Source organism: Enterococcus sp. 5B3_DIV0040 (assembly GCF_002140755.1).
Classification (GTDB): Bacteria; Bacillota; Bacilli; order Lactobacillales; family Enterococcaceae; genus Enterococcus_D; species Enterococcus_D casseliflavus.
The window spans coordinates 718,942-773,392 of the sequence record NZ_NGLC01000001.1 but is presented as its reverse complement, the minus strand read 5'-3'; the positions used below and the strand labels follow the sequence as shown (position 1 = coordinate 773,392).

Annotated in this window: 47 protein-coding genes, 1 tRNA gene, 1 rRNA gene and 1 other RNA gene (1 of these 50 cut by a window edge); 19 read left to right on the top strand and 31 right to left on the bottom strand. The window is 42.1% G+C overall.

Translation table 11 applies throughout. The features are described from left to right. Nucleotides 1-75 precede the first annotated feature (75 nt). From A5883_RS03785 to dnaE, 9 genes are all read right to left on the bottom strand, one after another. Nucleotides 76-1,634: ribosomal RNA gene (locus tag A5883_RS03785) — 16S ribosomal RNA — on the bottom strand. Between the two features lie 615 nt (nt 1,635-2,249). Further along, nucleotides 2,250-3,755, bottom strand: coding sequence for a HAMP domain-containing sensor histidine kinase (locus A5883_RS03780; protein ID WP_034696083.1), 1,506 nt, complete (start codon nt 3,753-3,755; stop codon nt 2,250-2,252). A 14-nt stretch (nt 3,756-3,769) separates the two neighbouring features. After that, entirely contained in the window at nt 3,770-4,456 is a 687-nt protein-coding gene (locus A5883_RS03775) for a response regulator transcription factor (RefSeq protein ID WP_005229193.1), read from the bottom strand. Between the two features lie 139 nt (nt 4,457-4,595). Continuing rightward, on the bottom strand, nt 4,596-6,017 hold the full coding sequence (gndA, locus tag A5883_RS03770) for an NADP-dependent phosphogluconate dehydrogenase (protein ID WP_005229192.1): 1,422 nt from the start codon (nt 6,015-6,017) through the stop codon (nt 4,596-4,598). 185 nt (nt 6,018-6,202) lie between these two features. After that, a complete protein-coding gene (gene rpmF / locus A5883_RS03765; protein WP_005229191.1) occupies nt 6,203-6,382 on the bottom strand; it encodes a 50S ribosomal protein L32 in 180 nt (59 codons plus the stop codon). A gap of 56 nt (nt 6,383-6,438) precedes the next feature. Further along, complete coding sequence (locus tag A5883_RS03760) at nt 6,439-6,999, bottom strand: YceD family protein (RefSeq protein WP_010749661.1); 561 nt, start codon at nt 6,997-6,999, stop codon at nt 6,439-6,441. Between the two features lie 195 nt (nt 7,000-7,194). Then, a complete protein-coding gene (gene pyk, locus A5883_RS03755; RefSeq protein ID WP_005229179.1) occupies nt 7,195-8,979 on the bottom strand; it encodes a pyruvate kinase in 1,785 nt (594 codons plus the stop codon). Nucleotides 8,980-9,062: 83 nt separating this feature from the next. Next, nucleotides 9,063-10,025 carry a 6-phosphofructokinase gene (gene pfkA / locus A5883_RS03750; RefSeq protein WP_081117192.1) on the bottom strand — a complete coding sequence of 321 codons (963 nt, stop codon included), beginning with the start codon at nt 10,023-10,025 and terminating at the stop codon, nt 9,063-9,065. Between the two features lie 161 nt (nt 10,026-10,186). Continuing rightward, a complete protein-coding gene (gene dnaE, locus A5883_RS03745; protein WP_086338019.1) occupies nt 10,187-13,498 on the bottom strand; it encodes a DNA polymerase III subunit alpha in 3,312 nt (1,103 codons plus the stop codon). A gap of 147 nt (nt 13,499-13,645) precedes the next feature. Here dnaE and A5883_RS03740 point away from each other — a divergent pair, with 147 nt between their 5' ends. After that, nucleotides 13,646-13,828: a YjzD family protein gene (locus tag A5883_RS03740; RefSeq protein ID WP_008377814.1), complete on the top strand. Its 183-nt coding sequence runs from the start codon at nt 13,646-13,648 to the stop codon at nt 13,826-13,828. A gap of 47 nt (nt 13,829-13,875) precedes the next feature. Here A5883_RS03740 and A5883_RS03735 read toward each other — a convergent pair whose 3' ends face one another. Then, nucleotides 13,876-15,081: a multidrug efflux MFS transporter gene (locus tag A5883_RS03735; protein ID WP_005231893.1), complete on the bottom strand. Its 1,206-nt coding sequence runs from the start codon at nt 15,079-15,081 to the stop codon at nt 13,876-13,878. Between the two features lie 101 nt (nt 15,082-15,182). Next, nucleotides 15,183-16,622 carry an NCS2 family permease gene (locus A5883_RS03730; protein WP_005237180.1) on the bottom strand — a complete coding sequence of 480 codons (1,440 nt, stop codon included), beginning with the start codon at nt 16,620-16,622 and terminating at the stop codon, nt 15,183-15,185. 261 nt (nt 16,623-16,883) lie between these two features. On the opposite strand from A5883_RS03730, the gene A5883_RS03725 reads away from it, so the two are divergent. Then, nucleotides 16,884-17,687: a Cof-type HAD-IIB family hydrolase gene (locus tag A5883_RS03725; protein ID WP_005229159.1), complete on the top strand. Its 804-nt coding sequence runs from the start codon at nt 16,884-16,886 to the stop codon at nt 17,685-17,687. 55 nt (nt 17,688-17,742) lie between these two features. Here A5883_RS03725 and asnB read toward each other — a convergent pair whose 3' ends face one another. Next, entirely contained in the window at nt 17,743-19,638 is a 1,896-nt protein-coding gene (asnB, locus tag A5883_RS03720) for an asparagine synthase (glutamine-hydrolyzing) (protein ID WP_010749664.1), read from the bottom strand. Between the two features lie 466 nt (nt 19,639-20,104). On the opposite strand from asnB, the gene A5883_RS19090 reads away from it, so the two are divergent. Further along, nucleotides 20,105-20,254, top strand: coding sequence for a hypothetical protein (locus tag A5883_RS19090; protein ID WP_005229155.1), 150 nt, complete (start codon nt 20,105-20,107; stop codon nt 20,252-20,254). Between the two features lie 59 nt (nt 20,255-20,313). Here A5883_RS19090 and A5883_RS03715 read toward each other — a convergent pair whose 3' ends face one another. After that, nucleotides 20,314-20,505: a hypothetical protein gene (locus A5883_RS03715; RefSeq protein WP_254907816.1), complete on the bottom strand. Its 192-nt coding sequence runs from the start codon at nt 20,503-20,505 to the stop codon at nt 20,314-20,316. Nucleotides 20,506-20,730: 225 nt separating this feature from the next. On the opposite strand from A5883_RS03715, the gene A5883_RS03710 reads away from it, so the two are divergent. Then, the gene (locus A5883_RS03710) at nt 20,731-21,390 is read left to right on the top strand and encodes an Ltp family lipoprotein (RefSeq protein ID WP_086338018.1); all 660 of its coding nucleotides are present in this window, start codon (nt 20,731-20,733) and stop codon (nt 21,388-21,390) included. Nucleotides 21,391-21,605: 215 nt separating this feature from the next. Here the strand turns inward: A5883_RS03710 and A5883_RS03705 are convergent. Further along, nucleotides 21,606-21,693: transfer RNA gene (locus A5883_RS03705), tRNA-Ser, on the bottom strand. A gap of 84 nt (nt 21,694-21,777) precedes the next feature. After that, nucleotides 21,778-22,344 (bottom strand): TetR/AcrR family transcriptional regulator, encoded by a 567-nt coding sequence (locus tag A5883_RS03700; protein WP_010749693.1) that lies wholly within the window; start codon nt 22,342-22,344, stop codon nt 21,778-21,780. A gap of 278 nt (nt 22,345-22,622) precedes the next feature. Here A5883_RS03700 and A5883_RS03695 point away from each other — a divergent pair, with 278 nt between their 5' ends. The 4 genes from A5883_RS03695 to A5883_RS03680 all read left to right on the top strand — a co-directional run bounded on the left by A5883_RS03695 (nt 22,623) and on the right by A5883_RS03680 (nt 26,611). Then, nucleotides 22,623-23,381, top strand: a complete 759-nt coding sequence (locus A5883_RS03695) for a threonine/serine exporter family protein (protein ID WP_010749694.1) — start codon at nt 22,623-22,625, stop codon at nt 23,379-23,381. Further along, a complete protein-coding gene (locus A5883_RS03690) occupies nt 23,378-23,848 on the top strand; it encodes a threonine/serine exporter family protein (RefSeq protein WP_016608602.1) in 471 nt (156 codons plus the stop codon). The genes A5883_RS03695 and A5883_RS03690 overlap by 4 nt, the downstream gene beginning before the upstream one ends. Before the next feature lie 188 nt (nt 23,849-24,036). After that, entirely contained in the window at nt 24,037-24,636 is a 600-nt protein-coding gene (locus A5883_RS03685) for a TVP38/TMEM64 family protein (protein WP_005229140.1), read from the top strand. A 172-nt stretch (nt 24,637-24,808) separates the two neighbouring features. Continuing rightward, nucleotides 24,809-26,611 (top strand): glycerophosphoryl diester phosphodiesterase membrane domain-containing protein, encoded by a 1,803-nt coding sequence (locus tag A5883_RS03680; RefSeq protein WP_086338017.1) that lies wholly within the window; start codon nt 24,809-24,811, stop codon nt 26,609-26,611. A 61-nt stretch (nt 26,612-26,672) separates the two neighbouring features. Here A5883_RS03680 and A5883_RS03675 read toward each other — a convergent pair whose 3' ends face one another. The 3 genes from A5883_RS03675 to gdhA form a co-directional block, all read right to left on the bottom strand. Further along, the gene (locus A5883_RS03675) at nt 26,673-26,882 is read right to left on the bottom strand and encodes a hypothetical protein (protein WP_005229136.1); all 210 of its coding nucleotides are present in this window, start codon (nt 26,880-26,882) and stop codon (nt 26,673-26,675) included. 361 nt (nt 26,883-27,243) lie between these two features. Further along, on the bottom strand, nt 27,244-28,590 hold the full coding sequence (locus A5883_RS03670) for a glucose-6-phosphate isomerase (protein ID WP_005229134.1): 1,347 nt from the start codon (nt 28,588-28,590) through the stop codon (nt 27,244-27,246). Between the two features lie 102 nt (nt 28,591-28,692). Then, complete coding sequence (gene gdhA / locus A5883_RS03665) at nt 28,693-30,042, bottom strand: NADP-specific glutamate dehydrogenase (protein WP_010749697.1); 1,350 nt, start codon at nt 30,040-30,042, stop codon at nt 28,693-28,695. Between the two features lie 160 nt (nt 30,043-30,202). Between gdhA and A5883_RS03660 the strand changes: the two genes are divergently transcribed. Beyond that, on the top strand, nt 30,203-31,465 hold the full coding sequence (locus A5883_RS03660) for an NAD(P)/FAD-dependent oxidoreductase (protein WP_086338016.1): 1,263 nt from the start codon (nt 30,203-30,205) through the stop codon (nt 31,463-31,465). 137 nt (nt 31,466-31,602) lie between these two features. Further along, entirely contained in the window at nt 31,603-32,640 is a 1,038-nt protein-coding gene (locus A5883_RS03655) for a tagatose 1,6-diphosphate aldolase (protein WP_086338015.1), read from the top strand. A 55-nt stretch (nt 32,641-32,695) separates the two neighbouring features. Here the strand turns inward: A5883_RS03655 and ybaK are convergent, their stop codons facing one another. Genes ybaK through A5883_RS03640 form a run of 3 tightly spaced genes read right to left on the bottom strand, consistent with a single transcriptional unit; the run spans nt 32,696 to nt 35,165 of the window. Further along, nucleotides 32,696-33,187 carry a Cys-tRNA(Pro) deacylase gene (ybaK, locus tag A5883_RS03650; protein WP_086338014.1) on the bottom strand — a complete coding sequence of 164 codons (492 nt, stop codon included), beginning with the start codon at nt 33,185-33,187 and terminating at the stop codon, nt 32,696-32,698. 50 nt (nt 33,188-33,237) lie between these two features. Further along, complete coding sequence (aroD, locus tag A5883_RS03645) at nt 33,238-33,990, bottom strand: type I 3-dehydroquinate dehydratase (protein WP_005229128.1); 753 nt, start codon at nt 33,988-33,990, stop codon at nt 33,238-33,240. Between the two features lie 5 nt (nt 33,991-33,995). Next, entirely contained in the window at nt 33,996-35,165 is a 1,170-nt protein-coding gene (locus A5883_RS03640; RefSeq protein WP_176323945.1) for a class I SAM-dependent rRNA methyltransferase, read from the bottom strand. A gap of 237 nt (nt 35,166-35,402) precedes the next feature. Here A5883_RS03640 and A5883_RS03635 point away from each other — a divergent pair, with 237 nt between their 5' ends. The 3 genes from A5883_RS03635 (at nt 35,403) to A5883_RS03625 (ending at nt 38,858) form a co-directional block, all read left to right on the top strand. Then, entirely contained in the window at nt 35,403-37,487 is a 2,085-nt protein-coding gene (locus A5883_RS03635) for an LTA synthase family protein (RefSeq protein ID WP_086338711.1), read from the top strand. A gap of 181 nt (nt 37,488-37,668) precedes the next feature. Beyond that, the gene (locus tag A5883_RS03630; RefSeq protein ID WP_081116483.1) at nt 37,669-38,406 is read left to right on the top strand and encodes a hypothetical protein; all 738 of its coding nucleotides are present in this window, start codon (nt 37,669-37,671) and stop codon (nt 38,404-38,406) included. Next, nucleotides 38,385-38,858, top strand: coding sequence for a hypothetical protein (locus tag A5883_RS03625; protein ID WP_005229123.1), 474 nt, complete (start codon nt 38,385-38,387; stop codon nt 38,856-38,858). Before A5883_RS03630 ends, A5883_RS03625 begins: the two co-directional genes overlap by 22 nt. A gap of 117 nt (nt 38,859-38,975) precedes the next feature. Here the strand turns inward: A5883_RS03625 and A5883_RS03620 are convergent, their stop codons facing one another. Genes A5883_RS03620 through A5883_RS03610 form a run of 3 tightly spaced genes read right to left on the bottom strand, consistent with a single transcriptional unit; the run spans nt 38,976 to nt 41,480 of the window. Next, nucleotides 38,976-40,436: a sensor histidine kinase gene (locus A5883_RS03620; protein ID WP_005229120.1), complete on the bottom strand. Its 1,461-nt coding sequence runs from the start codon at nt 40,434-40,436 to the stop codon at nt 38,976-38,978. After that, a complete protein-coding gene (locus A5883_RS03615) occupies nt 40,436-41,149 on the bottom strand; it encodes a response regulator transcription factor (RefSeq protein WP_010749704.1) in 714 nt (237 codons plus the stop codon). The genes A5883_RS03620 and A5883_RS03615 overlap by 1 nt, the downstream gene beginning before the upstream one ends. After that, a complete protein-coding gene (locus A5883_RS03610; RefSeq protein ID WP_015510109.1) occupies nt 41,130-41,480 on the bottom strand; it encodes an SdpI family protein in 351 nt (116 codons plus the stop codon). Before A5883_RS03610 ends, A5883_RS03615 begins: the two co-directional genes overlap by 20 nt. Nucleotides 41,481-41,625: 145 nt before the next feature. Here A5883_RS03610 and A5883_RS03605 point away from each other — a divergent pair, with 145 nt between their 5' ends. Both A5883_RS03605 and ssrA read left to right on the top strand, forming a co-directional pair. Continuing rightward, nucleotides 41,626-42,396 carry a Cof-type HAD-IIB family hydrolase gene (locus tag A5883_RS03605; RefSeq protein ID WP_005231883.1) on the top strand — a complete coding sequence of 257 codons (771 nt, stop codon included), beginning with the start codon at nt 41,626-41,628 and terminating at the stop codon, nt 42,394-42,396. Nucleotides 42,397-42,458: 62 nt separating this feature from the next. Further along, nucleotides 42,459-42,822: a transfer-messenger RNA gene (ssrA, locus tag A5883_RS03600) on the top strand. A 527-nt stretch (nt 42,823-43,349) separates the two neighbouring features. Here the strand turns inward: ssrA and A5883_RS03595 are convergent. Next, nucleotides 43,350-43,565: a helix-turn-helix domain-containing protein gene (locus A5883_RS03595; RefSeq protein WP_074933564.1), complete on the bottom strand. Its 216-nt coding sequence runs from the start codon at nt 43,563-43,565 to the stop codon at nt 43,350-43,352. Nucleotides 43,566-43,681: 116 nt separating this feature from the next. Here A5883_RS03595 and A5883_RS03590 point away from each other — a divergent pair, with 116 nt between their 5' ends. The 3 genes from A5883_RS03590 to A5883_RS03580 all read left to right on the top strand — a co-directional run bounded on the left by A5883_RS03590 (nt 43,682) and on the right by A5883_RS03580 (nt 46,195). Then, nucleotides 43,682-43,981, top strand: a complete 300-nt coding sequence (locus tag A5883_RS03590; RefSeq protein ID WP_086338012.1) for a hypothetical protein — start codon at nt 43,682-43,684, stop codon at nt 43,979-43,981. Between the two features lie 236 nt (nt 43,982-44,217). Beyond that, complete coding sequence (locus A5883_RS03585) at nt 44,218-44,586, top strand: ACT domain-containing protein (protein WP_010749708.1); 369 nt, start codon at nt 44,218-44,220, stop codon at nt 44,584-44,586. Between the two features lie 508 nt (nt 44,587-45,094). Next, entirely contained in the window at nt 45,095-46,195 is a 1,101-nt protein-coding gene (locus tag A5883_RS03580) for a mandelate racemase/muconate lactonizing enzyme family protein (RefSeq protein WP_086338011.1), read from the top strand. A gap of 53 nt (nt 46,196-46,248) precedes the next feature. On the opposite strand, the gene A5883_RS03575 is transcribed toward A5883_RS03580, so the two are convergent. Both A5883_RS03575 and A5883_RS03570 read right to left on the bottom strand, forming a co-directional pair. Beyond that, nucleotides 46,249-47,664, bottom strand: coding sequence for a glycoside hydrolase family 1 protein (locus A5883_RS03575; RefSeq protein ID WP_010749710.1), 1,416 nt, complete (start codon nt 47,662-47,664; stop codon nt 46,249-46,251). A gap of 15 nt (nt 47,665-47,679) precedes the next feature. Further along, nucleotides 47,680-48,984: a PTS sugar transporter subunit IIC gene (locus A5883_RS03570; protein ID WP_086338010.1), complete on the bottom strand. Its 1,305-nt coding sequence runs from the start codon at nt 48,982-48,984 to the stop codon at nt 47,680-47,682. Between the two features lie 171 nt (nt 48,985-49,155). Here A5883_RS03570 and A5883_RS03565 point away from each other — a divergent pair, with 171 nt between their 5' ends. Continuing rightward, the gene (locus A5883_RS03565; RefSeq protein ID WP_086338009.1) at nt 49,156-49,857 is read left to right on the top strand and encodes a GntR family transcriptional regulator; all 702 of its coding nucleotides are present in this window, start codon (nt 49,156-49,158) and stop codon (nt 49,855-49,857) included. 49 nt (nt 49,858-49,906) lie between these two features. Here the strand turns inward: A5883_RS03565 and A5883_RS03560 are convergent, their stop codons facing one another. The 4 genes from A5883_RS03560 to A5883_RS03545 all read right to left on the bottom strand — a co-directional run. Then, nucleotides 49,907-50,674 (bottom strand): serine hydrolase, encoded by a 768-nt coding sequence (locus A5883_RS03560; RefSeq protein ID WP_086338008.1) that lies wholly within the window; start codon nt 50,672-50,674, stop codon nt 49,907-49,909. A 36-nt stretch (nt 50,675-50,710) separates the two neighbouring features. Continuing rightward, nucleotides 50,711-51,622: a C40 family peptidase gene (locus A5883_RS03555; RefSeq protein WP_176323944.1), complete on the bottom strand. Its 912-nt coding sequence runs from the start codon at nt 51,620-51,622 to the stop codon at nt 50,711-50,713. A gap of 21 nt (nt 51,623-51,643) precedes the next feature. Next, a complete protein-coding gene (locus A5883_RS03550) occupies nt 51,644-52,717 on the bottom strand; it encodes a dipeptide epimerase (protein ID WP_086338006.1) in 1,074 nt (357 codons plus the stop codon). Between the two features lie 187 nt (nt 52,718-52,904). Then, nucleotides 52,905-54,451 carry the 3' portion of a peptide ABC transporter substrate-binding protein gene (locus A5883_RS03545; RefSeq protein WP_086338005.1) on the bottom strand. The gene runs 115 nt beyond the window's last position, so 1,547 of the gene's 1,662 nt are visible here — the last part of the coding sequence; its start codon lies off the right edge, out of view; the stop codon is at nt 52,905-52,907.

The following is a 54,451-nucleotide window of genomic DNA, read 5'->3' as shown; positions in this document are numbered from 1 at the left end:
GGTATTTACTTGAGAGTAGACCTCTCAAAACTGAACAAAGGCAAACGATGTGTAGTCTTCCGAAATATTCCTTAGAAAGGAGGTGATCCAGCCGCACCTTCCGATACGGCTACCTTGTTACGACTTCACCCCAATCATCTATCCCACCTTAGGCGGCTGGCTCCAAAAGGTTACCTCACCGACTTCGGGTGTTACAAACTCTCGTGGTGTGACGGGCGGTGTGTACAAGGCCCGGGAACGTATTCACCGCGGCGTGCTGATCCGCGATTACTAGCGATTCCGGCTTCATGTAGGCGAGTTGCAGCCTACAATCCGAACTGAGAGAAGCTTTAAGAGATTAGCTTAGCCTCGCGACTTCGCAACTCGTTGTACTTCCCATTGTAGCACGTGTGTAGCCCAGGTCATAAGGGGCATGATGATTTGACGTCATCCCCACCTTCCTCCGGTTTGTCACCGGCAGTCTCGCTAGAGTGCCCAACTAAATGATGGCAACTAACAATAAGGGTTGCGCTCGTTGCGGGACTTAACCCAACATCTCACGACACGAGCTGACGACAACCATGCACCACCTGTCACTTTGCCCCCGAAGGGGAAGCTCTATCTCTAGAGTGGTCAAAGGATGTCAAGACCTGGTAAGGTTCTTCGCGTTGCTTCGAATTAAACCACATGCTCCACCGCTTGTGCGGGCCCCCGTCAATTCCTTTGAGTTTCAACCTTGCGGTCGTACTCCCCAGGCGGAGTGCTTAATGCGTTTGCTGCAGCACTGAAGGGCGGAAACCCTCCAACACTTAGCACTCATCGTTTACGGCGTGGACTACCAGGGTATCTAATCCTGTTCGCTCCCCACGCTTTCGAGCCTCAGCGTCAGTTACAGACCAGAGAGCCGCCTTCGCCACTGGTGTTCCTCCATATATCTACGCATTTCACCGCTACACATGGAATTCCACTCTCCTCTTCTGCACTCAAGTCTCCCAGTTTCCAATGACCCTCCCCGGTTGAGCCGGGGGCTTTCACATCAGACTTAAGAAACCGCCTGCGCTCGCTTTACGCCCAATAAATCCGGACAACGCTTGCCACCTACGTATTACCGCGGCTGCTGGCACGTAGTTAGCCGTGGCTTTCTGGTTAGATACCGTCAAGGGATGAACATTTTACTCTCATCCTTGTTCTTCTCTAACAACAGAGTTTTACGATCCGAAAACCTTCTTCACTCACGCGGCGTTGCTCGGTCAGACTTTCGTCCATTGCCGAAGATTCCCTACTGCTGCCTCCCGTAGGAGTCTGGGCCGTGTCTCAGTCCCAGTGTGGCCGATCACCCTCTCAGGTCGGCTATGCATCGTTGCCTTGGTGAGCCGTTACCTCACCAACTAGCTAATGCACCGCGGGTCCATCCATCAGTGACGCAAAAGCGCCTTTCAACTTTCTTCCATGCGGAAAATAGTGTTATACGGTATTAGCACCTGTTTCCAAGTGTTATCCCCTTCTGATGGGCAGGTTACCCACGTGTTACTCACCCGTTCGCCACTCTTTTTCTTTCGGTGGAGCAAGCTCCGGTGAAAGAAAAAGCGTTCGACTTGCATGTATTAGGCACGCCGCCAGCGTTCGTCCTGAGCCAGGATCAAACTCTCATAATGATTTGTTTGAATGACCATACGGTCATTAAGCTCATAAAAATTAACTTTGCTAGCTATTGCTTGCATGTATTTGTTTCAATAAATTGAAACGTCCTACACATTGGTTCGTTTGCTTGCTTTGTTCAGTTTTCAAAGGTCTACCGTGCTGTGTTAGCAACTTTTATATCATATCAGAGCGACGTTTGTTTGTCAACTCTTTTTTAAAAGTTTTTTTCAAGAAGTTGTTATTTAACTTCTTTCTTAACCTCAGCGGCTTTTTTATCTTACCATCTCAACCGTTATATGTCAAACACTTTTTTTGAAAAGTTTTTTTGATTTATTAGGTTTTTCAGAGATGATATTTTTTCGACTTTGTTATAATAACACTTGTAAAATGTTTCGTCAACAACTAATTTCAAAAAAGATCAATCAGTGTTTGTTACAAATGCCTTAACAAGGACAAGTAATAATATAGCAATTCTTAAAGGAAAAATCAACTAAAAAAATAGGCTTTTTGGCAACTATTTTTATAAGCGAATTATTCATTGTCAAACGATTCGAACGTTCGTTTATAAGAAGTATTTTGCGGCTAAATCTATCATTAATGGATAAAAAAAGAGAACTTAAGCTTTTCGCCTAACGTTCTCTTTTCGTCCGATCTTCTGATTGAACGATCGGTATATAGATTCGAAAGATCGTTCCTTGACCGATGACACTCTCTGCTGAAATTTTTCCTTTATAGCTTTCCAATAACTGTTTCGCAATAGAGAGCCCTAGCCCGTTTCCGCCTTTGGTTCTAGCACGGGCTTTATCTACCCGATAGAAACGATTAAAGATCTTGTCGAGGTCTTCTTTGGAGATTCCCTCACCAAAGTCTTGAATGGCAATTTCAAAGGATTGCCGATCCAACGAAATGGATAGATGAACTTCTTTTCGATCAGTGGAATATTTCACTGCGTTATCCAAGACAATAATAATGATCTGTTCAAAATGATTGCGATAGATTTTCAGCTTCAACTCATGGTATAAGTCATCATCCAATGTAAAAACAAAATCCGGATACAGTATTTTAAAGTTATTGAAGACTTGATAGACAACTTCTTTTGCATTGGTTGTTTCATTTGCATAATGAACATCCACTTGTTCCGCTCTTGAGAGATCCAACATTTCCTGTACTAGCGTCTTCATCCGACTGATCTCTTGCATACTGGCTGCCAGAGACTCATCCAAAATCTCTGGATCGTCTTTTCCCCAACGCTGCAACAGATTCATATGTCCTTCAATGATCGCCACAGGCGTTCGCAACTCATGAGAAACGTCTTCGACGAATCGCTCTTGCTGTTCAATGTATAGGCGCATGCGATCCAGCATTTCGTTAAAGATATCTGCTAAATCAGACAGTTCATCGTTCGTATTTAATTCTGGCATATGCACCGTTGACTGTGGGTTTTTCCGAACGGTTTCCATCGTATCTCGCAAGACCTTTAACGGCTGAAGGAAATACGCTGATAAAAAGAATCCAAGCACACTACTAAGAATCAGAGAAACGACTTCTAAGATAATCAAAGTCAGCAGCAGTTTGCTGCGTATTTCGTAAAAAGAAGTCAATTCATAAAATGTTTGTGCATAGCCAATCCGCTCTCTGGTGCCTTTTGAATAGATGGGTTGGATCGAGAGAAAGCCTGTGATACCATCCAGCGTTACGATGGTTGGCGCTTTGCGCTGCGTGTCGATCAGTGCTAAATCATTCTCATGGGTTTTAAACACAAGATCCTCATTCAAATTATAAACAAACAAGCTCAACGGCGCTTGGCCTAATTCCGAAATAAAGGAATCGATTTTCATTAAGTTGCCATCGATCGTTGAAGTGCGATCATAAATGCTCGTCGTCCCCGCATCATTTTTGGTTAAATTACGATACGTCCGAACCAATGTTAGTTCTTGATCCGAATTGGCTAAACGAGAAGCAACCTCTGACATCGTCCGCTCCACATTGTTTTCTTCTTTAGCGACGATCAAATTCACCGATGTTTTATAGGTGATCACAGCAAAGATCGTAAATACGACGAATATAAAGAAAGAACTTGCGAAGGCCCACTTTACAGTTAAAGAAGGCCCCTTCAGTTCTTTTAATTTTTTCATTCTTTTTTTAAGGTTCACGACCGCATCACATAACCTGTACCACGAACGGTTTGGATATAGCTTTCCTCCCCTGGCACATCAATTTTATTTCGTAAGTAGCGGATGTAAACATCGACAACGTTGGTTTCAACTTCTGTCTCATAGCCCCAGACTTTGTTTAATAAAACATCTCTGGCTAAAACGACATTGACGTTTTCCATTAAAGTCAACAATAGCTCATATTCGCGTTTTGTTAGTTCAATGACATCTGTTCCACGTCGAACGACACGGTTTTCTTTTTCAATCGTTAGATCGCGGTAAGTGATCGTGGTTTGTTTTGCGACGTTTTTGTCCCCTTCGATATCGATACGGCGAAGCAACGCACGTAAGCGTGCCAGCAATTCTTCAATTGCAAAAGGCTTCACAATATAATCATCAGCACCATGATCCAAACCTGATACTCGATCAATCACAGAATCTCTCGCGGTCATCATGATGATCGGGGTGTTCTTCGATTGACGCACACGTCGGCAAACTTCTAACCCATTTAGCTCTGGAAGCATTAGATCCAATAAGATTGCATCCCATTCATTATTCAGCGCAGCATCCAGTCCCGTCCGTCCGTTGTAATGAACTTCAGTATTATACCCTTCATGCTTCAATTCTAATTCCACAAATCGAGCTAAGTTCTTTTCATCTTCAATGATTAGAATATTACTCATTATTGATAGCCCCTTTATTGATTATTCTGCCTTTAAAATAGACATTATCTGTCTTATTTTATCATGTATCTAAAAAATAAAAAAGAGATTGACCGAAAGTTCTCACTTTCGGCCTTTCTCTTTTGGATTCTCTTAAAGCTTACGCTTCGTCATACCATGAATAATGGAAAATTCCCTCTTTATCTGTCCGTTCATACGTATGCGCGCCGAAGTAATCCCGTTGTGCTTGGATCAAGTTCGCTGGCAAACGATCAGAACGATACGAATCAAAGTACGCGATCGCAGAGGAGAACGTCGGCACAGGGACACCCGCTTGGACAGCTAGCGCAACTACTTCACGTACAGAAGATTGATAGCGTTTCGTGATGTCTTTGAAGTAATCATCTAATAATAAGTTTTCGATGTCAGCATTCTTGTCATAAGCATCCGTGATTTTTTGTAAAAATTGCGCACGGATGATACAGCCTGCACGCCAAATTTTGGCAATCTCACCAAAAGGAAGATCCCAATCGTACTCTTTTGATGCTGTACGTAATTGCGCGAAACCTTGTGCATAGCTCATGATTTTACTGAAGTATAAGGCTTCACGGATCTTATTGATAAATTCTTCTTTGTTTCCTTCAAAAGCAACCGCTTCTGGTTTCGGTAATACTTTGCTGGCATTGACCCGTTCTTCTTTGTAAGCTGAGATATAGCGAGCAAAAACAGATTCAGTGATCAATGGCAATGGAACACCTAGGTCTAAGGCACTTTGGCTCGTCCATTTCCCAGTTCCTTTATTGCCTGCAGCATCTAAGATGACATCAACGATCGGTTTGCCTGTTCCTTGATCATCTTTACGTGTCAAGATATCCGCTGTGATCTCAATTAGGTAGCTATCCAATTCACCTTTGTTCCATTCGGCAAAGATATCAGCCATTTCATCAACAGATAGACCTAAAATGTTTTGCATCAAGTCATAAGACTCCGCAATCAGCTGCATGTCGCCATACTCGATCCCATTATGAACCATTTTTACGTAATGGCCTGCACCATTTGGTCCAATATAAGTTACACAAGGTGTACCATCTTCAGCTTTTGCTGAAATTTGTTCTAAGATCGGTGCAACCAATTCATATGCTTCTTTTTGTCCACCAGGCATGATCGAAGGACCTTTCAAGGCGCCTTCTTCCCCACCAGAAACACCCGTACCGATAAAGTTGATTCCTGAGTTTGCCAACTCTTCGTTACGACGAACGGTATCTTTAAAGAAGGTATTTCCGCCATCGATCAAAATATCGCCTTTGTCTAGATGAGGCAATAGTTCTTGGATCGTAGCATCCGTCGCAAATCCTGCTTTTACCATTAATAAAATACGACGTGGTTTTTCAATTGATTGGACAAATTCTTCTATCGTATAAGTTGCTTTAAAATTTTTATCTGGATGTTCTTTTACTACTTCTTCTGTCTTTGAACCAGTACGGTTAAATAAGGCAACTGAATAACCGCGGCTTTCGATGTTCAACGCTAAGTTTTTGCCCATAACAGCCATACCGACAACGCCGATTTGTTGTTTTGTCATCTTTCATCCTCCTAAGATTCAATTATCTTTTTCATTATAGCGCAAATGTACCTGCTTTTGAACTATTCTCTTTCGATGGACAAAAAATATTTCTGAAAAGTTCCATCTTTTCCAAAAAAAACAAAAAAACCTCAGGCTCCATGGTTAGCCTAAGGTTTTAGAATCCTCTTTCTGAAAAAAAGGAATTATGCTTCTTTTGTTGCTACGTCTTTGCCATCGTAATGACCACAGTTAGAGCAGACATGGTGGCTTTTTTTCATTTCACCACAGTTTGCACATTCGTTCAAACCGTTGATTGTCAATTTGTAATGTGTACGACGTTTTGCTTTCTTCGCTTTCGAAGTTTTTCTAGCTGGTACTGCCATTTTGCTACACCTCCTTGTTAATGAACGCAACCTTGAGGCTGCAATTTATTCCAATCCTACGCGTTATCGTCATCTGATTCATTGAATAATTCGGATAATTTTGCAAGACGAGGATCAACTTGTTGAGCTTGCGCTTCTTTTTGATTTGCAAAGTCTTCTTCTGACAAAACAGCCCAATCGTTGCCAGATGGCATTGCTGAACCTTGTTTTTCTTCTTCTGTCAGGACTTGCAAAGGAATCGCAAGTAATAGGTTATCAGCGACCGATTCATCTAAGCTGATGGTTTGACCTTCAATGATCAAAACTTCTTCTTCGACGATCGTTTCATCGCGACGCTGAAATTGCTCTGGTGTCATGAATTGTTCATCCACTGAAAAATCAAAAGGAATCGCTACAGGTGTCAAAGAACGAGTAGATGGCAATGTCATCGTCGTTTCCACTTGATAGTGCAGCAAGTATCCTTGCTTATCAACACTCATCAGCCCTTTTACTTTTACAGGAGACAAATCAATGATCTGTCCATCGCGTTTTATCAGTTGACTTTTTAGGTCAAGTGTTTCTTCAAACATCAGCGGTGTCTCTTGGTATTTTTTTAATTCCAATAAAGACCATTTCATTTTTATCACCCCTAAGCAACAAAAGCAATTATACAGGGCTTCTGAGGCTTTGTCAATGAAATTTTCTTGACACCTTTTTCATTTTTGATCGTGTCATTTTAATGCCTTTTCTCAAGGGATTTCGACACTCTCAAAAAAACAACAGGAAGCGCACAACGTGCACTTGCCTGTTGCTTGATCAATCGTTAAAAATCATTAGATCGCTGTTGTTTCTCCACGATAAACGATACCGCGACGAGAATCAAGAGTAACCAATTCGCCATCTTTGATGGTTGTTGTTGCGTCTTTGGCACCAACGATCACTGGTAGATCTTTCGCGATTCCGACAACTGCTGCATGAGAAGTCAAGCCGCCATCTTCAACAACTAAAGCTGCTGCTTTTTCGATTGCTGGCATATATTCTTTATCTGTTGTTGGTACAACTAAAATCATGCCATCTTTTGCTTTCGCAATTGCTTCTTCGGCACTGTGAGCGATCACGGCATTGGCAACAACTGATTTTTCACCAATTCCTTGCGCTTCAAGCAATTTTGATCCGATCAATTGGATCTTCATTACGTTGGTTGTTCCGCGTTCACCAACAGGAACACCGGCTGTGATCAAGATTAGATCGCCTTCTTTAGCAAAGCCTAAATCCACTGCTTGTTTTGCTGCTAATTCAAACATTTCATCAGTTGTTGATGGTTTTTCAGCAACGGTTGGGTACACACCCCAGTTAAGCATCAAGCCGCGTTTTGTGCGTTCGTCAAATGTGACAGCTAAAATGTCAGCATCTGGACGATATTTAGAGATCATTTTTGCAGTGTAGCCAGATTCAGTGGCAGCAACGATTGTTTTAACCCCTAAGTTTTTCGCTGCACGCGCAACAGATAAACCGATTGTTTCCGTTACATCTGTTTTATCAAATTGGTTGATTTGGAAAGTGCTGTTTTCTGATAAAGCTTTTTCTGCTTCCACGTCGATACGTGCCATTGTTGCTACTGCTTCAACAGGGTAGTCACCGTTTGCTGACTCACCAGAAAGCATTGTTGCATCAGTACCGTCAAAGACAGCATTGGCAACGTCAGAAGCTTCTGCACGAGTTGGACGTGGGTTTTGTTGCATTGATTCTAACATTTGTGTTGCTGTGATAACTGATTTACCAGCAGCGTTACATTTTTTAATGATGCTCTTTTGAACCATTGGTACTTCTTCAGCAGGGATCTCAACACCCATGTCACCACGGGCAACCATGATACCATCAGAAACTTTGATGATTTCATCGATATTATCGATACCTTCTTGTGATTCGATTTTAGAGAAGATTTGCACATGAGTCATGTCTTTTTCTTCTAAAATTTCACGAATTTCTAAAACGTCTTGCGCTTTACGTACAAATGAAGCGGCAATGAAGTCGATATCGTTATCAAGACCAAAACGGATATCTTCTGCATCTTTTTCAGTAATACCAGGTAAGCTGATTGATACGCCAGGAGCATTGACCCCTTTACGTGATCCTAACATTCCAGCATTTTTAACGACAACCACTAATTCACGGGTTGCTTCGTCTTTTTCTTTGATTTCCATGTCGATCAAGCCATCATCAAACAAGATGTGTCCGCCCACATGAACATCTTCAAATAAACCAGGATAAGTTACAGCAATTTTTTCTTTTGTTCCTTTGTGTTCTGGATCCATTGAAATGCGTGTTTCATCGCCAACGTTGAATTGGATGTATCCAGCACGACCAAAGTCTGCTTCTGTCGTATTTTGTACAGTTGTACGGATTTCAGCACCTTTTGTATCTAAAAGGATACCGACATCTTTACCAGTTTTCTTTACGGCTTCACGAACCATTGTCATACGCGCTAATTGTTCTTCATGATCTCCATGAGAGAAGTTAAAGCGGAAGACATTCGCACCGGCTTCAATCAGTTGAGAAATAATTTCCACACTGTTACTTGCTGGTCCTAATGTACTTACGATCTTTGTTTTTTTCATTACTAAACGCTCCTATTCATTTATTTAAAATAGCTAATAAGCTTTTTTTACAAAATTACTGTTGCGTTGCTTTAAAAATCTCTTTAGAATGAGATTTCTTTGTTCAAGTTATACAAGCTAAGATCTGGTTTGTGACGATTGTTTTCAAGGGTATCGATGATATCAGAAGCAATCATTTCATTGTTTTCGATACCGATACATAGACCGCCTTTGCCTTGTTGCAATAATTCAACGGCATATGAACCAAATTTACTTGCTAACACACGGTCACGAGCGCTTGGTGAACCACCCCGGACAACGTGTCCTAGAATTGATACACGGGTATGGAAATCGCCGTATTCAGAAAGTTTGTCAGCAAATTCATTTCCGCCCATCACACCTTCGGCTAAAACGATCAAGCAATGTTTTTTCCCGCGGTCGCGTCCTTCACGGATACGATCAGCAACAACTTGCATGTCAAAATCATGTTCTGGGATGATGATTTCATCCGCACCACCGGCCACACCTGACCATAAAGCGATATCGCCAGCACCACGACCCATTACTTCGATCACGAATGTGCGGACATGTGATGTCGCTGTATCACGGATCCGGTCAATCGATTCCAAGACAGTATTGATCGCTGTATCAAAACCAATCGTGAAATCTGTTCCTGGAATGTCATTATCGATCGTTCCTGGAATCCCGATCGCTGGGAAACCGTGACGAGTAAGTGCCATCGCACCATGGTAAGATCCATCTCCACCAATCACGACTAGCCCTTCGATGCCAAATTTCTTTAATTGTTCGATTCCTTTTAATTGTCCTTCTTGTGTCGCAAATTCTGGATAACGTGCTGAATATAAGAATGTTCCACCACGTTGAATTTTGTCACCAACATCAGCAACATCTAAGCGACGAATGTCGCCTGCGACTAGTCCGGCATAGCCATAGTTGATTCCGTATACTTCAAGTCCGTCAAAAATACCCTTTCTGACAACTGCGCGAATCGCTGCGTTCATTCCTGGTGCATCGCCGCCACTGGTTAGAATTCCAATGCGTTTCATTATTCTTTCACCTCATCAAAAGATTTTGTTTAGGGAAGCCCCTGTTTGCTAGTTTTCAAGTAATAACCACGAGACATATTCTACCATTATTCCATGAAAATGTCTTGAAATAGTGGGAAAAAGTTGAAAAAAGTGTAAGTTGAATTACCGTTTTCGGAAAATTACTTGAAAATTACATTTCCATTTCCTAATAATGCGATCAGTTGTTTGACAAAGTTCGGCTCATCCGTCACCCAGTTTTCTTCTGCTAATAACACTTTTTTGCCACTGCTTTCATAGAACATCACCACTGGAATATTTCCGTGATGCTGCTTCATTTCCTTCGACAATGCTTGCAGGTGCGACGTTTCAGCTTCAGCAGAAATCTTTAAGTAACAAGTTTGTGACGCAATTTTATTTTGAACGTTTTCTGCTAAGTCTATTTTATCAGCAATGAGTTGGATTTCACCATTGTAACGACTTACCTCGACCTTTCCTTCGATATAAAGAACAGCATTTTCTTCAATCAAGGAACGTACTTGTCGATAAACGATGGGAAAAATCGTTACTGACACTTCTTTGCTGGCATCCGTTCCTTCGACAAACGCCATTTGTTCGCCCTTTTTCGTTCGAATCTCTCGAATCTTGCGCACATATAAAAGGATACGCACCCGTTCATTCGGAACCAGGTCGGCAATATCAGTGATTTGTTTTAGTTGGTGCAATTTTTGAAACTGTTCCACGGGATGGCCAGACAAATAAACACCTAAGTATTCTTCTTCCAAAGCCAGTTTTTCTTCTAGTTTGTAATCGGCAACGGCTTCTTCTTTTAATGCCATAGTTTCTAAGAGATCCAAACTGCCGCCACTATAAGTAATGTTTTGGATCTTTCCTTCTAGCTGGATCAGTGCTTGTTTTCGATTGGGGGCGATCCCATCGAATACGCCGATGCTCAAAAGCGGCAATAAATAATCCAATTTTAACCATTTGCTGTTCCGCTGATTCAAGCGAAGCAAAAATTGATCCATAGACGTGAAATTACCATGCTCTTTTCTTTCTGCCAAAATGTCTTGGATCATGTCGCGTCGGATTCCTTTGATACTGCTGAAACCAAAACGAATTTGTTTTTCATTTTGCAGTTGAAAACTAAACCCACTGGCATTGATCGAAGGCGGCAGTACTTCTACGCCATAACGTGCGGCTTCATTTAAATATTCTTTCATTTTGCTGGCGGTGTTGCGTACCGAGTGTAGGATCGAAGCAAAAAATGGTGCGGGATAGTGTACCTTCAGATAGGCCATTTGAAAGCCGATAAAGGAATAGGCAAACGCATGGGATCGATTAAACCCATAATTGGCGAACCGCTCGATATAGTCATAGACCAAATTGGCGGTCTTTTCATCGTATTGATTGGCTAAGGCGCCTTGCACAAAATGACGACGTTCCTCATCCAAGACGTCTTTTTTCTTTTTACTGATTGCTCGACGCAAAATATCTGCTTGTCCTAAGCTGAAACCAGCCATTTTGGAAGCTACCTGCATGATCTGCTCTTGGTAGACAATGATTCCGTAAGTGTTTTGCAAAATCGGAATCAAGCTGTCATCTGGATAAGAGACACGCTCTTGTCCTTTTTTCCGCTTAATAAAGGTATCGATATTTTGCATCGGTCCTGGACGATACAAGGCATTGACTGCGGCAATATCCTCGATGCTTTCTGGTCCTAACTTACGCAGCACATTGCGTATCCCCGCTGATTCAAATTGGAAGATCCCTGCGGTCTCGCCTTTTTGAAACAAGCGCAATGTTGCTGGATCATCAAGAGGAATCTCCTTTTGGGTAACGATTTGTTGGCTGATTCGTTTAATGCCTTTCAAGGTATTATCAATGATCGATAAGTTTCTCAAGCCTAAAAAGTCCATCTTCAATAGGCCGATGGCTTCTACGTCATTCATGGTAAATTGGGTCAGCCAGATCCCATCGCTGCCTTCTTGTAAGGGAACCAGATCAAGCAAATTCTTGTCACTGATCACCACACCAGCGGCATGAGTCGATACGTGACGTGGCAAGCCTTCTAAAATTTTGGCGACTTGAAACATTACTTGGTTTCGCTCATTAAACGACACCAATTCTCGCAGCTGATTGGATTGTTCATAAGCAAGATCTAAGGTCATTTTCAAGGCATTGGGAATGGCTTTTGACCAGCGATTGGCTTCACTTTGCGAAAGACCAAAGACACGAGAAACATCTCGCAGAACCATTTTGGCCGCCATGGTGCCAAACGTCGCAATCTGTGCCATATATTCTTGCCCGTATTTTTGGCGCACATACTGTAAAATCTCGTCTCTGCGATTGTCAGGAATGTCTAAATCAATATCAGGCATCGTGTAACGTTCTGGATTCAAGAATCGTTCAAACAAAAGATCGTATTTGATTGGATCCACGTCGGTGATCGATAAAACATATGCCACCAGTGCGCCAGCAGCCGATCCCCGTCCAGCGCCGGTAACGATCTCTTGTTGGTGGGCAAAGTCCATGACGTCCCAAATAATCAAGAAATAGTCATCAAAGCCCATCTTATGGATGACGGACAACTCATAATCCAAACGCTGTTCGTACGCCGATGTAACGTGGGCAACACGCTGAGGCAGACGCTCAAAACAAATTTTCCGCAAATAGTCCGCAGCGCTTTCTTCGGCTGGTAGCGGGTAATGAGGCAACAGCCGCTGATGCAGCGGCAGCTCGACGGCGCATTCAGCTGCAATCCGCTGATTATTCATCAATGCCTGCGACCATTCTTCAAATGCCGCGGTCAGTTGGTCTGCTGGTTGTAGAAAAAGCTGCGCAGCCCCTTGCTCTTTAGCCTGACGAAAGTCTTCAATTTGCGAGCCCTCTTTGATATGCGTCATCACTTTGACTGCAAAGGCTTCTTCTTGTGCTAAAGCCGCGATTGGTTGATACGCACATGGTGCAATGTTTTGCTCGTTAAACCAAGCGATCGTTTCTGGATCTAACCCTTTGCTAGTAATACCTAAAAACAAGCTCTCAGAATCAAATTTATGGCTGATTGCTCGCAGTGCTTCTTGATTGGCTTCTAGATCATCGTGCTGATAAGGCAGAAATCCCTCGCCTTCAGGCAGCAAACCAAAGAGGTCCTGCAAAGAATCACAAGCAGCTAAATTCAACTGCTCGGTGATCATTTTTTCACTTGATAAACGCATCAAGGTTTGATAGCCCTTGAGGTTTTTTGCAAATACGTACAATGGAAAGGACATTGATCCCTCTCCGAAGGTACAGTCGAACAAAGCGCCAAAAATCGGCTTGATGCCCTGTGCTAGGCATTGCTGATAAAACTCGACCGCGCCATAGAGAACATTATGATCGGTCAGACCCAACGTCTGATAGCCCATCTTTTTGGCTTGCTCTATATAGTGAGGAATTTTGATCGTACTTTGCAGCAACGAATAGGCGCTTAAGGTGGTGAGCTGTGAATACATTGAAATCCCTCCAAAAATGAAAATTCTCTTTCTTTCTGCTAGTAATTAGATTTGAAAAACAAAATGAAAAAGTGAAAATCTTTACAATAAAAATTTTTGTGATAAACTAAAGTCGAAATGGAAGATACGCAGAAAAGAGGTGTCGTCATGCGTTACTTAGTCACTTTATTTTGGACTTTTGTATTAGGTCAAGTCGTTGGCTATCTAGGCAGCTCACTTGCTGGAGCAACTTATGATTTTCAATTAACTTCAATCATCTCTTTGGTCACAGGTGTGGTGATCATTCTTGTTGGTATTATCGCACCAGCGCCTGAAAAGACAAGCCATTAAAAAAAAACCAGTTACCTTTATTGTAACTGGTTTTTTTTTCTTTTCAACTATTCACTGATGTCCGTTTTACGCAAGCTTTTACGGAAATTAAATCCTGAGATAAAAATATTGATCAGTACAAACCCGCTAGTTACCCAAAAGACGGCGGGATAACCAAAGCCAGCTGCCACCGTTGAGCCGACCATCGGACCTAACACTTGTCCAAAGTTAGAGAACATTTGGTTGTAGCTGTAGATACGGCTGACCCCTTCCATCGGGGTGATCTTGCTGATCAGTGTGTTGATCGACGGCATCAACGCACCCGTCGAAAAACCAAGCAAGAAGCGCAGCACGCCCAACTGAAACGGTGTGGAGACAAAGCCCATCGGAATGAAACAGAAAAATGACAGCAATAAACCGCCTAACAATACCTTGTGATTGCCGTAACGATCACCGATTTTGCCTAAAAATGGCGAAGAGATGATTGCCGAAACACCAGCAACAGAGACGATCAATCCGCTGACAAACAAAATATTGCCACTATTCCCGCTTAGATCACGAATATATAACGTGAGGATCGGGCTGATACTCGTTACACCTAGCTGTAAAATCAGTGACGTAATAAACAAACCGACAAGCAGCTGCATATTTTTGATTTGACCAAAAATTTCTTTGATGGACAGCAAATCGCCCTTTTCAACCGGCTCAAAATCTTCTTGAACGAGAAAAATCGTAAGCAAGAGCGTAATTAGCAGCACAACACCAGTAATGATAAAAACATTTTTCATGCCGAACCATTGCGCCAACGCCCCACCCATCGATGGACCGATCAAATTCCCTGCGATGGCTCCTGTAGCCAATGTCCCAAGCGCCCAACCACTTTTTTCTCGAGGCGCCTGCGAAGCAATCAATGCAGTCGCATTGGGAATATACCCCGATAAAATTCCGGTAAAGAAACGCATGATCAACAACCAATAGACATTCGGTACAAAAGCCAAAGACCCCATCGTCACTGTCATCCCCGCAGCCGCGCGAATCATCATTAAGCGACGACCTTTTTGATCTGCTAGATTTCCCCATACTGGAGCAATGATAGCCGCCGCAAACGCCGTTACTGAGATTGCTAATCCAGAAAACAACTCAATTTGACTCTCTGGAGCGCCTAACTCTTCTATATATAAGGGAATGAATGGCATGACAAGACTAAAACTGGCACCCGTAAAAAAACAACCTACCCATGAAATCAGTAGATTTCGTTTCCAATCAATCTTCATTTACAAACCTTCTTTCACAAATACTATACCGTATCGTGAGTAATAATCAAATAAAAAAATCTTTCTGCAGGTAACATACAGAAAGATTTTCTTCATTAAACTTAACTGATCAAAGCCAAAATGACAAAGTTTAGGATAAACAACGCATTGACGACCCAGATGATCGGAGACACTTCGTTGGCTTTTCCTTTCACTACTTTCACTAATGCGTAGAAAATGAAACCAACAGCGATCCCGTTGGAAATACTGTAAGACAAGCCCATAAAAATAGACGCGAAGAAAGCGGGAACTGCTTCTTCTAGATCGGTCCACTTGATGTCTGCAAACGAAGCCATCATCATTACCCCAACTAAGATCAACGCTGGTGCTGTCGCTTGTGCGGGAACGATTGAGATCAGTGGAGAAAAGATACTGCTGATTGCAAAGAGTGCTGCCACTACAACAGAAGTCAAGCCCGTGCGTCCACCAGCACCGATACCAGCTGCTGATTCCACATAAGTCGTTGTATTTGAGGTCCCTACGATGGCACCTACAGAAGTGGCTACGGCATCTGCAAAAAGGGCTTTATCCATCTTCGTGTTCAACCCGTTACTGTTTTCAACCGCTTCTTCATCTTTTTTCGAAAAGATCCCTGTACGACGTCCAGTCCCGATAAAGGTACCGATCGTATCAAAGACATCTGATAAGCTAAACGCTAAAATCGTCATGATTACTTGAGGGATTTTGGCAGAATCACTGAATAGTGAGCCCATTCCTTCAGAGCCAAACGCAGCGCCAAATGTGATGCCTAGTTCGCTGATGGAACTTCCTAATGAGTTCCCGTGCCAATCAATGGCACTTAAATCCACCACACCCATCAAAATACCGATGATCGTCGTTCCTAAAATACCAAAAATAATTGCCCCACGAACATTTTTCACCACTAATAAAGTAGTCACTACTAAACCAATCACTGCTAACAAAACAGGTGCATTATTGAAATTCGCCAAAGCTGGGACGATTCCCCCATTAAAATTGGCACTCACGATCGTCTCACCGTCGACAACTGAACCCGTCACTGCCGCAGTGTCTGCACTGAAGTTTAGCAAGTTGGCATTTTTGATCCCTACATAAGCCACAAAGATCCCGATCCCGCCGCCGATTGCATGCTGCATGCTTTCTGGAATCGCATGGATGATCATTTTTCTGATACGAGTGACCGTGATAAAAATGTTGATCAAGCCGCAGATGAAAACCATCGCTAATGCTTGCTGCCACGTATACCCCAAACCAAAAACGACGGTAAAGGTGAAGAATGCATTAAGGCCCATTCCAGGTGCTTGCGCGTAAGGCACATTTGCAAATAAGCCCATGATCAGGGTACCAATCACTGAAGCGATGATCGTTGCTAAGAAAACAGCTTGAAACGGCATGCCTGCAGCAGATAAAATCGTCGGATTCACAAACAAAATATAACTCATCGCGAAGAAGGTGGTGACCCCAGCCATCACTTCTGTGGAAACCGTCGTTTTATTCTCCTTTAATTTGAAAAACTTTTCCATGTTATGTTTCACTCCTGAACTTTAATCGTTTCTATGAAAAGAAAAAATGAATAATTGCGCTTTTCATCGAACAATTACAAATTATAAGGGAATAATTTTCGCTTTTCAAACCTTTTTCCGAATAAAACGAACCAAAAACGTTTAATGTTCGTGTTTTGCTTTGTAAATATTATGAAAACTTATCGAAAACTTACTTGTATTGTGAAATGACAGAAATATGTTACACTTAAGCCACTACCATAAGAGAATGGAGCGAGTCTTTTGAAACCAAAAATCATCGCCATTGATTTAGATGGCACAACCTTAAATACTGAATCCCAACTTTCCCCTCGCACACGTGAGGTACTGGTTCGCGCCACCAAAGCGGGACACTTTGTTACCATCGCTACAGGAAGACCTTTTCGTATGAGCGATCAGTTCTATAAAGAATTGGCGCTCACAACACCAATGGTCAATTTTAACGGCGGGTTGGTCCATAAACCTCGACAAGTCTGGGCAAATGAAATGGAGCACTCGATCTCTCGAGAAATTGCGTTTGAGCTCATGGCGCAAAAAGAGCAGCTGGGGCTGACGTTTGTGGCAGCAGAAAATCGCGAAACCTTTTTCATTGACGACCTAAGCGGATTTGATCAGCACTTTTTCTTTTCGGGCAATGCTTCCGAAAAAAATCTATTAGCAAATTTAAAAACGGACCCCACTTCATTACTGGTGAAAACCGAAAATGAATTAGCAGAATCTGTTTCTTTACGTATCAAGGATCAATTCGACGATGCGGTCGATGTTCGAACATGGGGCGGACCTCAAGCTATCTTAGAGATCGTACCAAAAGGGGTCCATAAAGCACTTGGTCTTTCGGTGATCGCGGATTCTTTGTCTTTGGATCGACAAGATATCATCGCTTTTGGTGATGAACACAACGATTTGGAGATGCTAGATTATGCGGGCTGGGGCGTTGCCATGGCGAATGGCACGCAACAATTAAAATCGATCGCCAATGATGTTACCGACAAAACCAATGCGGAAGATGGCATGGTCGATTACTTGGAAAAATATTTAGGTCTATAAAAAAAGCCGATGCGGGATGTCCGCATCAGCTTTTTTTTTTGCTGCCATATTCAAATCAAAGTGTTTCATAAACGATTTCTTTGGCTTCTGGAATCGATTCATCAATAAAGAATACTTTATACCAGGTCAAGAACGTAAAGATCGTCCAGATTTTTCGCTGAAGATTCGGTTTTCCTTGGCGATGGTCTTCAAGCATTTGTAAAATTGCTGTTTGATCGAAGAAGGTTGCCGCAAAGTCTGACTCAAAAAGGCTCTTGACTGCTTCATACCCTGTTCCTTCTTTCAGCCATGCCTTGATAGGTACAGGAAAGCCGAGTTTTTCACGGTTTGCCCACTCTTTTGGCAAATGACGGTTTGACGCTTGTCGAAACACATCTTTGGTGTTGTTTTGATTGATCAAATATTTCGTCGGGATCGTTTGCGACAACTTCTGCATCTCGATATCCAATAAAGGAACACGTAATTCCAAGGAACTCGCCATGGACATTTTGTCTGCTTTTAACAAGATATCCTTCGGCATCCACTGATGAAGATCTAAATATTGCATCTTATTGACCTCGTCTTTGAGACCATTGACTTTCTCGTAATGAGGCGCAACGATTTCAGCAACAGAGGGTCCTTTTTGATACGTTGGTTTTAAAAGCTGCAATGCTTCCTCTTCTTCAAAGACCAGTGCTTGCCCGATAAAGAAGTCTTGGGCAGGTGCCGTGGCTTCATAAAGATGGATTCGACCATGGAAGTTTTTCATTTTGCCGATTTGACGTCCCAAACGAAAGCGGATGTTTTGTGGCAATTTTTTCAACCCTTGGGCAAAAACGCGCACCGCTTTAGAGTTTGTGTGGAAGCCATAAGCAGCATAACCGGCAAATAATTCATCTGCCCCTTCCCCTGATTGAACGACTCGCACTTGCTGTGCTGCCAGATTGGCTAAAAAGTACAAAGGGACACAGCTTGGGTTAGAATCTGGTTCGTCCAAGTGATACTGAATCAACGGGAATGCCTCAAAGGACATTTCACCATCGATGACCGCTGCTGTGTTGTTCAAACCAAGTTTTTCCGTCAATTTGCGGGCCTCGATCGCTTCGTTGTAGGTTTTGTCATCGAACCCGATTGAAAACGAGCGATCTGGTCGCAAGACAGAAGCTACGTAACTTGAATCGACACCACTGGATAAAAATGAGCCGACTTCAACATCACTGATTTGATGAGCGGCAATTGATTCCTGGACTGCTTGATCGATTTTGTCGACCCATTCTTCTCTTGAATGATTTTCTTTCACTGAAAAATCTGCATCCCAATACTGCTTGATCGTCAATCCCTGTTCATTAAACAAATAATAATGCCCTTCTTGCAAACGATGAACGCCTTTAAAGAAGGTTTCTCCGTTCAAAGGCGAGTATTGAAACGTCAAATAAGGTTTCAATGCCTCTTGGTTCAACTCTTTCTTGAAATCTGGATGTGGCAAAAAGCTCTTGATTTCAGAACCAAACATAAAACTGCCATTCATTTGCGCATAGTAATATGGTTTGATCCCAAAGTGATCCCGTGCGCCGAAAAGCTCTTGTTTTTGAGTATCCCAGATGGCAAAAGCAAACATTCCCCGCAGGCGCTGCAAAACATCAATGCCCCACTCCTCATAGCCATGTAAGACTACTTCGGTATCCGCATGGGTAGAAAAAACATGACCCGCTTGGATCAATTCTTCCCGCAACACTTGAAAATTATAGATTTCCCCATTAAAAATAATGACTTTTGTTCGATCCTCGTTAAAAATCGGTTGTGAGCCACCTTCTAAGTCGATGATCGATAAACGACGAAACCCTAACGCTACTTGGTCGTCGGTAAATTTTCCTGAACTGTTTGGTCCGCGATGAACGATCCGGTCCATCATGCGTTCAATAATGATTTCTTTTTGGTCTTTTGAATTGACAAAGCCGACAATTCCGCACATATTTTCACATCCGTTTTCATAATCCATTTTCATTTTTCTAAAGTAAATCATACCATAGAATTCAAGAGATACGATCTCTTTTTCAAAAAAATACAATCAATATATTTTTGCACAAAACATAATTTGGAGATAAACCTTATGATATCAAGGTTTCCAACCAACTCATACTCTCAATCTTACAAATTTGTTATCTAAGAAAATAGCTATCCTCAAAATTCTTAAGAAATTTTTTATGAATTCTATTTTTCTGAAAATATACAAAGATACTTTTCCCGAATTTACTGACTCCAGGAAACTTCTTTTGCTGCCATTCTCAGGCATTGATTTCTTGAAAAGGATCAGTCAGATTCGTTCGTTTGATAGTTTTATTGGACGAATGTGAAAAAAAGTGTTATTCTAACTATGGAATTTCGTTATCAACTAACCGTTGCCTTTCAATGACAAGTTTTAAGAAAGGAGAATGACTATGACATTCTATAACACAGATCTACAATATCGTGTAACTCTGGATACCAAATTGAATTTATTTATCGTTTTCGATAAAAAAGATGCGAATCATTTTGCGACTGGAATTACGATCGAGCAAGCTGTACAAGAATTGAAAAAAACTGCATAAGGAGTTTATCCAAATGAAGGATACCGATTCGTACTGAAAGCACCTCGCTAAGGAAAAAATTAGCTAGGTGCTTTCTTGTTTTTTGGCTCGCTTTTGTCTTTTGCAGTATCCGCTTCTTGCTTCTGTCCACTTTGCTTTTCATCTAGCTGTAAGATTTCATCAACAGATCCTTGCGTAATAAATTTGCTCAATCCCTGTGCCGCAACTTTTGTGTAACGCATAAAGTAATCTTTTTCTTGAAAATCTATCATCTTCCCTCCTACTGATACAACTGTACTTTCATTTCGTTTACTAGCGATTTTACCAGTAATTCTTGAGCGTCACTTCTTTAATACATATGAATGATCCATTAATAGCATACACGTTACATTTGTCAAATCATTCTTTTCCTCTATTCATGAAAAGACAAATCTGTTTTCTGATTCCAGACATAGTACTATTAACTTTAGGAAACTGTTTTATTAGGGGGGATGCTTATGGCTACATTTTTCGCTGGTTTGTTTTTTATCGGTTTGATCGGTTTCATTTTTGGCATTATCTTATTTTATATTGGGTTGATAACTCAAAAAAACAAACGAGATCGAAATGTTTTTCTCATTGTCGCTTCCGCCTTTATTGTCTTGTTTTCGTATGGTGGCTTGTCCTTCTACCAAGATGTGACGTCTTTCGATAGCATCACTGCCCAATTAAGCCTTTCTTTACGTAACGAAGCAAGGAAAAATGAATCCTTTGGCGATGCCACTGCTTCCATGGAACAACCACAAGGAGAACAAACAGCTGGCAACAACGAAGCAAGCAGCGCGCAACAAGAAGAACCCGCAAACAACGAGCAACATACACCTCAACTTTCTCGTGAAGAAAGAAATGCACTGAATCGTGCAGAAAGATACTTATCCAGCAATGCGTTTTCTCAGTCGAGCTTGAAACGTCAATTACTCTATGAAGATTTTTCTGAGAGCGCAGCAGACTTTGCCGTAGCCACCGTGGATGCCGATTGGAACGAGCAAGCTTTGAAAAAAGCAATTCGCTACTCGCAAAATTTATCCTTATCAGATGAGCGTGTGGCGAGCCAACTTTCTTTTGAAGGCTTTACTTCTGAACAAATTGAATACGCCTTAGCGCGTTTGCCCGATTGATTCTTTTCGTTTGTTGCAGGACCACAAGCAAAAAAGGGTTCGACGAATTAGTGTACATTTCTGTTGATTTCCAGATCGAGTCTAGGCTGAGGGTTTTTCAGATGGTCATCGATCAAGCTCGGCAGTCAGTTAGCTTCTGTGCCCATTTTTCTGCCCACAACAAACAAAAAAGCCTATCTCGAAAGATAGGCTAAACGCTCCAAAGCGTTGATATAAGGAGAGTACAGGATTTGAACCTGCGCGCCGGGATGAACCGGGTCGGCGGATTTCGAGTCCGCTGCATTACCACTCTGCCAACTCTCCATAACAGTTATTTTCGCTAGTTTTATTAAAAATGTCAAGAAAAATCTGCACCCAATAAGTAATGGGATGCAGATTTTTTGTTCTTTAATCGAAGATGTAGCTATCTTTCTTTTCGATTACGCCTTCAATAGTCTCGTTGATGATTTTGATGATCTGGTCATCGGTGGGTGTGATAATACCCGCCGACATTAAGGAAGCCAAACCAGTCACAACGATCCATGCGCCATTATGTAGTGCATTTACCGCATCTTCTGAAAGATCCGCATATTTTTCTTCTGATTTGATCAAGGATTTGAAATAGGTCGATGAAAAATCATGCATCAATTTCCCACCGCCATAGTCGTCGATAAAAAGGGCGATGTAGAGATTGTGCTGCTCTTGAGCGAAGCGTATATAATTCAGGCCTAAATCAACAAGTTTGTCTCCTGTTCGAACAACTGGAAAAACATTTTCCGATAAATCTTTGAAAACAGCCTCCACCAAGGTATTTTTTAAGTCCTGCATATTTTCGAACTCAAGATAAATCGGTTGAGTAGAAATTCCCATGTGCTTAGCGATATTCCGGGCCGTAAAATTGCCAAAACCTTCTCTATTGATCAGTTCATAAGCGGCCTTCAAAATGTGTTCTCTTGTATAGACCTTCCTTCGCATCAATAAATCCCCCTTTTTATATTTATTTAATTGTAACCGAGATATTCATTTTTTTAAAATAAAACACTCCATCCGTTATCTTATTTCTATTCACTTTGTTCATTAAAAACGAATGTTTACTAATTAAAAGAAGTACTTCTCCTTTCATTTATCACAAAAAATCCTACGCATTGACTGCTAGTTATTTTTCAAATCTACTTTTCTTCCTTGTTGAAAACTCGCTGAAATTGTACACTAAGAATGTAGTGCGCAAATTCGATTGAAAAAGGAGTTTGGAAATGGCTGAATCAAAAGAGCTATTATTGGAGACCTGTTTGTTGGCAGGAAAAATCATGATGGAAAACGGCTCGGAAGTCTATCGAGTGGAAGATACAATGAATCGAATTGCAGCAAATGCCGGAGAGCAAGGCAGCATTAGTTATGTAACAGCAACTGGACTTTTTATGGGCTTACGCAGTAGCCACTATGCACAAGTAGAAAATGTTCATGATCGAGTCATCAATCTCGAAAAAATTGTTGCCGTCAACGGATTGTCTCGTGCCTATGCTGAAAAAAAAATCTCGTTAGTGGAACTGCACGAGGCATTAAAAAAGGTCAATCCAACGACACCAAGTTTTCCTTATTGGCTGCAGGTGTTTAGTGCGGGCGTGGTCAGCAGTACTTTAATGATTATTTTCGGCGGTGCTTGGTTTGATTTTCTAGCAACGTTTGTCATTGGCTGTCTGGGATTTTTATGCGCCTATTGGGTCAAAAAAGTCATAGATATCCGCTTTTTGGATATGTTTTGCGCCTCTTTACTGATCGGTACTTTGTCTCTTCTAGCGGTCTCTCTTCATGTCGCACAAAACGTCGATAATTTGATTATCGGTGCCGTCATGCCCTTAGTTCCTGGTGTAGCGATCACCAATTCCTTTCGGGATATTTTGGCAGGCCATCTCATCAGTGGGACTGCTCGGGGAACTGAAGCTATTTTCACAGCTGCCGCGATCGGTGTTGGCATCGCCACGGTCTTCACCTTATTTGGAGGGATCTCATGACGATTTTTATTCACCTTTCCTTTAGCTTTTTAAGCACCGTGACCTTTGGTATCTTGACCAATATTCCTAAAAGAGCCTTAGTTGCAACAGGCATTGCTGGAACGGTTGGCTGGATGATCTATTGGTCATTGAAAACGATTGGCTACGGTCTAGGCAGCGCCAACTTCTTAGCCGCATTTGCCGTCGGTTGCGTCAGCATCTTTTTTTCCCGCAGAAAAAAAATGCCCATGATCATTTTTAACATTCCTAGCCTCGTTCCTCTCGTACCGGGTGGTCCTGCCTACAAAGCCGTTCGAGAATTCGCTTTGGGCGACAACTTTGTCGGCTTTGAAAATCTGATGATCGTTGTCATCACCGCTGGGGCGATCGCTGGAGGCTTCATGATGACAAGTGTGGTTGAAAAGATCGTTAATCGTTGGCAAATGAAGCGAACGAAAAAACATCCCTCAGATAAAAAAATCTCCTGAAACTATTGGTGCGCAGAAACTATAAATTTTTCTTATTTCAGACTTTAGTACAATGTTTTCTTTTCGGACTTCTTTTATAATAAAGGCATACCTTACAAAACTGTTTGACGTTTGTCATTTGTTTTACTGGATTTTTCTGGTCTCACCCCGTATAGTGGGATTATGAAACATAAAGGAGATGAAGTCCTGTGAGCATAGCAACTTCTCGTCGTATCATTAATACGATTTCTATTATTGGCTTAGGTTTATCTATCGCATTAACGATCTATTTTATCAATCTAGGTGTTTTCAAAGACATTAATGCACTGCGAGGTCTAGTTGGAAATTCCGTTATCTTAGGACCAATCGTCTTTATCCTTTTGCAGATCTTGCAAGTAGTGATCCCGATCATTCCCGGTGGTGTCTCCAGCGCTGCAGGTGTCTTGATTTTCGGTCCTTATCTAGGATTCGTTTATAACTATGTAGGAATCAGTATTGGTTCTGTCATTATTTTCCTGCTAGGCCGACGATACGGTAAACCATTCATTTTAAGTATGATCAGTGACAAAACTTACGATAAATATATTGGCTGGTTAGATAACCAAAGCCGATTTGAAAAACTTTTCGCCCTTGCAATCTTTCTACCAGTCGCCCCAGATGATGCCCTTTGTCTAATGGCTGGCTTGACCAACATGACAGTGAAGAAATTTACGTTGATTATTTTGTTGGCAAAACCTGCTTCAATTTTCTTGTACAGCATGGCTTTGATTTATGGTGGAACATTCTTAACTGGTTTGTTAGGCGGATAAGAAAAATAGGTAAGAAAAACGATCAATTCATTGAGCCGAACATGAAGGAGCTGCTTTTCATACAGGGATCTATACCTGTGGCGAATGTGCTTCTGAAACTGTTCGACTCTTTTTTTCCGCCTTTCTAGAATAAATAGGAACTAAAATACTTACTTTTGTTAGGATGACGACCATGAATTATTTAAAAAACAGCTTAGTCAACACTTGGGATTTTTTGAAAGACAGCAACGCCTACTTCCGTGATGTGTTACTGATGCACGGTGCTTTGTTGTTCTTAGTGATCCCAATCTTATCGGCTTCCACCAAGTTCGTCTTAAAACGTGGGGGCTTGCCTTACCTTTCTTTTGATAATATTGGCAGTATCTTTACCGACCACCCAGTCGTGCTGCTCTCATTAACACTGATTTTACTTTTGATTTTATTAGCCGTCTTTTTTGAGTTTACTTTTTTGCTGCTAAGTGTCTATTTTATTAAAAAGAAACAGCCGATCAGCTTGCGGCAATTGTTACGGATGACTGTTTTGCAGTTGCGTAAATTACGGCCGATGACCTTTTTATTTTTCCTGTTTTACTTCTTACTGATTTTACCGATCGGTGGGTTGAGTTTTAATTCTGATTTACTCGCAAAAATCAAAATTCCCGCATTTATCATGGATTTCATTTTTGCCAACCGTGTCTTGATCATCGGGGCAGTGCTGTTGGTTTATGTTTTGTTGATTTACTTGGGGATTCGCGTGATCTTTGCCTTGCCAGAAATGATATTACGTGATCTGCCCTTTCGAAAAGCGATCAAAGAAAGCCTCCAAGTAACAAAACGCCGTTTTTTTGCCATCGTTGGTCAATTTGTCTTTATCGGCGGCAGCATCTTGTTGATTTCGACACTGGGCTTCACTTTGCTGATTACCATTCAGGCGGTGATTGAAGTTGTTACACCGGACTATGCGTTGTATAGTGCTGTTTTTATTATGACTTTCTTGCAGTTTATCTTGTTACTGAATGTCATTTTATCGACGGTAGCCATTTTTTACATCATCGTTGATTTCATGGATGATGAAGGCTTTTTACCAGAGATTCCTTCATGGTTCCACCAAGAGCCATTGAGCCAGCGTCATTTCTTAGGTCTAAAAAGTTCGTTGTTTACCTTGGTAACGGTGCTTTTCGGTGTCGGTGTTAGTCTATATAATATGAACTATCTGACTTCAGCTGCTTCGATCCATCCGGTAACGATCTCCCATCGAGGGGTCAGCGACGGACAAGGGGTCCAAAATTCTCTTGAAGCACTACGCTTTACTAGCGAGAAGTACCAACCGGATTATGTTGAAATGGACGTCCAGCAAACCAGTGATGGTCATTTTATTGTCTATCATGATTTTTCTTACCGTCCGTTGACAGGTGGTCATGGCAAACCAGAGCAATTGCCTTTGAGTTACGCCGAATCACTGACAGTTTCGGAAAACAACCAGACAGCACGTATTCCAACCTTTGATGAATACTTGGCACTTGCCAACCAATTGGACCAAAAACTGCTGGTGGAGATCAAAACGCAGCGAAAAGATACCACGGAACTTGTAAAGGCCTTTTTAGCAAGATATCAAGAGGACCTCCTTGCAAATGGTCATATTATGCAAAGTCTCTCCTATACAGTTGTTGAGGAATTAAAGGCGCAGGCGCCTCAATTGATTTCAGGATACATCATGCCCTTCAATGTCGTGGGGCCACCACTGACCAGTGCTGATTTTCTGACGATGGAATACAGTACGATCAACCGCAACTTCATCGCTTCTGCCCGAACCGATGGCAAGGAAGTGTTCGTTTGGACCCCCAATGATGCGGATACTATCAGCCGGATGCGTTTTTACGGCGTGGACGGGATCATTACTGACCAGATGGGGATCTTAAATGAAGAGTTGAGTGTGACGGAAGAAGATATGACTTATTCAGACAAACTATTGAATTTTGTGATCGGCGTTGGCTGATCTCACACGAAGAAAAATGCTGCTCACGGTGTTCCGTTGAGCAGCATTTTTTGCTAGTTGGTTAGGCAACGTTCGTTTGCGTACAAATTTTATTGAAACTGACGATCATCCGACGATTACAAGCTTCTACTTGTGCTTGATCTTCTTCTTCATAACTTGAAACGACGATCAACGCCGTATTTACGTATAGTTTTTCCACCACACCAATCACAGGCTTGCTCGCCCCGACAGGTTGGCAGACATATTTTTCACCGATCGTAATATTCTCCATATCCTCACCTCAACCGTTTTCTTTCTTAAAGATATAATAACAAAAAAGCATCAAATTGAAAACGTTTTATTTCGATTCATCACGCATTTGTCACCAAGAAATGACAGTTTCGTTCGTTGAAACACACTGGTTTGTTCGTGCCACTTCTTAAAAAGCATTTTATACTAAAGGAAATCAAAAGGAGATGAGCAAAATGCCAATTATTCAAACCTGTATCTTTGGACTATTGTCTGCTGCGTTGCTTTGGGGATTAAAAGAAGACCGCTGATTTATTGGCCCAACGATCTAGTAGCACAACAAATACGAAAATAAAACAACGCCTTGAGCCAATCAGACTGGCTCAAGGCGTTTCTTTATCGAATTATAGACGTTCGTTCAATTCTTTTGCAAGATCTTCAAAACCTGGTTTGCCAAGTAAGGCGAACATGTTTTTCTTGTACGCTTCAACCCCTGGTTGGTCAAATGGGTTCACGCCATTTAAGTAGCCAGAGATACCCACAGCGATCTCAAAGAAGTACATGGTGTAACCTAACGTGTACGCATCCATTGTAGGAATTTTTACTAACAGATTTGGGACATCCCCATCTGTATGTGCAAGTAATGTTCCTTCAAAGGCTTTCGTATTAACAAAATCAACTTCTTTTCCTTCTAAGTAGCCAAGACCATCAAGATCTGCTTCTTGTGTAGGGATCGCAATTGATTTGCGTGGTTTTTCAACTTTAACAACTGTTTCAAAGATATTGCGACGGCCTTCTTGGATGTATTGACCAAGAGAATGCAAGTCTGTCGAGAAGTTTGCACTTGAAGGATAGATCCCTTTTTGGTCTTTTCCTTCAGACTCGCCGAATAATTGTTTCCACCATTCTGAGAAGTATTGCATGCCTGGTTCGTAGTTGATCAGCAATTCGGTTACTTTGCCTTTACGATAAAGGATGTTACGCATTGCTGCATATTGATACGCTTCATTTTTTTCAAGGTCGTCACTTGCGTAAGCATCGCTAGCATCTGCTGCCCCTTGCATCAAGGCATCGATATCCGCTCCGCTGGCAGCGATTGGTAATAAACCAACAGCAGTCAATACAGAGAAACGGCCGCCGACGTCATCTGGAATCACAAAGGTTTCCCAGTTTTCAGCATCTGCTTCAACTTTTACTGCACCTTTCGCTTTATCCGTTGTTGCGTAGATCCGTTTGTTGGCTTCTTCTTTGCCGTATTTTTCAATCAAACGTTCTTTGAAAACACGAAAAGCGATCGCTGGCTCAGTAGTTGTTCCTGATTTTGAGATCACATTCACAGAAAAGTCACGGTCACCGATGATTTCGATCAAATCTGCTAAGTATGTTGAAGAAATCGAATTACCTGCAAAAAAGATTTGTGGTGCTTTGCGTTCTTCATTTGGTAGCAAGTTAAAGAAAGAATGATTTAAGAAATCAATCGCTGCTTTCGCTCCTAAATAAGATCCGCCGATCCCGATCACGACTAATACTTCAGAATCAGATTGAATTTTTTCAGCCGCTTTTTTGATACGCGCAAATTCATCTTTGTCATAGTTTTTAGGAAGGTCGATCCAACCTAAAAAGTCGCTACCAGCACCTGTTCCTTCGCGTAATTGTTTGTCTGCTGCTGTAACTTGACTTTGCATGTAGCTCAATTCGTATTCGTTCACGAATGGTGCTACTTTCGAATAGTCAAACTTGATGTGTGACATGATTTGTCCTCCTTGAAAAAATAGTTTTTCATACACTACCTACTTTACGTTTTTTTTCAACTTTTTTCAAGTAATTCCTGATAGGTAGCCTGTTGGGTGATTTTAGACAAGTCCTTGAGCAAACATTGCTTTAGCAACTTTTTCAAAGCCTGCGACGTTCGCACCTAACATAAAATTATTTTTTTGATCGAAGGTTTCAGCAGTATCACGGCATGCTTCATAGATCGACTTCATGATATCGTCCAATTTGGCATCGACTTCAGCTTTTTCCCATTGCAGTCGTTGGGAGTTTTGACTCATTTCTAACGCAGAAACGGCTACGCCGCCAGCATTGGCTGCTTTTCCTGGGCAGTAGAAAATTCCTTCTTCAATAAAATATTCTGCTGCTTCTAATGAGCTAGGCATATTCGCGCCTTCAGAAACGACCCGGACACCATTGGCTTTTGCACGTTTGGCTTGTGAGAGATCAATCTCGTTTTGGGTCGCGCAAGGAAAGGCTAATTCCGCTGGTGTATCAAAATCCCAGACAGATGCCCCTTCATGATATTCGGCTGATGGACGTTCCTTGGCGTAAGCCGTCAACCGTTCACGCTTCACTTCTTTGATCTCTTTTAACAAGGCCAGATCAATGCCGTCTTTATCATAGATAAAACCAGAGGAATCAGAACACGTGACAGGGATCGCACCTAATTCTTGCAATTTCTCAATTGCATAAATCGCAACATTGCCGCTTCCAGAAACGATCGCTTTTTTGCCTGCAAAGGTTTCACCTAGGTCTGTCAATAAATGCTTAACGAAATAAACGGCGCCATAACCCGTTGCTTCTGTGCGGTTTTTACTGCCCCAGAAGTCTAATGGCTTACCAGTTAAAATACCAGCATCGTATTGTTTCAATCGTTTGTAGGCACCAAACAAATAGCCGATTTCTCGGCCTCCGACACCAATGTCGCCAGCAGGAACATCTAAGTCAGGTCCGATATGTTTTGACAGCTCCGTCATAAAGCTTTGGCAAAAACGCATCACTTCGGCATCGGATTTGCCTTTTGGATCAAAATCACTTCCGCCTTTGCCGCCGCCGATCGGCAGACCTGTCAAGCTGTTTTTGAAGATTTGCTCAAACGCCAAAAACTTCAAGATACTCAAGTTTACACTTGGGTGAAAACGCAAGCCGCCTTTGTAAGGCCCCATTGCCGAGTTGAATTGAATCCGATAGCCACGGTTTACTTGCCAGTTGCCTTGATCATCTTGCCACGGGACTCTGAATTGGATAAAACGTTCTGGTTCAGTTAAGAGTGCAAGGATATTTGATTCAATATATTCTGGATGCTCCTCTAAAAAGGGAACGATCGTAGGCAAAAATTCGTCAATTGCTTGAAGAAATTCCGGTTGGTGTTGGTCTTTCTCATGAATCTTCGCTTGAATTTCTTTCACGTAAGCTGAAGCTTTGGTCATAGTGCATTACCTCCTTTAAGATATTTTCTATTTTAAAGAAATTTTCTGAAATTGCACGCTTTTTTTTAGAATTGTCAGAATTTTTTATTATTCGAAAAAAATCGACCAATCCTTTCAGCACTCATAGCCGATGTGTTACAATCCCAAAGAGGTGAAAAGAATGGAAAAAACCTATGATGTCATTGTTGTTGGTGCAGGTACGAGCGGCATGATGGCTGCGATCACTGCTGCCAAACAAGGTGCGCGGGTGTTATTAATCGAAAAAAACAAAAAAATCGGCAAGAAATTATTGATGACTGGCGGCGGACGCTGCAATGTAACCAATAATCGGCCGGTAGATGATTTAGTTGCTCATATTCCAGGAAACGGCAAGTTTTTGTATAGCACGTTTTCTCAATTCAATAATTATGATGTAATGGCGTTTTTCGCAGACTTAGGTGTCGTCTTAAAAGAAGAAGACCACGGACGGATGTTCCCTGTGACGAACAAATCAAAAACCATCGTCGAAGCGTTGCTTCAAGCAATCAACGATCATCACGTCACCCTATTGACGAACACGGTCGTCACAAAGCTGATCCATGACGGCAGTCAAATTCGCGGCGTGCGAACCGAAACCGATGAGTTCTCTGCCCCTAGTGTGATTTTGACGACAGGTGGCCGCACCTATCCTTCCACGGGCGCAACGGGGGACGGCTATAAGATGGCAAAAAAAGTCGGCCATACCATTACGCCACTTTATCCAACCGAATCGCCGCTTGTTTCAGAAGACTCCTTTATTCAAGAGCGGACGTTGCAAGGCATTTCCTTGCAAGACATCACGTTGAGTGTCTTGGATCAAAAAGGAAAGCCCATCGTCGCCCATACCATGGATCTTTTGTTTACCCACTTTGGGTTATCTGGTCCAGCTGCTTTACGCTGTTCCTCTTTTGTGAACCAAGAATTGAAAAAGCAACAACCCGTGACGGTTGTTCTGGATTGTCTGCCAGCAAAATCCCATGAAGCCTTGACCCAGGAATTGATTCAGTCTGCGGCTTCGAAGAAACAATTGCCGAATGCTTTAGCTGGCTTTTTGCCTGAGCGCTTGATGACCTTCTTTTTGCAGCAGCTAGACCTGCATGAGCTGGTTGCTGAAAAAGCCTCACCAGAACAGTTGGCTGTGCTCGCTTCCTTGATCAAAGGCTTTTCAGTCACTATCGTTCGCACGTTCCCGTTAGAAAAGTCTTTCGTGACTGGTGGCGGGGTCCATCTGAAAGAAATCAATCCAAAAACCATGGAGAGCAAGAAAATCAACGGCTTGTATTTTGCTGGTGAATTATTGGATATCAATGGGTATACAGGTGGTTTCAACATTACAGCAGCGTTTTGTACTGGACATGTTTCAGGGAAAAACGCAGCAGAAACAGCTAGTTATTTCAGTTATTGATCGATGACCCAGGTGTTGGCAGCAATATCCTTGCCGTTGCTACCAACACCTGGGTCTCCTCTCTTTTTGCTTATTAGTTGGGTTTTTCTCAAAGTAGGCGTAGACTAAAGATAGCAAGATCGAGGGAGGTTTTTTTAATGAAACGAATTTCAAGAGGTAAATTTGAACGAATGCAAAAACTTTCAAATGAGGATGGTGTGATTGCCGCACTAGCGATCGACCAACGTGGTTCCATGAAAAAAATGATGAAGGCGGCAACTGGACCGGATGACTTTACGATGGAACACATTTATGAATTCAAGCAGTTGGTTTCCCAAGAATTGACCAAATATGTCAGCAGTATTTTGTTAGACGAGGAATATGGCTTCTTAGGGATCGAAGCAAAGAATCCCACCGCTGGCTTGATCCTTTCCTATGAAAAAACAGGGTATGATGTCAATACGCCGGGTCGTTTACCAGAAATTCTACCCAATGAATCGCTGCAGCGCTTAGTGAAAAAAGGGGCAGATGCTGCGAAAGTCTTGATTTATTATAATCCAGATGAACCGCAAGAGATTTTAGATACCAAACATGCGTTTTTAGAACGTTTAGGTACGGAGGCACAAGCGGCCGATATTCCGTTATTTGTAGAGCCAATCGTTTACGACGATGAGATCACAGATGACAAATCACCTGCTTTTGCCAAGATCAAACCGAGCAAGGTCATCCGAACCATTCAGGAACTGACGAAAGATCACTACCATATCGATATTTTGAAAGTCGAAGTACCGGTTCAGTTCGACTTAGTTGAAGGTTTCCAAAAAGAAGGCTTAGAGGCCGTCTATACGCAAGAAGAAGCTGCCAATTACTTCAAAGAAGCTAGTGACGCTGCGACGCGACCATTTATCTATTTGAGTGCGGGTGTCCCAGCGAATGTCTTTCGCGATGAATTGACCTTTGCTGGTCAACATGGTGCTAAATTCTCAGGAATCTTAGGTGGACGAGCAACTTGGCGCGATAGTGTGGAAATCTATGGGAAGCAAGGCGCCAAAGCATTACTGGAATGGCTGGACACCCAAGGGAAAGAAAATGTTGAAGAATTAAACGCCATTCTAAAACAATATGCCACTCCGTGGTTTGACTTTTATGGTGGTTTAGAAAATATTGAGGTTTTCGATATTGAAGTAATGGAATAAAATAGTACAAAATAATCCCCGTGAACGGCATTTCAAGATGGTTCACGGGGATTTTTTATTCGTGTTCAGGTGCCAACAAATCGGCAAAGACCGCCCTAGTCAATTGTTGCAACGCTTGTGGGGCAAGCCCCATCTGCAACCCGCGCTTTCCTGCAGAAACCACGATTTCTTCCAGTGTCTGCGCCTTATGATCAATATAAGTAGGAAAGAGCTTTTTCATCCCGATCGGCGAACAGCCGCCGCGAATATAGCCAGTCGTTTCTTCTAAATCTCTCAGATGCAGCATCTCTACTTTTTTGTTTCCACTGACTTTTGCTAACTTTTTCAGATCCACTTCTCTGTTTCCAGGAATCACAGCCACCAGCGGACCTGTTTTGTTGCCCACTGCCACCAGCGTTTTGTAGATGGCTTGCGGGCGTGCTAGTTGTGCAGCGACGGATTGCGCATCGAGATGATCTTCCGACCACTCATAGGTGTATTCGTTATAAGCGATTTTCTGTTGTTCTACTTGACGGATCGCATTGGTTTTTTGTTTCTTCTTCGCCATTTTATCCCTCTTTTGTTTTGGTTTCTTTTAAGAGAAGGCCTTGGCTGGTCTTACTCATTGAGTGAAAATTCTTGTAAGTAGTTGGTCATTCGTTCGATCGGTATTTGTCCAGGTGCTGAAGCACCTTGCAACGAAGCAAAAGTAAAGACCGAACCAGTCAATGCCCCACTAACCCGGCTGATTTTCCCCAGCTCCCCCATCGACATGATCGCCAACGGCAGTTGGTTGAAGCCACGCGCTTTAGTAATGATCCCCATCAAACGCAAAACATCTTGGACTTGCTTGGGCATCATCGCTAACTTACCAACATCGGCACCAAATTGATTCATTACGCCGATCTTTAAAATCAACACAGCATCTTCTGGCGTTTTCTCAAAATCATGATTGCTCAATATCAGCTTTACCTGTGCCTTTTTGATTTCTTGAATAAAGGCTCGACCTAAAAATTCAGCTTTCTCTAATTCGACATCGATCCAATCGATCAAGCCTGAATCAGCAGCAGCTAAACACAATTCTTTGTACTGGGTCAATGTGAACGCCCGCTCGCCCCCTTCTTCCAAGGTTCGAAAAGTGAAGAGCAGCTCTTTGTGCTTTAATGTCGTGCGAATATGTGATAACGCATCTAAGACCGCTTGCTGGTCTTCGACATGTTTGTAATGATCAACACGCCATTCGACGATCTGTGCCTCTGATTCCTCAGCAGCAATGGCTTGTTTCAAGATCTCTTCATTGGTTTTCCCAATCAATGGCACACAAATCAACGGTGTTTTCCCGTCTAACGTTACTGGTTTTGATCGGCTCATCTACTTCACTCCTTTTTCATTTGATAAAAGAATACTTTCAGATAGTTCCCTTCGGAAAAATGCTTATCTACCACAAAATCAGCTGGTAGACGATAACTTTGAATACATTCATAAGCAACGTGTGCTTTCTCTAAGGATGCTTCGATCATTTCTTGAAACTTCCTCGGTGAAAGATTGGCCGCATTCGTTGAGGCGATCAACAAGCCATCAGGCGCTAAAATCGCCAAACTATCAGTGACTAAGTCGCCATAATTTTTCGCAACCGAGAAGACCTTTTTCTTGTTGCGGGCAAAACTCGGCGGATCTAAAACGATCACATCAAAGCGCAAATCTTTTTTGCTGGCATAATTGAAGTAATTGAAAACATCCATGACATGGATACGCTGGGTATCTGGATCAATGCCGTTGACTGCAAATTGTTCGCGGGTCTTTTCTAGACTGCGTTTTGCCAAATCGACGCTCGTTGTTTGAGCAGCGCCACCGACAGCAGCAGCGACAGAAAACGCCCCCGTATAACTGAACATATTTAAAACCGTCTTGCCAGCTGCCAAGCCATCAACAAGTTGCCCACGAACTTCTTTTTGATCCAAAAAGATGCCCGTCATTAATCCTTCGTTCAAATACGTCGCATACGTGACGCCATTTTCCTTCACCAGTAAGGGTTCAGGTGCCGTTTTTCCATAGACCCATGCTGATTCAGGCAGATCAGACGTAAAGCGGATTTTTTCATATGCCCCTTTGATCTCGGGAAAGATTTGACGAAAAGCCGCCACGATCGCTTTTTTATGTTGATAAAGGGTGGCATTGTACCAAGAAAAAACGACATACTCGCCATACAAATCTACGGTAAGTCCCCCCAATTGATCCCCCTCGCCATTAAACAGACGAAAGGCATCTGTCAGGTCATCTTGATAGTAAGCACTGCGTTTACCTTTTGCTTTCGCAAAGCGTTGCGCAAAGAATGCTTGGTCGATCACTGTTTCTTCAAAGGATACGACCCATCCGATCCCTTTATTTTGTTCCCCAAGATAGCCGACACCTAAGAAATGGTTGGCCTGATCAATAAAGGTGACCCACTCCTTCGTCTCGATTGCTTGTTGAAGATCTTCTCTTTGGATCAACGGATTCTTTTTGCGAAGCTTCGCTGATCCTTGCTTCGTTAGTTTTATTTTCATGTTCATCTGCTCCATTCATTCTCCATTTTAGTATAGCAAAAAGCGACTGTATTGTCTGTATCCTTGAAAGTAAAGAAATACTTAATTCCGCGTCATGACAAGGAATTCATTTGACACGTCTTTCACAGCCTAGTAAAATGTACTGTGATGTAAAATCGTAATTTACCGGTTATACTGGAAAAAGAGAGGACGATTCCTTTGAAAAAAAATAAAGTATCCACCTTTGTGAATACAAGAATGGGCTTTTTTTTCCTATTAGCCCTATTATTTTGGCTAAAAAATATCTTTGCCTATATGGTGGACTTCCACCTAGGTATTGAAAGCAGCATTCAGTACTTCATCTTATTCATCAATCCGATCGCAACGACTTTGTTGCTGCTGTCGATCGCATTGTACGTAAGAAGAACCAAAGCAGCTTATATCACGATGCTTGTGATTTATTTCTTGATGACTCTGCTGTTGTTCTCCAATGTTTCGTACTATCGAGAATTCACTGACTTTATCACCATCAACACGATGCTTGGTGTTGGAAAAGTGGCAAGTGGTCTAGGAGAAAGCGCAATTCGCTTGTTCCGTCCCTACGATGTGTTGTACTTCATTGACTTTATCGTGCTGATTGCAGCCTTTTCAATGAAAAAAATCAAAATGGACACTCGTCCTGTGCGGGCACGGATGGCTTTTGCGATCTCAACCTTAGCTGTCATGGTCTTTTCTGCCAATCTTTTCTTAGCAGAAGCGGATCGTCCTGAACTGCTTACTCGAACGTTTTCTCGTGACTATTTAGTGAAATACCTTGGGATCAACGCCTTTACGGTTTATGATGGCGTGCAAACCTATCAAGCTTCGCAAGTACGTGCCGAAGCAAGTCCCAACGACATGAACGAAGTAGAAAGCTATGTCAGAGAACATTACGCGGAACCAAATGATGATCTGTTCGGTATCGCAAAAGGCAAGAACGTCATTTATATTCACTTAGAAAGTGTTCAGCAATTCTTGATCGATTATAAATTAAAAGATGAAGATGGTGTTGAACATGAAGTTATGCCATTTATCAATAGTTTGTATCATAGCGATAGCACCTTTAGTTTCGATAACTTCTTCCATCAAGTAAAAGCTGGGAAGACCAGTGATGCGGAAACGTTATTCGAAAATTCCTTGTTCGGATTGAATCAGGGGGCATTATTCACTCAACTGGGTGGGAAAAATACCTTTGAGGCAGCGCCAGATATTTTAGGTCAAACCCAAGGCTATACCAGTGCGGTTTTCCACGGAAATACGGGTACCTTCTGGAACCGAAATGAAACCTACAAACGGTTTGGCTATGATTATTTCTTCGACGCATCGTATTATGATGTCAATGATGAAAATTCATTCCAATACGGTTTACATGACAAACCGTTCTTTGAACAATCGGTACAATACTTAGAACGTCTGCAACAACCGTTCTATTCAAAATTCATTGCAGTTTCTAACCACTACCCATATTCTGAATTTACCAATGAAGAAGGTGGCTTCCCGCTAGCGAACACTTCTGATCAAACGATCAATGGGTATTTCGCAACCGCGAATTATTTAGATAAAGCCGTAGAAGAGTTCTTTAATTACTTGAAAGAAAGCGGCTTGTACGAAAACTCAGTCATCGTTTTATATGGTGACCATTACGGAATTTCCAATTCTCGGAACCGCAACTTAGCAGAATTGCTTGGAAAAACAAGTTCGACTTGGACAAACTTTGACAATGCTTCATTGCAACGTGTCCCTTATATGATCCATATTCCAGGACAATCAAACGGCGGCATCAATCATACGTATGGTGGCCAAGTTGATGCGTTGCCAACCCTCTTGCACTTACTCGGTGTAGATACATCGAACTATATTCAATTGGGACAAGATTTATTCTCTGATCAAAATGAACAACTGGTTGCCTTCCGCGATGGCGACTTTGTGACACCAGACTACACTTACTATAGCAGTACATTGTATGACAATCGTACCGGCATGCCGATCAACGATCCATCCGATGAACTGCAAGCGAAAGTCGATGAGTGGAAAGCCAAAGTTGACAAACAGCTGTCGGTTTCTGATCAGATCAACAATGGTGATCTCTTACGTTTCTATGCGAAGAGCGGTTTAGAAGAAGTCGATCCTTCGACCTATAATTACAAAGACGCCCTTCAGCAAATGATGGCTATCGAAAAGAATCTAGGCAGTGATTCAACCAGCGCCTTTTCTCAAAACGGCAATCAATCGACCGTCGATCTGTACCAAACAAAAACCTTCCAAGAATACCAGCAGATGACGGAACAAGATAGCGGAGAATAACCTATAAGTACTACAAGATCGATCCAGCAAGGCGGATGCTTTGCTGGATTTTTTTCGGCTGTTTTGTTCGTAAAAACCCGATTTTTTCTATTGCTTTTTTAGCTTCGATATTTTACTACAAGAACTTCATACTTTATTCAAACTCCCCTTTTATACTATGAAATAGGATGAGGTGAACTAGATGAAAACTATACATTTTGCGATTGCCAGCATATTTTATCATAAAAAAGCCATGGTGCTTTATACGCTTGTATCCTTCTTTGCCGTGATTGGCTTGATCGTGACCTTCGCCTTGATCTACTCAATGGATCAAGTGATCGCTCAAACCAGAGATCTCTTAACAACAGAAGATTTGCAAACGAAAGTAGCGGAAGAGATCCAACCAGTCACGACGATCTATCATCAACTGTTCTATTTGATTTTTAGCGCCTTTACACTGGTCTTTATCGGCTTTCAAGTTTATTACCAATTATCGAAACGCTCAGAATACACTGCCTGGTTAGCAAGTGGTGCCACCACCAGACAATGGGTGGCGATGCAGTTGCTTGAAATGCTCTTGCCGCTTTTAGCAGCTGCCGTGACCGCCTTTGTGTTATTGCTGCTCTTCCAGCCTTATTTCCAGCGAGAATTGCTTAGCGGGCATATCATCGCTCTTGATCGTGAGCGTGCTTCGGATCACTTTTGGGAGGCTGTTCAAAGTCTTCCTGGTCAAGAATTCGCCATTACGATCCCACAAAACAGTCAAATTCTGGTCCAAAATGTTGACTTGAACAGCACCACTTGGCTGGCTATTTTATTTGAGAGTACGCGCCACACACTTATCGTATTGCTTGCTGCTGTTACCAGCTTTACTGGTCTGATTGCTAGCGGACATAGTCTGTATTGGAGGAAAAAACAATGGAAAAACCAACTCAGCTAACGAAATCAATTGGTTTCTTTTATGTTGCGAAAGACAATGAAACAAAAACATCTGAATTAAGCTTGCTGCTTTCACAAAAAAAAGCAATCTTGATTCGCGCACAGTGGCCCTCCGTCCCCTTTTTATCGGTCATGGACAATGTATCTCTTGCAAATAAAAAAGGGGGCGATTTAGAGGAAGTGCTGCCTTATGTACAGCTTCCCTTATCGGCTTTGAAAAAAGATCGAACAGAGTTAACACCCTTTGAGGAGCTCAAAATTCAACTGCTCTTAGCTTTACTTTCAGAAAGAGAAACCCTTTTAATCGAAAATGTCTTGAGCACATTAACAACGAACGAGGTTCAAACCCTGTTGCCCTTGTGTCAAGAAATCGCCGAACAATTTGCTGTTGCCATCTATTTGATTCATGAAGACGAATGCTTTGCCCATACCCCTTATACTACTTATCTATAGTTTACATAGCCCCCAAACAAGAAGGCTTGCTTGCAAAAGCAGGTCTTTTTGTTTGGACTGCTGCCACTGAACCGCAAAAAAAATCGACCGGCTAAGAGAATTGCTGCCGGTCGATTGCTATTCTTCATTTAAGTCGATATCAGGAAAAGAGATTTTAAACGTCGTGCCTTTGCCAAGTTCACTTTCTACACTGATCTTTCCTTTGTGCAGGCGTACGAGCTGTTCAACAATCGATAGGCCCAAACCTGATTCACCAAATTGACGGTTTTTACGGGAAGGATCGACTTTGTAATAACGATCCCAAATATTCTTAACTTGTTCTTCAGACATGCCGATTCCCGTATCACTGATTTCGATGATCGTTTCCAAGTAGCCTTTTTCGATTCGAACCCGAATTTCTCCATCTTCCGTAAACTGGATCGCATTTTGTAAAATATTGACCATGATTTGGACGAAACGATCGTAGTCGGCATAGACGTCAATTGGCTCTGTTGTTTCTAAAATCAACACATCTTTGGCGATTTCTGCCTTGCTCTCAAGTTGCGTCAGCAGATTTTTAATGGTTTGCGTTGCATCGAATTTTTTGATGACCATCGAGATTTGATTGGTTCGGATTTTTTCGTAGTCAAGGTTTTCGTTGACTAATCGAATCAAGCGATTGGTTTCATTTTTCATCAAACGGATCGCATTGTCCTTTTGATTTTCAGGAATCGCGTTGTACTCTAACCCTTCCAATAAGCCATTGATGGTCGTCAAAGGCGTACGCATCTCATGCGAAGCGTCTGCCATAAATTGTCGACGACGTTCTTCTTGTCGTTCAATTTCCTCTTGCGACTCTTTTAAGGATTTCGTCATTAAATTAAAATCTTCGGCTAACTCATCAAATTCATCCCGATTATGCACTGGCAAGAAGATATCAAAATTGCCATTGGTGATCTCCTTGGTTGCTCGTTTCATGCGATTGATCCGCCTTACTTGGAACGTAGCAAATAGGTAACTGATCAATAAAGAAACGACGATCGAGATCAAACATACTTTAAACAAGTTTTGGTTAAAAGCACTGACAAGATTCAAGATGCTGCTTGCCGATTGTGAAACCACCATCACCCCGTAAAAATCCGTTCGATTGACAGAAAAAGGAATCAAAACATAGGAAGTCAGTTCTTTTTCCCCATATAGATTCGTGGGTGATGTCAGTTGCAGACGCGCCCCGTTTTCTAAGGATTGCCAGTCTTTTTCAGAAATTGGAAAATCCACCGCACGAGTCGTATCTAATGGATAAATGATGTCATCGGGGCTTTTAAAGAAAGCAAAAGAAATGTCTTGGTTGCTCAAAATATTTTCAGCCAAATGCAGAGAATATTGCAGATAGCCATCTCGCGTCATATTTTGCTGCAAATATTCTGAATCGCTGATTTGCGAAATCGTCGCGACCGACGAAGCATACCCCATTAACTGCTCATAATTTCGTTCTTGTAATGTTTGGCGCGTCATTTGTGTAAACGCAATACCAATCGTCATCAAAATCACGAAGATCACAACAAAAAACGCAATCAGCTGTTGATACAAGTAGCGCATTAAGCAGCACCTGCATCGTCAAATTTATACCCCACACCCCAGACGGTTTGAATGATCTGAGGTCCCACTTTTTCTATTTTTTGTCTGAGTTTTTTGATGTGCGCATCAACCGTCCGTTCATCACCAAAATATTGGTAATCCCAAACTAGTTCTAACAATTGCTCTCGTGAAAAGACTTGCCGCGGTTTTTTCGCTAACGTATAAAGCAAATCAAATTCCTTCGGCGTCAACCCATCGATGGGTTTGCCATTTAAATAGGCTTCCCGTGTTTTTGTGTTCATTTTGAAATGATCGGTCACAACATCAAAAGTTGCATCGGAAGCTTCAGGCGTTGTTTTTTCAACCAACTCACTGCGGCGGTGTAAGGCTTTGATCCGCGCGATCAAGGTCAGTGGACTAAAAGGTTTCGTCACATAGTCATCTGCCCCCATCTCCAACCCGATGACTTGATCGCTTTCTGAATCACGGGCCGTCAACATAATAATAGGTACTGTACTGGAGATTTTGCGAATTTCTCGCGCCACCATCATGCCATCCATGGAAGGAAGGTTCAAGTCAAGGGTGATCATGTCCCATTTGTCTGGTTCAGCAGCAAAGGCTTCCAGTCCTTCTTTGCCGTCGTACTTAAAAGCCGCTTCCCATCCTTCATTCAAGAAAAACATTTGCATCATTTCAGAAACAGATTCGTTGTCTTCAATCATTAATATATTCATTTTCTTCACCTCTATGTTCTTTATCAAATCGTTGCAGATTCTCTTCGATCAGGCCAAAGATCGGCACGATGAACCAAGGGATCGCGATCATTTCAACTAGGAAAAAATTGGTCCATTCTTGCCATTTCAAGACAAACCCAATGACCGCCATGATTCCGCCAAAAAGCAGAAAATAACGGGCGCATAGTTTCTGAGCATGCCGCCAGTTGCGTTCATTTTGTTTTGCTAAATAGGAACGGTAGCCATAAATAAGGTTCATTTTTTTTGATGGAAAAAGAAAAAAAGTGAGACCAATCAAGAAAAAAATGATACCAATTACTAAAAAAATCATCGTTTCACTCCATTCTTCCTATAGTATACTCGAATTTCTTTCTTCTACCAACAACTTCACCGATTATTCATAAAGGTTTGCCTTTTTTTCAATCTTTGATAAGATTGTGAGTGGACTATGACTATAAACCTTAGGAGTAAGATACATGACCTATAAAGCATTAACTTTTTTTGATCTTGACGGTACGCTTTTAGATGAACACTCGCAAATCACATCCGAAATCGCTGAAGCGATGGCGATGTTGCGAAAAAACCAAGTACTGCCGATCATTGCAACAGGAAGAACCGAACCTGAAGTTACCGCCATTCGTGAAGCAGCTGGGATCACCTCGAACATCGTCATGAACGGCGCCTTTATCCGTATTGACGGCAAAGAAGTTTTTTCCGATACCCTTGAACCTGAACTTTGCGCACGGATGTTCCAAGCAGTCAAAGACAATGGTGATGAACTGTGCTATTACAATGAGAAAGGCTATTGGGCGACTGGACATACCGAGGAAATGATTGGTGCGTACAACTATGTCCGCAGCCCTTTACCAGAAATCGATCCTCTGCATTATGAAACAGATCGGACCAATATGTTGTTGGTTTTAGGTGTCGGCAACGATGCTTATTATCATGAGCGTTTTCCAGAATTAACTTTTTATCGTAATACCCCCTTTTCCATCGATGTCGTAAAATCTGGCACCTCTAAAGGGACGGGCGTAAAAACCTTGGTAGAATTGTTGGGTCTAGAAGATGTACCTACCTTCGGCTTTGGTGACGGCAGCAACGACTTCGCTCTTTTAGAAGCCTGCGACCACAAAATTGCAATGGGAAATGGAATTCAAGAGTTGAAAGAGTTGGCAGACTTCGTGACCCTGAAAAATACCGAAGGCGGGATCGTGCACGCCCTGAAACACTTTGACTTAATCTGATTCTTTGCATACAGGCAAAACTATGGTATACTAATGAATGGTAGCGATACCCCTTTTATCAAGGGGATGTTACGGATTCGACAGGCATAGTTGAGCCTGAATTGCGCTTCGTAGGTTACGTCTACGTTAAAACGTTACAGTTAAATATAACTGCTAAAAACGAAAACTCTTACGCTTTAGCTGCCTAAAAACAGTTAGCGTAGATCCTCTCGGCATCGCCCATGTGCTCGAGTAAGGGTCCTATTCTAAGTGGGATACGTTTTATCTTTCCGTCTGTAAGATAAAAAAGAGAGCATCAGACTAGCGATACAGACTGCCTGTCACTCGGCAAGCTGTAAAGCGAACCTTCAAATGAGTTGACTATGAGCGTAGATTTTTAGGTAGCAATATGTTTGGACGCGGGTTCGACTCCCGCCATCTCCATAAAGCAAAATCGATTAGATTTTCGTAGTTTTCCTAAGTGTTCAAGACCTTGATTTAAAGAGGTTTTGAACACTTTTTTTGTATTTTCAGTTGCACAATGTTTTTCGTAGTTTTCTTGTTTGGTAGTCAAATGGTGGTTAATTATCAGCTTTAAAACGATGTGCTATTCCTCGCTTTTCTTAGATTGTATTTCTTATACCGATTGAACCTAAATTAATTGTTCAAGTGAAGTCAGATGCTTTTTTTAAGCAATCAATGCTCTTCAATGGCGTACCTTCTCACCAAATTGTATACGAATCTCTTTTTTGCGAGTTTTTCTTGGGCTGATTTTTTTACTCTATTTTTGATTTAAGGCTTTTTACTCCTTAGTATCTTTAGATACACTTTTTTTCACTCCTGTTTTGCGTTCTCAACGGCATTCTTTTTTCCTATCTAAAGAATATAAAAATAAAGAGAACCTTAGAATAGTCACGTTGGACAGTGCGGCTATTCTAAGTGTTCTCTTTTTGTCTTGTCCTACTTTTCAAAAGTTATTTTTTTGTGAGTCTGATAATTTCTGAAATATCGTCAATTTCCAATGCATTAGCGATTCTTTCAATATGTTGAAGGTAAACTTTTTCTCGTTTGCCATTTGCCAGCTTATTAATAATCGAAGGTTCAATATCAGATAAGCGTGCTAACTCTCTTAGAGAAATTCCTCGGCTTTTTACAAGCTCTTTTAAGCCTATTTCTATTTTTCTGTTCATGTATTAGCCACCTTTTTCTGCAAGCAGATGTTGTTCATAAGGACATCATATAGTAAAATAGAACCGAAGGTGGTGTCTGTAAGAGCACCAATAAAAAACAGAATGGAGGCGTTACTTTGAAAGAAATAGAAAAGATTGGCATTAAGACGAGTAATAAGCAGCCGGTAAAAGAAATTAGCTACCAGGACATATATGGTTTAGGAGATACTTTGGAGCAATTGAAATCTTGGCAAGAACCACTCTGTGTATTAGAAAAATTTTTCAGTGACAAAAAAAGACCAGCTAACAAGCAGAAAATCATCCGAGATTATCATGCCTGTTCCTTATTATTTCATGTCTTTCTCACAGACTTTGGTAGCTCCCTAGAAAAACTGGAACTCCAGATTGGTGATTTAAAAACTCGAAGAAAAGTTTAATAGCAAAACGATAGCTTGAGCTCACATCAAGCGATAAATGATCGCTTACTTTGCTTATTGATTCTAATAATGGAACATTTTTAACCGCTTATCTTCTTCTGTATAGAATCTACCCGTCTGTTACGTCTCGCAGAAACGACACAACGCTTAGAATCGTACGTGATCAAAAGATAATCGCCTTCCCTTCTTTCTTATCCTTTGATATGATGATTGCATCAAACGAAGGACGTGATTAGATGAAACTGACCTTATTGGCACCCTCTTTTTCTGTCATCCAAGTAGAGCGCATTGATCCTTCGATACTGAAGATCGTTCCTCTATTTTTTGCCCATACGTCAGAAGAACTTTCTTTGGTGTTACCAACGGCAAAGGTTCCAGCTGAAACACTAAACAGAGAAGATGGATGGAAAGCGATGAAAATAATTGGTGTGCTGGATTTTAGCTTAATTGGCATTATTGCAAAAATCTCTTCCCTTCTAGCCGAGGAGTCAATCAGTATTTTTGCTGTTTCTACCTTCAATACTGATTATATTTTAATCAAGGAACATCAGGTAGAACAAGCTCGTACTGTTTTAACCGCCAATGATTATTCCTTTGTCAATTGAGAAAAACTTGTTCTTCCTTACGACAAGTTACTTTCGCTCGCTTTATGAAATACAAAAGAACGACTGAACCAAAGAAGTTCAGTCGTTCTTTTGTATTTCACTTGTCGTTTAACAAAGATAAGAGTACTGGGTATCCCAAATAAAAGACTTCCCCAAGCTTTCATTTGCCCCAGTACTCTTCATTGCTCGTTGTTAAGATAATCATAATACAAAAATGATTTTTATTCAATAAATATGCTTTAAAAATAAACAAAATGCTATTTTGTGACAATTTATAGGGGTTTCACTTCATTTCTAGCTAATATTCCCTATATCTGTTTATATTCTAAATGGTTCCGTGAAGCATCAGTTGAAGAGATGCGAGCCCTTCGTTAGTGATCCACCTTCTTTTAAAGTTTTGAATTTGAGAAAATTCAGCCTTGTCAATCTCGCCTTCCCATGCTACCATGATTATGCAAACGTTAACATTAAAATGCACACGTGAACATTAATTTGAGGAGGATTTTTAATGGCAAAAATTACAGATGTACAAACAGCGTATTATCGGATACCTCTTCCAGAAATCATGGAAGATGCGAAGCACGGCTTACACACCCACTTTGAAGTGCCTATCGTCAAGATCGTTACTGATGATGGACGTGAAGGGGTCGGCTATACGTATACTGGTGGCTTCGGTGGCGAATCGATCGCCAAACTGATCGATAAAGAACTAAAAGCGATCCTTTTAGGGAAAGATCCAGCATGTGTGGAAGCCTTGTGGGATCAGATGAACTGGGGAATCCACTATGTTGCCAGAGGCGGTTTAGCAAGTTTCGCCATTGCGGCTTGTGATATCGCCTTGTGGGACTTACGTGCGAAAAAAGCACAAGAACCCCTCTACAAACTTTTAGGCGGCGCAAGCAACAAAGTAAAATGCTATGGTGGTGCGATCGATCTAAACTTTCCTCTTGAAAAACTCTTAGCCAATAATCAAAAATATTTAGACATGGGATTAAAAGCGGTCAAAATCAAATTGGGACAAAAAACACTTGCCGAAGATATTGCTCGAATAAAAGCGGTCAGAGAATTGATTGGTCCCGATGTTGTCTTTATGGTGGATGCCAACATGAGCTGGTCTGTTGAAAAAGCGATCAAAGCCGCCAAACTGATGGCGCCTTATGACATTTTGTTCCTTGAAGAACCAACGATCCCCGAAGATTACGAAGGCTACGCTCGTATCGCTAAAGAAGGGCAAATTGCGGTGGCAGGCGGAGAAAACTTGCACACCCCTATCGAATTTGCTCATATGATCAAATATGGCAATGTCGATTTTCCGCAACCCGACGCTTCCAATTGCGGTGGGATCACCGGCTGGTTGAAAATTGCTGCCTTAACACAAACAAGTAACTTATCTGTTTCTACACATGGCATGCAAGAATTGCACGTTAGTCTGCTGGCAGCGATGCCTAACGCTGGGTATCTCGAAATGCACAGTTTCCCAATCGATCAATACACCACGAGACCGTTAGTGATCGATCCATCCGATGGCTGTGCGATTGCCCCAGATGAACCAGGGATTGGCGTCACCTTTGACTGGGAGAAACTTGCTCCTCATAAACAACCCTTTTAACTGAAAACCCACGCTGATTTCCTTTAGGATGAGGAAATCAACGTGGGTTTTTATTACAGAATCAATGGTTTTTCTTCAAATGGAAGCCACCGTTCATCAATCAGGGAACGATACCAAGCGGCTGATTTTTTTAATGACCGAGTCCGTTCTTCATTTAGCTCGATTCGTACGAGACCATAGCGGTTTTTGAACGCATTCATAGGTGAAACACAATCGGTAAATGCCCAAAGCATATAGCCTTCGCAGTTGGCGCCTTCCTCGACGGCTTTTAGCAGCCAGTAAAGATGTTCGGTAATAAACTGAATCCGATAATCATCTTGGACTTGACCTGTGGCATCCATATACTGTTCTTCATTTTCCCGCCCCATACCATTTTCAGTGATCAGCCATGGAATATTGCCATAATTTTCTTTAAGATAATTAGCCATATCGTACATGACCTTCGGATAGATTTCCCAGCCACGGGAGTTATTCATTTGTTTTCCTGGCAAATCAAAGGTCTCATAAAACATTTCTGGATGAAATGGTGTATCCGAATGCCATTGATATCGTGGTGCCCGCACGCGTTTCGGGTAGTACTGATTGACACCTAAGAAATCCACCGTATGGGTGCGGATCGTTTCCAAATCTTCTTCTGTCGGATCAAAGTAGATGTCATAGGTTTGGCAAAGTGTGATAAGTTCATCTGGATAATGCCCCTTAACCATTGGATCAAAAAAGATTCGGTTGAAAAAAAGATCGTACATTTTTTGCGCGTTTTGATCCTCTGGTGAGGAAGAGCGTGCGTAAACCATTTCTGGATTTAGCACACAACCGATGCGCCCCTCGTAGCCCTTTTCATGATAGACAGCCACCGCTTGGGCGGACGCCAATACTTTGTGATAGTTCCAAAGCATCCATTTTTTTGTGTTTTGCTCATGGGGCCAGCGGATCGCATCGAGATAGCAACGAGTCTGAATAACGATCGGCTCATTGAAGGTAAACCACTGTTTGACTCGATCACCGTAACGCTCGAAGGCGATTTCGGCATAACGAGTATATAGATCGACCACTTTCCGCGAGCTCCAGCCATCATAGGCATCCATCAAACTAGCTGGCAGTTCATAATGTTCCAAACAAAGCATCGGTTCGACCCCAGCAGCAAGCAATTGGTCGATAAGCTGATCGATATGAGCAGCATAATCTTCATCAACGATCAGCTGTTCATGGTCGGTAAAGAAGCGCGCCCAGTTGATCGATGTTCGGTAATGGGTCAAATGAACCTCCTGCATCAGTTCAACATCCTCTGAAAACTTTTCCATAAAATTCGTCGCAACAGCCGGCCCGTAGCCATTATGCCAGACAAAGCGTTCTTCTTTGTACCAGCGGTCGAGATACGAATCTTGCCCTTCTTTCTTTCCTTGCCAGCCTTCTGTCTGCCAAGCAGACGAAGCAGCCCCTAAAATAAATGTTTCAGGTATTTTTACCATTTTTTTAAAACTCCTTTATGCAACTTTATTGGTCGTACGATTCATTACCAAAACAAAAGGTAGATAGATCAAAATTGCCACGACAATACAGATAACTTGCGTGATCACAGCCCCGATATCCCCAGCAGTAGCTAGATAAGCATTGACGATCGGTGGCATCGGCCATGGGACCATTACCACGGCTTTAGCGGCAAAGCCTAGACTTGTCGCCACGTACCCAATCGTTCCTGTTACTAACGGTGTCAGGATAAAGGGAATCGCCAAAATGGGATTCAGCATAATTGGCATTCCGAAGATCACTGGCTCATTGATATTGAAAATCCCAGGTGCTAATGACAATTTAGTGATTTGGCGCATGTCCTCCCGCTTGCCGACGATCAAAATCGCAATCAGCAACCCAATCGTAACCCCAGAGCCGCCCATACTCATATACATATCCCAAAACGGCATCGTAATAATATTGGGTACTTCTTTTCCAGCTTCAAAAGCTTCCGTATTGACAGCGATCGCTGCCAGCAACAATGGTTCGCGAATGGGTTTGACCATCTGGTTCCCATGAATGCCGATGACCCAAAAAACTTGTGCGATAAACATCAACAACAAGATACCTGGTAATCCTTGGACGATCCCTTCCAGTGGTCGTTGGACGACATTGTAGATGATATCGTAAGCATACATCCCTGTGAGTGCTTTGATAGCAAAACCAGCGGTGGCGATGATGGTCACGGTGAAAATCGTTGGAAACAATGCCGAAAAACTTGCCGAAACATTCCCAGGAACACTATCAGGCATCGTGATCTGCAGCCGTTTTTGTCTTCCTAACCACGCATAAAGCTCGATGGAAACGATCGCAACGAACATGCCTAAAAATAGGCCTTTCGTGTCAGTATATTGCTTAGCCAGCACGTTTTCGGCAACCACCGTCGCATCTTCGTGCAAAAATTCAAAGATCATTGGATTAACAGAAAGATAAGACATCACTGCGATGATTCCTGGAAAGACCCCAGAAATCTTATTTAATTTTGCTAGCTCAATCCCAATCAGAAACACTGCATAGATCGTTAAGAAACTCAACGTCACATAACTGACCGCAGATGAGATCGGTTTTAAACTTTCTAAAAAGCGCAGTGCCTCGATTTGTGCCAATCCATTTTCAGCATCAAAAACCATTGCTGAAAACAATGTACCAAATGCCCCTGTAATGATTACTGGAATCAAAGCAGCAAAGGCATTTTTAATGACCATGATGTAGCGTAAATTATTGATCCTATTGGCAAACTTTCCTAAAACGTCAGCGAGTCGATCCATAAATCCTTGCATAAAACTCCCTCCTATACCCCTATTCTTCAATTATTAGAAAACGATTACATTACAAATGTAATTCATTTCCTGAAGAATGTAAACGCAGGAAAAGCCTTTAAAACAGGGTATGTAAAGCTCCACGTTTACATACTTCGTTTTATCACTTATTATTATTTTGAGGTGAAGCAAATGGCGAACTACCATGACATCGCTGCCGATTTACGGAGCAAAATCAATCACGGGTTTTACGAAGAAGAGAAAAAATTGCCGAAGCAATCCGAACTGGCTGCGGATTATCAAACGAGCCGCGTGACGATTCAAAAAGCATTGAATATTTTACAAATGGAAGGCATTATTTACGGTAAAAAAGGCACGGGTACGTTTATCAGCGATTCCTATTCAACCTTCGATTACAACGCCAAGATCAATCGCGGGCTGACCAAGCGCCTTGGAGAAACAGGAAAGATCACCAGCAAGATCATTTCTTTTGCCATTCTTTTTCCCGATGAGAAAGAACAAGAAAAACTAAACATTCGCAGTGACCAGCAAATTTATGATATCGTTCGTTTGCGTCTATTTGACGATATACCCGTTGTTTTAGAATATACCATCATGCCGCTTCATGTCATTCCTGGCATTACCGAAGAAGTCTTAGCCTCTTCCGTCTATAGCTACATCACGAACCAACTCCACTCCTCGATTGGAACATCTGTCCGTCGTATCAAAGCGGATCGTGCAGACACCTACGACCAGCAATACTTAGCTTGTGCTGCCACCGATCCCATTTTAGAAGTGGAACAAACGGTTTACCTCGGCGATGGGACGCCTTTTGAATTTTCCCAATCACGGCACCGCTATGATATGGGGGATTTTATTGTTGTAAATAATTAATACGCTGCGTATCGATCCTCACTCAGAGGCACTCGATACGCAGCGTATTTTACTTAAAATACTGCTGATAGACTGTTTGACCAATTTCTCTTAGCCAACTGATCCCTCGGCCACTATCGGCTTTATCATAGGAAAATGCCGCTATGATGATCGTCGTTTCATTGGCTTGTAAATATGCTACATCGTGTTCGATGCGGTCAAGACGACCTGTCTTATTAAAAATGCGGCAAGAAGGCTGCGCAGTTTCAGCAAAATTCCCCGCTAATCCATCTTGAAATTGCTGCTGATTTAAAGGTGAAAATCCTAGTGCAGCTTCTTCTCGTTCCACACACCTTAGTAGCAGTTTGGCAGCCACCGAGGGTGTCAAGCGGTTCTCTTTGTCTTTGATCGGTCGCATCATATACCGTTCAAATTGGATCTCCGGCTCCTGAATCCATGCCTGAAGCGTGGGCAACCCTACTAAGTCCAATAGTACATTGGTCGCAGTATTATCAGATACGGCGATCATTGCCGTGAGAAGTTCACTGATGGTCCAACCTTTCTTCTGAGGAAAAAGACGGATCACCCCAGCACCCCCTGTCAGATCAACAGGGCTCACACAAATTACCTGTTGGGGATCGATCTTTTTTTCGATGATTTGTTCAAGATAATACGCGTACAAAACAAGCTTACTGATACTCGCTGCCGAAAACGACTTTTGACTCTGATAGTCAACAAGACATTCCGTTGGCGTACCGATCCATAACCCCATTTCCAATGTTGCCTGGTAATTTTTTAGAATAGGATCAATTGCTACACGCAAGTCATCTTTTCCCATCAAAAACCCCTTTCCTTACGTTCATGAAAAGAATGTTCATGAGCATTCCTGTGATTCATTCGGTTGGTTCTGCCAATAACGCGCCACAACTGCGAGTTCTGGTTCATAATTAGAGCCAGTGATTTTGGTTTTCATGACCCGTGACCCAGGTGTTCTTGAATGAATCATTTCGTCATCCCCCAAATATAGACCGACATGATGGACTTCGCCTTTTCCTTCTTCATAAGCAAACAACAGCAGATCCCCTGGTTGTGCCTGACTGTAAGGTACGATGTTTGCTTGTTGTGCTTGCTCGATCGTATCTCGGGGGATTAAAATACCATGAAGTCGATGCAGCGAATACATGAATCCAGAACAGTCAAAGCCACTGCCGCTAATGCCTGCCCAGACATAGGGCTGGTTTATAAATTGTTCTGCCAAGGCTATTATTTTTTCTGGGAGCTTTGCCCATGTGTCCGATAGGACGTGAGCAAAAGCTTTAGCGATCGTTGCTGGTCCATTAGGCGTAGCCACTTGATAGGAATCTGCGGTTTCCCCAACAAGTGGTAAAACTGTTCCAAAAGAAACAAGTCGTGTGGTCGAGTCAAAAACAAGCACGGCTTCTTTTGCAATCACACCAATCCTTCTTTTGGCTGTTGCATAGTCTGGTGACAATGGCTTCAATACCTCGTTCGGCAGATAACCCGGATACCCGAGTGGGTGTTTATTGCTTATTTGATCCAAGACGATCACATGGGACCAACCATCCGTTTGGGCGATGACTTCTACAATCGTCCCATATAATACTTCGGAGTCCACTAAGCTTTCCTGATAAAGCCGCATCGTATCTTCATCAGTCAAAAAAGTGTGCAGTGCTTCTAAAGGAAATGCTTTGATTTTTGCTAGTACTTTGTTTTCTTTGGGTTCCTTCCATAAGAAGGAAGAGCCAGCCTGAACAATTTGTTTCATCTTTGCTCCTCTCATAACTGTTTATTCGTTGATTCCTAGTCCGATGCGTTCGGTGACGCTCAAGCTTCCTGGACGCTGAAGAATCCCTTGCATTTCAGGGGAAGTCGTTTGGGTCTCCCACATAAAAGGAACATCCAGATCATAAAATTGGACATCCGCCATCCCCAAGGCAAAATGGGCGGCTGCAGCCATTCCCCCATACCCTTCAATCATCGAACCGACCATCACCGGCATTTGATGCTCTTTTGCCAATTGATAAATTTTTTGTCCCTCTTTGATCCCGCCGCTTTTCATCAATTTAATGTTCATATAATCGCAGCAGTTTTCAGCAATCAAACGTTTGGCATCCTCATAGGAAAAAAGACTTTCGTCTGCCATGATCGGAATCGTCGTCCGAGCAGTCACATAGCTAAGTCCAGCAAAATCATTGGCTTTGACGGGTTGCTCAACAAACTCGATCGGAATGTCTTGCCATTGGTCTAAAATCTGCACCGCTTCTTCTTTGGTCCAGCCTTGATTGGCATCAATTCGAAAGGGGATCTTTCCTGCCAAACGTTCATTGATGCGGCGAATTTTCGCAACCTCCTCTTCGATCGCGTCTACTCCCAGTTTGATTTTCAAGGAGCGAAATCCCGCCTGGATTTTCGCTTGGGCATCATGCAGCATCTGCTCCTGTGAACCAACACTGATCGTATAGTCGGTTGTCAGTGTATTGGCAGAACCACCTAAATAGCGGTAAAGAGGCAAGTTTGCCGCTTTTGCCAGTGCATCATGCAACGCGATATCAATCGCCGCTTTAGGGCTCGTATGATGCTGGATCAACGCATGAAGCTCATCCATTACCAGCAATTGGGCATCTACCTTTCTTCCTAACAGGAACGGGGTAAAGACAGTTTCGATATCTGTTAAAATACTTTCTTTTGTATCACCGGTGATCACTTCGGTAGGTGCTGCTTCTCCGATGCCAACGATCCCATTGTCAAAAGAAAGCAGCACTCGAATCACTTCGACGGCGTGCACTTCTCTGAGCGCCGTTTTAAACGGTGCATTCAGCTGGATCGGAATTAGCTTCGTTTCAACTGCTGTGATTTTCATTGGTGTTCCTCCCAAAAAGAAAAGCAGTTCTTATCTAGCTAAAATGAATACGTCATGTTCGCTGCTAGAAAAAGAACTGCTTTATTCCTTGTTATCAAGTTGCTAAACATTCTAGTAACGTTTTTCTCGTCTGCTACCCTCTTTAACGAAGTCAGACAATGAATAGACGAAAGATACTTTTTTCTCCTTATTCTTCGACAAAGACATTTTTATAATCATAGGCCGCGCCAACACTATGAACGATGAGGCCTTTGATTTTTGGCGACCGTAGATGTGCTTCAGCACTTTGGAAGAGTGGAATAACGCCTAAGTCGTCGTTTAAGATTTTTTCTGCTGCTACCATATTTTCCCAACGGGCTTCTGGATCGTTAGCATTTTCATTGGAGGCTTGTTCGATCAATTGATTGTAGTCATCATTTAGCCATTTTCCACGATTATAGGAACTGTCTTTTTTGAACAATTCCAAAAAGTTGATTGGATCTGCATAATCCCCGATCCAGTTGTTCATGACCATCTCAAAATCGCCGCTATTTGAACGATCCAAGCGCACAGAAAATGGAACGTTTGTGACTTCGACAGTCAGCCCATCCAGTGTTTGCTGCAAGGTGCCTTGAATGTATTCTGCCATTTTTTTCGATTGATCGGTATCTGATGTCAACAGTTCAAAAGACAATGTATCGATACCCAGTTCAGCTTTTGCCTTTTCCCAATATTCTTGGGCTTTTTCTTCGTCAAAGGCTAACGTGGTTGCCGCATCCTCGACAAAATCAGCCTTTGTCTCTGGATTAAACGCTAGGTCAGAAGGAACAAAACCGACCGCCGGTAAGGAGCCGTTGCCTAAAATATTGTCAACGATTTGTTGTCGATTCATACTATACGAAATGGCTTGGCGCAGATTTGCATTTCGAAAAGGCGAATCTTCTGGTGCTTGATTCATTTCTAAATACTGAGTGGTTGCACTAGGCTGAACAATGTAATCAGGATGATTCACATTCTGCATCGCCAATTCACCGCTTAAAATAATGTCATCGGCTTGTCCGCTTTCGTACAAGTTATAAGCGGTCGATGAGTCTTTCACGACATCAAAGTTAATTGTTTCAAGTTTGACCGAATCGGCATCCCAATAATCGGGATTTTTCGCCAATGTCCATTGGATGTCGGTGCCTGGTCCAGCATAATTGGTCAATAGGAATGGTCCATTGTACGCCGCGTTTTCACTGGTTAAGGCATATTGGTCACCGAACTCTTCCACGACACGCTCGTTTTGCGGGAAGAAAGTTGGAAAAGCCAGTAAAGATAAAAAGTAAGGCGTCGGTTTTTCTAACGTGATTTTCAATTCATGATCATTGACTGCTTCGATCCCTAACTCGCTTTTATCTAGCGTACCATCTGAAATAGCGACAGCGTTTTTAACGGGTGCCAGCATATAAGCATAATTGGAAGCAGTGGCTGGATCAACAGTTCGCTGCCAGCTAAAAACATAATCAGCTGCAGTAACTGGATCGCCATTGGACCATTTTGCCTCTTCCCGCAGTGAAATGGTGTAAGAAAGCCCATCTTCACTAACTTCAGCGTCTTCGCTTGCACCAGCGATCACAGGAACATTGTTTTCATCTAAGCGATAAAGACCTTCATAGGCGTTGTTTAACGTGATAAAGCTGTAAGAGTCGGTTGCTAAAGAAATATCTGCACTGCCCATCTCTGCCGAAAATTGCACATTGATCACTTGCTCTG

Coding starts and splice junctions, on each gene's coding strand:
- gndA (WP_005229192.1), bottom strand. CDS start 6,017: ATGACAAAACAACAAATCGGCGTTGTCGGTATGGCTGTTATGGGCAAA.
- A5883_RS03680 (WP_086338017.1), top strand. CDS start 24,809: ATGAATTATTTAAAAAACAGCTTAGTCAACACTTGGGATTTTTTGAAA.
- asnB (WP_010749664.1), bottom strand. CDS start 19,638: ATGTGCGGAATTGTCGGCTTTGTCAATTCAAAAGACCAAAAAGAAATC.
- A5883_RS03580 (WP_086338011.1), top strand. CDS start 45,095: ATGGCAAAAATTACAGATGTACAAACAGCGTATTATCGGATACCTCTT.
- aroD (WP_005229128.1), bottom strand. CDS start 33,990: ATGAGCCGATCAAAACCAGTAACGTTAGACGGGAAAACACCGTTGATT.
- A5883_RS03625 (WP_005229123.1), top strand. CDS start 38,385: ATGGAAAAACCAACTCAGCTAACGAAATCAATTGGTTTCTTTTATGTT.
- A5883_RS03550 (WP_086338006.1), bottom strand. CDS start 52,717: ATGAAAATCACAGCAGTTGAAACGAAGCTAATTCCGATCCAGCTGAAT.
- A5883_RS03670 (WP_005229134.1), bottom strand. CDS start 28,590: ATGTCACACATCAAGTTTGACTATTCGAAAGTAGCACCATTCGTGAAC.
- dnaE (WP_086338019.1), bottom strand. CDS start 13,498: ATGTATTCACAGCTCACCACCTTAAGCGCCTATTCGTTGCTGCAAAGT.
- A5883_RS03675 (WP_005229136.1), bottom strand. CDS start 26,882: ATGGAGAATATTACGATCGGTGAAAAATATGTCTGCCAACCTGTCGGG.
- A5883_RS03630 (WP_081116483.1), top strand. CDS start 37,669: ATGAAAACTATACATTTTGCGATTGCCAGCATATTTTATCATAAAAAA.
- A5883_RS03660 (WP_086338016.1), top strand. CDS start 30,203: ATGGAAAAAACCTATGATGTCATTGTTGTTGGTGCAGGTACGAGCGGC.
- A5883_RS03610 (WP_015510109.1), bottom strand. CDS start 41,480: ATGATTTTTTTAGTAATTGGTATCATTTTTTTCTTGATTGGTCTCACT.
- A5883_RS03780 (WP_034696083.1), bottom strand. CDS start 3,755: ATGAAAAAATTAAAAGAACTGAAGGGGCCTTCTTTAACTGTAAAGTGG.
- A5883_RS03700 (WP_010749693.1), bottom strand. CDS start 22,344: ATGCGAAGGAAGGTCTATACAAGAGAACACATTTTGAAGGCCGCTTAT.
- A5883_RS03615 (WP_010749704.1), bottom strand. CDS start 41,149: ATGAATATATTAATGATTGAAGACAACGAATCTGTTTCTGAAATGATG.
- A5883_RS03595 (WP_074933564.1), bottom strand. CDS start 43,565: ATGAACAGAAAAATAGAAATAGGCTTAAAAGAGCTTGTAAAAAGCCGA.
- A5883_RS19090 (WP_005229155.1), top strand. CDS start 20,105: ATGACATTCTATAACACAGATCTACAATATCGTGTAACTCTGGATACC.
- A5883_RS03695 (WP_010749694.1), top strand. CDS start 22,623: ATGGCTGAATCAAAAGAGCTATTATTGGAGACCTGTTTGTTGGCAGGA.
- A5883_RS03760 (WP_010749661.1), bottom strand. CDS start 6,999: ATGAAATGGTCTTTATTGGAATTAAAAAAATACCAAGAGACACCGCTG.
- A5883_RS03655 (WP_086338015.1), top strand. CDS start 31,603: ATGAAACGAATTTCAAGAGGTAAATTTGAACGAATGCAAAAACTTTCA.
- A5883_RS03735 (WP_005231893.1), bottom strand. CDS start 15,081: ATGAAGATTGATTGGAAACGAAATCTACTGATTTCATGGGTAGGTTGT.
- A5883_RS03605 (WP_005231883.1), top strand. CDS start 41,626: ATGACCTATAAAGCATTAACTTTTTTTGATCTTGACGGTACGCTTTTA.
- A5883_RS03740 (WP_008377814.1), top strand. CDS start 13,646: ATGCGTTACTTAGTCACTTTATTTTGGACTTTTGTATTAGGTCAAGTC.
- A5883_RS03775 (WP_005229193.1), bottom strand. CDS start 4,456: ATGAGTAATATTCTAATCATTGAAGATGAAAAGAACTTAGCTCGATTT.
- A5883_RS03730 (WP_005237180.1), bottom strand. CDS start 16,622: ATGGAAAAGTTTTTCAAATTAAAGGAGAATAAAACGACGGTTTCCACA.
- A5883_RS03570 (WP_086338010.1), bottom strand. CDS start 48,984: ATGCAAGGATTTATGGATCGACTCGCTGACGTTTTAGGAAAGTTTGCC.
- rpmF (WP_005229191.1), bottom strand. CDS start 6,382: ATGGCAGTACCAGCTAGAAAAACTTCGAAAGCGAAGAAAGCAAAACGT.
- A5883_RS03635 (WP_086338711.1), top strand. CDS start 35,403: ATGGGCTTTTTTTTCCTATTAGCCCTATTATTTTGGCTAAAAAATATC.
- A5883_RS03585 (WP_010749708.1), top strand. CDS start 44,218: ATGAAACTGACCTTATTGGCACCCTCTTTTTCTGTCATCCAAGTAGAG.
- A5883_RS03555 (WP_176323944.1), bottom strand. CDS start 51,622: ATGAAACAAATTGTTCAGGCTGGCTCTTCCTTCTTATGGAAGGAACCC.
- pyk (WP_005229179.1), bottom strand. CDS start 8,979: ATGAAAAAAACAAAGATCGTAAGTACATTAGGACCAGCAAGTAACAGT.
- pfkA (WP_081117192.1), bottom strand. CDS start 10,025: ATGAAACGCATTGGAATTCTAACCAGTGGCGGCGATGCACCAGGAATG.
- A5883_RS03690 (WP_016608602.1), top strand. CDS start 23,378: ATGACGATTTTTATTCACCTTTCCTTTAGCTTTTTAAGCACCGTGACC.
- A5883_RS03715 (WP_254907816.1), bottom strand. CDS start 20,505: ATGATAGATTTTCAAGAAAAAGATTACTTTATGCGTTACACAAAAGTT.
- A5883_RS03565 (WP_086338009.1), top strand. CDS start 49,156: ATGGCGAACTACCATGACATCGCTGCCGATTTACGGAGCAAAATCAAT.
- A5883_RS03710 (WP_086338018.1), top strand. CDS start 20,731: ATGGCTACATTTTTCGCTGGTTTGTTTTTTATCGGTTTGATCGGTTTC.
- A5883_RS03575 (WP_010749710.1), bottom strand. CDS start 47,664: ATGGTAAAAATACCTGAAACATTTATTTTAGGGGCTGCTTCGTCTGCT.
- A5883_RS03560 (WP_086338008.1), bottom strand. CDS start 50,674: ATGGGAAAAGATGACTTGCGTGTAGCAATTGATCCTATTCTAAAAAAT.
- gdhA (WP_010749697.1), bottom strand. CDS start 30,042: ATGACCAAAGCTTCAGCTTACGTGAAAGAAATTCAAGCGAAGATTCAT.
- A5883_RS03620 (WP_005229120.1), bottom strand. CDS start 40,436: ATGCGCTACTTGTATCAACAGCTGATTGCGTTTTTTGTTGTGATCTTC.
- A5883_RS03640 (WP_176323945.1), bottom strand. CDS start 35,165: ATGAAAATAAAACTAACGAAGCAAGGATCAGCGAAGCTTCGCAAAAAG.
- ybaK (WP_086338014.1), bottom strand. CDS start 33,187: ATGGCGAAGAAGAAACAAAAAACCAATGCGATCCGTCAAGTAGAACAA.